The organism is Chryseobacterium aurantiacum (genome assembly GCF_003020585.1).
Classification (GTDB): Bacteria; Bacteroidota; Bacteroidia; order Flavobacteriales; family Weeksellaceae; genus Chryseobacterium; species Chryseobacterium aurantiacum.
The window spans coordinates 115,343-173,013 of the sequence record NZ_PXUE01000006.1; the positions used below are offsets into that span (position 1 = coordinate 115,343).

Below are 57,671 nucleotides of genomic sequence, written 5' to 3' on the forward strand. Positions count from 1 at the left end.
TCTTTTTTCAAAGGCATCCGTTCTGGTATGGAAAGCGGCGAAATACCAGGCCAAAAGGTAACTTTCACCAGCATTTCCACCTCCTCCGGATTCAATGTAGGTACGGGTAAGCCACATATCTAATTCTTCATCACCTGATTCAAATTGCCCTACCTGTAATGGATAGCTGTCACATTCATGATCACCAATTCCCAGGAAAAGCAATGCAGGATCCGGAACTCCACCTTGAATAATCCCTCCCATCAGCTTAGGCAAGCCTTCTCTGATCAGCTCATGCGGAATATGCCCCATACTTCCGGTCACATCCAATCCCAAAATAATGGGAACCGTATTCGGATGTACTTCAGAGTCTCTGGATTCCCTGAAAGAAATACCATGAGGAATCATTGTTTTATGCGCTGTTCTTTTGGCATTCTGTGTGAAGATTTCTCCGGCAGATTTTGTTCCATAACCGGCTTTGCTTGCTCTGTCATAACGAGCGTCTATATCGTATCTTGTACTTCCCATAGCTAAAATGTTTTTCCGAATAAATATTCAAATCTCTTTTGGGTAACTTCGAGCTGGATATTTAGATTTCTGATTGTTAATGATAATTCCATGTCTTTCTGAATGAATGCTTCTGGGTTAAAATCCGCAAAAGTCAAACTATTTCTGTCCAAAGGGCTGATATCAATAAGCCCTTCCTGCTCGCGTTCAAGTCTTTTTATTTTCAACTCAATATCTTCAACCTTTCGCCTGTAGATCAATTCTGAATCTTCTCCAATTGTTCTTGCGCGGTCTTCTCTGATCTGGTCATTATTTCTTTGTAATGATTCGATAAATCTTGGTTTTAATTCATCTTCCATATCCAATTGTTTTTTTTGTGTTATTATTACGCTAATTAAAAAAGACATAGCAGTGCACTATTCCCGCATTTATTTCTTTACTTGTTACGGGAATACATTACATCTGTTCTTAAAACATACTTCAAACCACTGATTAATGTTTTTCCTTCGTGCCTTAAGGGGTGGTAAAAGATTAATGCTGTTCCTTTTCTAGGGGCAACGGTAAACAGGTTTTCAAATTCTGTTTCTCCACCCTCAAAATCATCATTCAAATAGATCAAAAATGTGTAAAAGCTTTTTTCTTGATCATTTCTTATATAACTTCCGTCACGATGCATCTTAAATTGCTGTCCTGTAGAATACTTATATACTCTGAACATCTCGTTAAAATTAAGAAGTGTGAAGTCTTCATGATCTTGTGGAAGAAATTCAGCCGCTTTTTTAAAAAGTTCTTCTGCCAGATTATTATCAAAAATCATCAGTCGGTCATTATTCCTGATCCCCTTGCTCATAAGCTGTCTTCCTCCCACATTAATTTTGGCTTCTTCAAAAACCTTTTCTTGTGACAAAACTATATAATCATTGCATTCAGCTTCCGTGAGGAAATCTTCAATTAGAAATATCTGTGGGTGTAATTCTATTTTTTCCATGATTACTATTGGGTGATTGGTTATTGTGTTTTTACCCTCTCAGTTCATCCCTTACTTCCATCAGGGCAAATCCTAAAAGATTTTCTCCGTTCCATAGCAATGGGTTTTCTGCTCTTGAATCCGTTTCCAGCATTCCTATTCCCCAGATTTTATCATAAGGGCTGGCTTCTACAATAATTTTATCGTTGGTAGATAAAAGAAATTCTTTAAATTTTCTGTTTTGAGAGAATTTTAAAAGGTTACCATTTTTTACAATCTCATATTTCTGTTCGTCCCAAATTTTTGGATCAAAGTTCTTTACTTTTCTGCCCAGGCTTTTTACCTGATTGGGTGTAGCCGCTTGCAATATTTCTTCCAGGGTTTCAGTATCATTAAATAATCTTGCTTTTCCGGCCATCATATAATGTTCCGCCGTTTTATAAATGATTCCGTTTTCTTCAAATCTTCCTGAAAACCATTGACTAAAACAGGATTTGGTAATTTCATTCTTAACCGTATGTCCCCAGAAAAACAGAAACTTTATTCTTTCTTTTCTCTGAAATCTGTCTTTAATATTTTGTAGGGTGTAATCCATTATGTGTTATTTTTACACAAATTTAAAGGAATATTAATTTATCCTCCAAATTTATTTGTGTCATTTTTACACTAATAAGTATAACTATTTGACTTTCATATATTAAATTTTCAATAAAAAAATAGAATGATAAAATATTTATACAAAAAATAAGAATTCCATACATTTTGGCCAATGCCTACGGAATGTATATTGAAAAAAAAACGGGCCAAAGCCCGCTTAGATTTATTTCATTTCACAAATCCTGTTTATAAATATTTAGATCATCTTTTAGACAAATCTATTTGATTTCAAAATAGAAACCTTCTTCTTCCAGTTCCTTATATTTCTCCTGATTGAATGTAAAAAGCTTTCCCGGTCTTCCGCTTCCCTCTTTTTTAACATTATTGGTTTCATTAAGCAGTCCATAGCTCATTATTTTTTTACGGAAGTTTCTTCGGTCTATTTCCTGTCCTACAATTGTTTTATAAAGATTTTCAAGATCCGAGAAAGGGAACTCTTCATTGAGAAGGTTAAAGCCGATTGGCTGGTATTGAATTTTAGTACGAAGTCTTTTTAAGGCCATGTCAATAATCGTTTTATGATCAAAGGCAACCGATGGAAGCTTATTGATACTAAACCATTGTGCATCATCTGCATCAGAATCTGCAAACAGTTCGTGGTAAGATGGATTTACAAGCCCCAAATAAGCCACAGAAACCACTCTATTTCGGGGATCACGACCTACGTTCCCAAATGTGTAGAGTTGCTCTAAAAAATCGGGTTTAATGCCGGCCTCTTCATGCAGCTCTCTTTTGACCGCATCATCTAGATTTTCATCATCAAGAACCAATCCTCCGGGAAGGGCCCATCCACCTTTAAAAGGCTCAATATTTCTTTTGATTAAAAGTATTTGCAGGTCTTTCTTATCGAAATAGCCGAAAATAACAGCATCAACAGCCACTTTTATATCTTGTAGTTTTTTAGGAGACTCCATAAATTAATTTGCGTTACGAATACACAAAGCTACGATTTATCACAAGAATAAAAAATATTTTCATCTATAATAAAAGTTCTTACCTTTAAGTTATGATTATAACCAACTTAAAATTAAATATTTATGAAAAATTTATTAGCAATCATCTCGATCGGTTTTTTACTTGCATCATGCGAAAAAGTAAAAACCTCTGCCTCAGAAAGCTCAGATAAAAAAGATTCTATGGCTTCAGCTTCTGAATGGAAGCCTGTAGATTCTGCAACCGCTACAAAAGCATGGATGGAATTTGCAACTCCGGGTGACATGCATAAAATGCTGGCCAAATTTGATGGAAATTGGACCGGCGCTACCAGTATGTGGATGGACGATAGCGGAAAAGCAGTTACCAGTACTTCGGAATGTACTAATAAAATGATTTTTGAAGGCCGTTATCAGGTAAGTAACTACAAAGGAAATTTCATGGGAATGCCATTTGAAGGCATGAGCGTAATGGGATATGATAACGCCAAGAAAAAGTTTGTAAGTACGTGGATAGACAACATGGGAACAGGCTTAATGCGTGCTGAAGGAGACTGGGATCCGGCTAAAAAATCAATTGATTTTAAAGGTAAAATGACAGACCCTAGCCAACCGGGAAAAGAATGTGACGTAAGGGAGGTCTATACTTTTACGGATGACAATAACCATACTTTGGAAATGTATGGGCCTAATCCTAAAACAGGAAAAGAAATGAAAACCATGGAAATAAAATTCACCCGTAAGAATTAAAATAAAAAACCCGCATCCATTGATGCGGGTTTTTTATTTATTTTGTTTCCGATACCAAGGTAGTCGGAGTACTCATATTGTTATTAAAATATCCTACATTGAATTCCTGAGCCACCCAGTTTCCTGTTTTTGAATTAAATACATAAACTTTATGATCATATTTATCTGTAAAAAGGAAATTCCCATTAGAAACCGTGATTTCCGGATTTCCTAAACCTCCATCATTGTAAAAATATCCAAGGCTAAATTCCTGAGTCTTCCATTCCATAGTTTTTGAGTTGAACACTTTTACACTATGCTCATATTTGTCTACGAATGCGAAGTTACTTCCTGAATAAATAACGGTAGGAGCAATATTATTGTTAGGATAACCTATGTTGAATTCTTTTTCTGCCCATCCTCCGCTAATATAATTAAATGTATATACTTTATGATCATGATTATCAATAAACATTACATTACCACTATCTAAGGTTACCACATTAGGACTCAAATAACCATTATTATAATACCAAATATTATAAAGCTGGGAAGACCAATTTCCAGTCTTGGAGTTGAAAACGTTTACTGTTCGTTCATATTTGTCTGTGAATATAATATTACCATTGGAAGCCGTAATGGTAGGAAGTATATTATTGTTACTATATCCTACATTATATAGCTTGGAAGACCAAGTTCCTGTTTTGGAATTAAAAGCATATATCTTGCGGTCAAACTTATCCAGAAAATAATAATTACTACTTTTTCCTTCAACAATATCATCTCCTATTGAAGAATTTGGGGAAGAAACATCAATTTTTTGAGCGACCATAGCATAAGGGACACTCATTAACTGATTTGTACCAACATTGGTATAATTACTGCCTCCTGCAGGATCCATTTCCACTTTGATGAATTTGGAATTTACAGACCAGTTTATTCCTGAAAATACTCCGGAAACAGGTGTTCCCTGTCCGATATTCAGGTTAACTAATCCCTTAGAATTAGTTGTTTTAGAATGCGTCTCAGTATAAAGATTGGTTCCATTCACAGAATTATTTAAAATACTGATTCTCACAGATACATTGCCATTCGCTACGGGTGCTCCACCTGAATTAAAAGCAATAGCTTGATAAGAAAATGCATTAGGAAGCTGTGCGAAAACAACAGCCGTGGAAAGAGCTAGAATAAGAGTGTATAGTTTTTTCATGGTACTGGTTTATTTTTTTATAATTTTTACAGGTTTTAGTTCTAAATCATTGAATGTAAGCATATAAACTCCCTTAGGCAAAAACGAAAGATCAATACGGCTGTTATTAATTTCTTTTTGAGAAACCAATTTTCCTGACATATCATATATCGAAACATCTTTCGGTTTTTTCTTTGAAGAGACTGTAATGGTAATATAATCTGCTGTTGGATTAGGAAAAACATTTATTTTTTCTTGATTAGTAACCACCTCATTAACGCCTAAAACGGTTAATACGGTCTGAGACAGCACTCCCAACGTACCGGAATTCTGTTCATCAGGATTGGTAGGCACTACATAAATTTCTCCAACAGAATGAATAAGATTCTCATGGGATACCCCACCAGAATTGAGCCCTCCCACAAAACTCTGGGAATAAAACCAAGCGGAGCACAAAATTCCGCTAAGCAAATAGATTTTTTTCATGGAAATTAATTTTGCATAAATATAGTATAAAGAAATATCAGAATATAAAAACTTATATTATGTTAACTGGATTGCTATAAAATACCTTTTAAAAGAAAAATAGACTTCAATTATAAAAATAAAAGCACAAAAAAACCGGTAGTTATACCGGTTTTAATATCATTAATGTTTGTCTTAATCATTAAGCTTTAATACAGCCATAAATGCAGATTGTGGTACTTCTACCCTTCCGATCTGCTTCATTTTCTTCTTACCTTCTTTCTGTTTTTCCAATAGCTTACGCTTTCTGGAAATATCTCCTCCGTAACATTTTGCAGTAACATCTTTTCTTAGGGCCTTAATGGTTTCTCTTGCGATAACCTTAGTTCCTAAAGCTGCCTGAACAGCGATATCAAACTGTTGTCTCGGGATTAGTTCACGAAGCTTTTCACACATTCTTTTACCGATATAGTAAGCATTACTGTCGTGAATCAAAGATGAAAGGGCATCTACCATATCACCGTTGATCAGGATGTCCATTTTCACAAGCTTTGAAGCTCTGAATCCGATTGGATGATAATCGAATGATGCATATCCCTTAGAGATTGATTTTAACCTGTCGTAGAAGTCAAAAACAACTTCAGCCAAAGGCATATTAAAAATCAATTCTACTCTTTCTGATGTTAAATAGCTTTGGTTAACAATCTCTCCTCTTTTTTCAATACACAGAGTCATTACAGCTCCCACGAAGTCAGATTTTGTAATGATAGATGCCTTAATGAATGGCTCTTCTACTCTATCCATTGTGGATGGATCCATCATTTCCGATGGGTTATTAATCAAGATAGGAACCTCAGGTTCTTTTTTAGTATATCCAAAATAAGAAACGTTAGGCACCGTCGTGATTACGTTCATATTGAACTCTCTGTCAAGACGTTCCTGAACAATCTCCATGTGAAGCATTCCCAGGAATCCGCAACGGAATCCAAAACCAAGAGCGGCAGAACTTTCCGGTTCGAAAACAAGGGAAGCATCATTCAACCTAAGTTTTTCAAGGGAGAATCTTAGTTCTTCAAAATCTTCAGAATCAATTGGATAAATACCGGCAAATACCATTGGCTTTACTTCTTCAAATCCATCGATTGGGCCAGCAGCAGGTTTGTCAAATGAAGTAATTGTATCTCCTACTTTTACTTCACGGGCATCTTTAATACCGGAAACCAAATATCCTACATCTCCACACTGAACACTTTTCTTTGGAACCTGCTTCAGTTTTAAGGTACCTACTTCATCAGCTCCATATTCTTTACCGGTAGCAAAGAATTTAATTTTTTCATTTTTAGTAATGCTTCCGTTTACTACCTTGAAATAGGCTTCAATTCCTCTAAATGGATTATACACAGAGTCAAAAATCAATGCTTGAAGCGGACCGTCAGGATCTCCTACGGGTGCAGGAATTCTATCTACGATCTGCTCTAATAAATGATGAACTCCCTCTCCTGTCTTTCCTGAAACTCTTAATACATCTTCATATTCGCAGCCAATCAGGTTCATGATCTCATCGGTTACTTCTTCAGGGTTTGCAGATGGAAGGTCAATTTTATTTAAAATCGGAATGATTGTCAAATCATTTTCCAGGGCTAAATATAAATTACTGATCGTTTGTGCCTGAATACTCTGCGCAGCATCTACAATAAGAAGCGCTCCTTCACAGGCAGCAATGGAACGGGAAACTTCATAAGAGAAATCAACGTGTCCCGGTGTATCAATCAGATTTAAGATATATTTTTCGCCTTTATATTCATAATCCATTTGGATTGCATGAGATTTAATCGTAATCCCACGTTCTTTTTCCAAATCCATATCATCAAGCGTCTGAGACTGTAATTCTCTTTGGGTAACGGTATTCGTATACTCCAAAAGACGGTCTGCCAAGGTACTTTTACCGTGGTCGATATGAGCGATTATGCAAAAATTTCGTATGTTTTTCATTTAAGAATCTTGTAATTTGCAAAGATAAAAAAAAGAGAGAGATTATTGTATCTCATTATCTTAATGTATCAATTTATTTAATTTCTATTCAGAAATATCATATTCTCCGGTAAGAGGATCAATATAAATTTCTTTCACCGCATCATTGTTTATCCTTTCTGTTGTTATACTTTGTATTAGTACTCCTGCCAGGCCCATCATCATAAAAGGACTTGCATTTGTTGAAAAAATGTCCGCAGGTTTAGACAATAGATAAAATCCTTTTTTATTTCTGTTCAATTCCAAAAACCTTTCAGATACTTTTTTATAAGCTTTCCCATTTTCTACATATGCAAACATCTTAGAAGCAGAAATCCTCTTTTTTTTCCCGTCTTTCTCTGCTATAGCCCTTACCACCCCTCCACTATGTCCATTCTTTTCCAGAACAAAATCTCCATCTTCTGGAATTTGCTTAAAAAAAGATATATGATCCAGATAAATACCCTCTTTAAGAGTTTCTGTTCTAAAGATTTCGTAGTTATTTTTAATATAACCCTCATAGTCTGAAGCCTCATCAAGGGTTAAAATATCTGCATATGGTTTTTTATTATAGGTCAATAAAAGAAAACCTGAGAAAATATGATGAATATTTTTAACCATAACATCCGAAACATCTTTATTACTGAAAGCAAAAACAGTATCTTTTTTATACAGAAAATGATATTGCTCTCCTTCTTTTGCAAAAGCATGTACTGAGAAATCGATAGTTCCCAGATTTTTTGTATTTCCTGTCTCATTTACAGACAGTTTAAGCGCCTTTAAAACCAAAATCAGTTCTTGTTTTCCCCCTTTATAGTTGCTTTTGCGATACCAATTTCCCAAATCGTCATTGGGTGAATTTTCAAAAACAATCTCTCTTGCTTCTTTATGATCATCAAAAGGAAGGATTCCTATGCTTTTATCTATTCTCTGGTCTATAACGTGTAATGCGCTGTATTCACGGTCTCCGTTATTGGGAATATTACCTTTAAGTTTTATAATCTCTTTCTTTTGAGCAAAAGTGATTATGCTAATGCAAATAAGTACAATTTGAAGGATCTTCTTCATAAAATCAGTTTCCGCAAAAATATAAATTTAATCAAACGGCTCCCACAAAAAAATCTGTGAGAGCCGTCCAACATTAAAAAAATAAACTATTATGGGGTCTGTTTAGGTCCCGTAGCATTATTGTTTCCGTGAGGTTTTCTTTCATTCATTTTATCCCGCATCATACCCTCAGACTGAAACAGCTTCAGAACTTTCTGGCAGGGAATTATCTGTTGCATTTTCTCTGCATATCTCTTTCTGTTATCCAGAAGCTTTTGTCCTATTTCAAAGCTTTGCTGCAATTTTGCCTTTGCTTCATCATCTGATAATGTTTCAGGGTTAAAGCCTGGATCAAACTGACTTTTTATCTGTTTCTGACTGTCCAGATACTCGTTGTAAAGCTGTGTAAATTCTGCTTTATCACCGGCATCAACATTCAAATTATCCATGATCATATTGTTCCTGAATTTCTTCAAGAGTTCCTTTCTTTCTTCAGGAGAAAGATTGTTGATGACTTCCTTTCTTTGTTTAGGATCCATCTTTTTCCAATCATAATCATTGATTTGAGCATTAAAGCCAAAACCATAAATAATAAAAAACGTCAATATTATCTTTTTCATCTTTCTTTATTAGTTATATAAATCCAAATAAACGTCTTGAGTTGAATTACTGGCCAATTCTGCAATTTCGGAATTGGAAAACGAATCCAGATACTCATTCATTCTGTTTTCTTCTTTTTTTACTACAGCTTTCACCGGTTTTTGTGATACTGTTTCTTTTTGATTTCCATTGTTGATGGAAAAATCAATAGTACCTTTCTGATTTACAGATGTTTGATTATTATTTTCAACCGAAGTTAAATCATCTTTCAATGTTTCATATGCAATTTCGCCCTCCGTTTTAGGTTCTGTCTTATTTATAGCATATACTCCTTTTGAATTCAACCCTTTATCTGCAGAATCATTATTGTAATTAAAAACAAATGTTATCCCAAAGATCAAAGCCAATGATGCAGCTACAGCATACATCCAGTTTAACTTAAAGACAGGTGCTTGTTTCTCTGTCTTTATATCATTCAAAATACCTTCCTGAATATTTTCAAACAAATTATCAGGGACTTTGTAAATGTTTTTACGTTCTAATTTTTCTATGTCGAACTCTTTCATCTTTGTTTTATCAAAAATTATCTTTCGTAATTTTTCTTAATATAATCTTCTATTTTCTGCTTAGCATAATGATAATTGGTTTTCAATGTCCCTACAGACATGTCCACAATTTTTGAAATTTCCTCATAAGGCAAATCATCATAATACCGCATCATAAATACCAGTTTCTGCTTTTCGGGCAGGCTTTGTATAGCATTCTGAAGCAAAATTTGTATTTCTTCAGCATCATCATCAGCATTGTCTGCAACAAGATTCTGCATGTGATACTCCGGATCTTCATCCGTTTTCTGCATTTTCTTCATTTTATTAACCTGCTGCAGTGCTTCATTGGTAGCAATTCTGTACAGCCAGGTATACAACTGGCTATCATTCTTGAACTGATGAAAATTCTGATAAGCTTTAATAAAAGTTTCCTGCAAAGTATCCTGGGCAAGATCTCCGTCCACAATAATTCTTCTTATGTGCCAGTACAATCTGCTTTGATAGGCATCCATCAAGGCACGGACACCTCTATCCTGGGTCCGTGGGTTCTGCATCAACGAAATAATTTCCGCGTCCTTAATCTTCATAAGATGCCTTTCATTGTTTTGGATTACAAAAATAACTGAAAGTTAAATTAATTATTCAATTTTCGGTTTAAATATTAAAAATAATATGAGACAGTTACGCAATAAACGTGCCTCTATTTATCTTCATGGCTTCTGTACTCATCTTCCTTTCCCGGCTCAGCTTAAAATCTTATATTTGTTAGATGCAAATTGTAATTATCGGTTCCGGAAATGTTGCCTATCATATGGCAAAAGCTTTCACACTGAAAGGGATTTCGCTGGCCCAGATTTTTGGCAGGAACGAAAAAGAATTAAGTAAGATTTCTGAAGAATTAAGTATTCCGTATTCCACGGAACACTTGGAAGATGCAGATCTTTATATCATCTGTGTAAGTGATAATTCTGTAGAGCAAGTATCAAAAATCATTACAAAAAAAGATTGTTTGGTGGCCCATACTTCAGGTTCACTTCCCAAGGAAACTCTGATTGGTGAATACAGAAAATCAAGTTTTTATCCATTGCAGACTTTTTCTAAATCAAAAGAACTGGAATATGAAAAAATTCCTTTTTTCATTGAAACCGAGAACGAAGCAGATCAGAAAACTCTTGTTGAACTTGCTTCCAGGATTTCAAAAAATGTAATGGAAAGCAATCATGAAAAAAGAAAATACATTCATTTGACAGCCGTTTTTGCCTGCAATTTTGTGAACCATCTTTTTTCAAGAGCGAAAGAAATTTCAGATTCTCAGGAAATTCCGTTTGATTACTTTTTACCTTTGATTGATGAAACGGTTCAGAAGATCCATGAAATAGAGCCCAAAATGGCCCAAACCGGACCCGCAGTGAGAAATGACCTAAGGGTTTTACAGTTACATGAGCAATTAATAAAAAATGAAGAAAGTCTTGATATTTACAGGACGATGAATCAATCTATTCAAAAAATGTATGAGTTATAAAGAGAAATTAAAAGATATTAAGGCATTTGTATTTGATGTAGACGGTGTTTTCACAGACGGAAGTGTTTATCTGATGCCTGGAGGAAATATGTGCAGAGTAATGAATGTTCTGGACGGCTATGCAGTAGTTAAAGCATTAAAAAACAATTATTTGATAGGTGTAATTACTGGTGGAAATGATGAAATGGTAAAACACAGGATCAATTATCTTGGAATTCAGGATTATTACCCAAAATCTCATAATAAGATTGAAGATTTTGAAGATTTTAAAAAGAAGTATAACCTTAAAAATGAGGAGATTCTAACCATGGGAGATGATCTTCCAGATATTCACATCATGGAAAATTCTGCCATTGCAGCGTGCCCGGAAAATGCTGTTCCTGAAGTAAAGGGAGTATCTGATTATATTTCTCCTAAAAAAGGAGGAAGTGGCGCTGTACGTGATGTAATTGAACAAGTAATGAAGGTTCAGGGGAACTGGCATGATGATAACACTCAATCTGTATAATCTTTAATTCATGAAATTACTTTTAGCATCCCAATCACCAAGAAGAAAGGAACTTCTTTCCAGCCTTGGTTTTGAATTTGAAGTGGTAAAAATTGACTGTGAAGAGATTCTTCCAGAACACATCAAAATAGAAGAAGCAGCCGCTTATTTGTCTGAATTAAAAGCAGATGCATTCAGAAGCCTGACTGGTGACGAAGTTTTACTGACTGCAGACACGGTAGTTGCCATTGATAATCAGTTTCTTGGCAAGCCTAAGGATGAAGCAGATGCTTTCAGTATGCTTCGCAGCCTTTCCGGAAAAACCCATCAGGTGTACACCGGCATTACGATTAAAACTACTGATAAGATCTTTACTGAAACGGATGTAGCAGATGTAACATTGGATGACATCAGTGATGATGAAATAAACTACTACATTCAAAATTACAAACCTTTTGATAAAGCCGGAAGCTATGGTATTCAGGAGTGGCTGGGAATGGCAAAAATCAGTAAAATGACAGGAAGTTTTTATACCATTATGGGACTTCCTACCCATCTTGTTTATAAAATTTTGAAAGAAACCTCGATAATTTAAAAAATTATGAGGCCCCTGCCCCCTATAAAGATGAAATAAAATATTTCAGAAAGAAATATAAATATTATTCATTATAAAATTTTATTATTTTTACAAAATCATCAAACTGCTGATAATAAAAAGCAAATTAGCGAGTTATATTGAATAATGAAAAAGAATATATTGTTCCTTTTAGTGATATGCCTCGTTGCATCCTGTGCTACCAAAACAAAGAAGCCGGAGCAACGATCAAAACTATTGAAAGGGTTTTCCACATATTATAACACCCTGTTTAATGCCAAAGATGCATTGAACAGTGAGTTTACTGCCCGTGATAAAGGACATAAGGATAATTTTTATGCTCCTTATATCCCTATCCTTACTTTTGAAGATCAGCCATTAGGAAGTGATCTTGGCCAATCAACAGCTTTCGCAGAGAATTCAATGAAAATGGGTGAAGTAGCCAACAGGTCTTCATCAAGAGGTAATTCGGGAGTTCCCAATATGCAGGGGCCGCCGGGACCAGGTCAAAATAATCCTGATGAAAATCAGAATAAGGGTGCCACTACTTTAGAAATTGCCGAAGCTAAGGCTCTAAAAGCCATTAACAAATATTCTGTAACCCGAAACGGTGAAGAAAAAAACAAGCAGATTTTTGATGCCTATATGATTCTTGCACAGTCAAGAATTTATCAGAATAAGCCTCTACAGGCCATGGATGCCCTCAATTATGTTTTCACTCATATGAAAGATGACAAAAGGATTCCGTTGGCAAGAATTTATCAGGGAGTGGCTTATGATAAAGTTAAAGATTACCACAGAGCCCATGAAACTTTTGCTAAGCTAAAGGGTGAGGATATTAATAAAACTTATGGTAAACTATTAAGCATTTATTATGCTGAATCCCTTTTGGATGCAGGTAAAAAAGAAGAAGCATCCAAGGAACTTGATCTTGCTTTCGAACTGAATTCCAACAGAAAACTAAAGAGCCGAATTGCTTATCTGAGAGGTCAGGTTCTTGAAAATTTGGGTCAAAATGATAGAGCCAGAGAAAGTTTTACAGCTGCCTACAAGTATTCCAGTGATTTTGAATTTGAAGTAAAATCTCAGATCGCCATTGCTAAAACCTTTAATGGCAAAGGAGATTACAATGGTGCTAAAAACTATCTGGAAGGAATCAGTAAAAAAGGAACTTATGGTTCCCGAAAGAATGAATTTTACTATGCCTTGGGTCTAATGGCCAATAAAGCAGGAAAAAAAGACGAAGCACAGCAATTTTTCAGAAAGTCTTTATTTGAAAAGGTTTCTGATCCACAAATCCGTGGACTGGCTTATTATGAGATAGGAAAAAACTATCTTGATAAGAATGACTATATCGGAGCCGGCAGTTATTATGATTCTGCGCTTGCCGTAATGACCTATGAACCATCAAAAATCCTGTTGAAGGATCAGTCTGAATACATTAAAAAGATCTCCAAAAACTATTATTTGATCAAGAAGAATGACAGTATTCTTTCTTTGTCCAAAATGAATGATGCACAGAAAACAGATTTTTTCTCAAAGCATATTGCCAAATTAAAGATCAAGGAAGAAAAGGAAGAACTAGAGAGAAAACGTGCTGAAAGAATCAAAGGCTTTGATACGGGAGATTATAATTCTAATTCAATTTTTGCCAATAATAATTCCAATTCTTTTGAAGATTTTGGGGTAACTACGAAAGGTTTTTATTTCAATAATACCGGAACTGTAAGTAAGGGAACGTCTTCATTTAAGCAGGTTTGGGGAGACAGAGCTCTTTCTGACAACTGGCGTTTTTCCAAAAAGATGGCTTCTATTGAGGATATGAAAAACGAAGCTCTTGGGGTTACTTCAGCTCCTAATCCCAGACGTTTTGAACCGAGCTATTATATTGAGCAGATTCCTACCGACCAGGGCAAATTGGGCCAGTTAAAAAAGGACAGGGATACGGCTTCCTTAGGACTTGGTATCATGTATCAAAATTATTTTACCAATACTCCCCTAGCTACTAAAACTCTTTATGATCTTGTAGATGTAAAACCGGAAGAAAAGGTAATGCTACAGGCATTGTATGAAATATTTGCCATGAACTATGAGAAAAATCCTCAGGCATCAGACAGGGCAAAACAGATTCTTTTGACTGATTATCCTTATACTTCCTACGCTGAGTTTGCAAGAAATCCTAAAAACGTTTCTTTTGTAAAATCAACGGAAGATGTTGAAAATGAATACAAAAGAGCATATGCACTTTATGAGTCAGAAAAATTTGGAGAAAGCAGACAGGTTATTGACCAGACTCTTCAGAAGTTTCCGAAGGATGCACTGGTTCCAAAATTATATCTCTTAAATGCCTTTAACGCAGGAAAATCAAGCGGAAAAGAGGTAATGATTCTTCAGCTTGAGCAAATTGCTTTGAATTATTCTAAAACACCTGAAGGGATAAGAGCCAAGGAAATGCTTAACTACCTGAAAAGTGAACTAAGCTTCCAGGCTACCGATAATAAAGGAAATGCCATTATGGAACAACCCGCCTCTCCTATTCAGTCTGGTAACCCTAATAAAGAAGCCCAGCAAATGATGAATGAAGGAGGGAAAAAACAAGGAGGCATCAATAATTCGCAAAACTTCGAATTGGCACCTCCTCAACAAAATCCTGCCAATAATGTACAACAGCAGAAAAACAGTATTGGAACTCCAAACCAACCCGTAAAACCAAACGTACCTCCTGGAGGACCACAATAAAAATAAAAAAAGCGAAGATTTAATCTTCGCTTTTCTTTTTCTTTACGCCATGAAAATCTTTGAGATAGAAAGGCTCAAAGTAAGCCATATCTTCAAAGTCCCTGTTGTTTATCTTTTCTAATGTTTTTTTGATAAGGTATTGGGCAGACGGATAAATATTCTCATTAAAATCTGCATCCGGAAGATTTAAAATATCTTTAGCTTTCTTTGCCCCATCTCCTACAAAGATTACTTTTTTATCCTTAAATTCTTCAAAAGAGGTTTCTTCTAAAATCTTCGCCTCCGTAGCTGAGAGTTCTTTTCCTGTAGAACCGTCATAAACGGCCGTATAAACCTCCATTCTCCTCGCATCGATCAAAGGCACTATGAAATCATAGTTATGTCCTAAAAACGGCTCTATCATGCTTTCAAGAGAATTTACAGCAATAAAAGGAACTTTCAGTCCGTAGCAGAAACCTTTTGCAGAAGCTGCACCAATTCTAAGACCGGTATAAGAACCCGGGCCTTTTCCCAGGGAAACGGCTTCAATATCTTTAAGTGATATTCCGGCGCCTTCCAGTGCCCACTCTACATAGGTATGAAGACTTTCAGACTGCTTATAGTTTTCGGAAACCTCTTCGCAAAGACACAATAGTTTGTCGTCTTCGGATACGGCTACCGAACAGTTTTTAGATGATGTTTCTAGATATAGGATTTTCATTTTATCGTTTTAAGCTACAGTGCAAAATTGCAAAAAGGCAAAATCGCTTTTAATATTTTGCAAATTTACTCCATTATTTTGAGACTATTTTTTGTAGATTGTTCTTGGTTCCGCCTGAGCGCTTGGATAAATAGTCATATCTGCAATGGTAACATGTTTGGGAGCATTTATACAGTAGGCAATGGCATCTGCAATGTCTTCAGCTTTCAACGGCTCATAGCCGGCATATACTGTAGCAGCCTTTTCGTTGTCTCCTTTGAACCTGATCAATGAGAAATCTGTCTCTACTGCACCAGGCTGAATATTGGTAACCTTAATCCCAAATTCGGTAAGCTCCAGTCTCATTCCCTCAGAAATAACATCTACGGCTTTTTTGGTAGCACAATACACTACTCCATTGGCATAGGTTTGCCTTGCTGCCACAGAACTAATATTTATAACGTGACCTAAGTTTTTAGTTTTCATTAATGGGATAATCATTTTGGAAACATATAGCAATCCCTTTACGTTTCCATCAATCATAGAATCCCAATCATCAGTCTTTCCTGAAGAGATTGGATCAAGTCCATGAGCATTTCCTGCGTTATTAATCAGAACATCAATATCTTTCCATTCTTCCGGAAGAGAATTGATGGCGGTTTCGACCTCTTCAAGATTGGTAACATCAAACCTCAAACTAAACACTTCGGTATATTGAGAAAACTCAGTATCTAAAGATTTAAGTACATCTTCTCTTCTTCCACAAATGATGATTCTGTTTCCTTGTTTTGCCAGAAGCTCTGCTGTAGATTTACCTATTCCGGAAGTGGCTCCGGTGATTAATATTGTCTTCATAAACGTTAATTTATTTAATATCCCAGTATGTGAATGCAACAATTTACCAATGTCTAATGATACATTATTGATATTTTTTGTTACAATGAATCATGATTACTAGGTTCTGTTTTAATGGTTAATTTGCATCAAAAGCCTGAAAGGCATCGGTTATATGATCAATGATTAGATCTTTGTTTTCATCAGGAAGAACGGAGATAATATCAAATCTTACTTCATTCTGTTTTTCCGTTTCTTCCAGGTAATGATTAGCTGCGGTTACAATTGACTTAATCTTCGTTCTGGTAACGGCTTCCTGAGGTAGCATAAATGCATCCGTAGATCTGGCCTTTACTTCAACAATGATTATTAAATCTTCTTTTTCAGCAATAATATCAATCTCAGCTTTCTGAAATCTGAAGTTTCTGCCTATAACTTTATAGCCATTTTTTTGAAGATAATCAGCAGCCATATCCTCTGCTTTTTTTCCAAAGTCATTATGATCAGCCATATCTGTTGTTTGAGTATGTCAGAGTGGGAGAGTGCTAATATTTAAAATTCAATCTTTACCTTGGTCTCAACTTTCATTTTAGCTTTTCCTCCAATAATTAACGGTCTGTTGTCTTTAATATGACCGTTCGGGAAGCCGAATACTACGGGGAATTTATATTTTGAAATTCTTTCTGAGATCAGTTTATAGGCAAATTTATCAAAGCTTTCTTCGTAGCTTTTATTTTCCTTTTCATCTCCCATATTGGTCATTCCACCTATGATAAGTCCTTTAATTTTATTGAAGACCCCCGCCAGCTCCAGGCTCATGATCATACGGTCCAGAGCATAGAAGTTTTCTCCAATATCTTCGATGAAAAGAATTTTATCCTTAAAATCGAAGGAATATTGGGTTCCTAAAAGAGCATAAATAAGGGCTAAATTCCCTCCAACCAATTCTCCCTCAACATTACCTTTTATATTTAATTGATGAGATTTTAGGCTGTAATTAGGTGTTTTTCCTTTAAGAATATCAAAGATTAGATTGTAGCTTTCTTCGGTAACTCCAAAGCTTGATGTTTTAATGGTTTGTCCGTGAATGGAAGCAAAGCCTTTTTTTAATAGATAACTTTGGATTACTGTATTGTCGGAATAACCGATATACCACTTCGGATTTTCAGTAAAGTTTTTCAGCTTCAGATGCTGAATGAGATGCTGACATCCGTAGCCACCTCTGGAAGCCCATATGGCTCCAATTTCCTTATCATTTAGGGCCCAGTTGATATCTTTTATTCTTTCCTTTTCTGTTCCTGCATAATTGTAGCCATTGGAAAACTTTGTATAAAGATGTTCTCCTAAAACAGGCTCAAATCCTTTACTTTTAATCAGTTTTATGCCTTTTTCAAGTTGAGAGGCATCTACGGCTCCTGCAGGAGAGATAACAGCTATTTTCGCCCCTTTCTTAAGGGGTTTTGGAAAGATTATTTTTTTCATTTTGTTTTTTGATATTTTACTTCTTTTTTCTCTGCTTCCTCCAGCTGTCTTTCAAACTGATTGAACTTCTTGAAGCTTTGTAAGAAGATAAAGAAACTGAAGACAATAAGAATACACCCAACAACTCTTCTGATCTGGTTGGCCAGTTTTTGGGTAAGTTTATCGTGAAATTGTTTAGCCAGAAATATTTTAGCGAGATCAATGGAAAGGTAAGTGGCAAGAACTATTCCTATGTATAAAATAAAACTGCTGGTGTCCGGATATTGATTCCTTACGGAAATCACCGTTACCAGCCAGAAAAGGATGACTCCAACATTTAAAAGATTAAAGAAAAAACCATTAAAAAAGGTCTTAAAATAATTTTGTCCAATGATTCTTTCTTCGCCGGGCATATGCATTTTGGTCTTAGTAACCAGCATCACAATTCCATAAATAAAAATAAGAATGGAGGTAATCCTGTAAAACCCGGGATGTTTATCTATTAAAGTTACGATATCCGTACTGGCATAATAAGCTGCTACAATACATAATAAATCTGCGGTGATAACGCCAAGATCCAATGATAAGGCATGCTTTGGGCCTCTGGAGAAGCTGGTTTCTATTAGCAGAAAGAATATAGGTCCTATAAAAACCAGACTCAGCATGAATCCTAATATGATGGCAGATAGTACAAGTTCAAGCATTTAATATATTTTAAAATGAAAAAAATTCATTCCGTTTTATACAAAGTTATACTTTATGATTTAATTATTCAATAAAGTTGTGATATATCAATTGCATTTGATCTTGATTTTAGAAGAGATTTTTTTAATAAAATAAGCTGTAGGAGGGAAGCAGAGAAGTCCTTGTCGTAAGAACAGGCAGCTAAAAGTCAATTTTATGATTTTTAATAGGTCTTAAAAATAAAAGAGATCATTCCTTTACGGAACAATCTCTTTCTATTGTTATTTCTTAATTATTGATATTAGCTAACCACCTTAAAGTCCAGTTGCTTTTGAATCAGATTGGCCTTTACAACCTTGATCTGAACCTGATCTCCCAATTGATACTTGTTACCGTGTCTGGTTCCGTATACGGCGTGAGTTTTTGCATCATACACATAGGAATCATCCACTAAGTCTCTTAATTTGATCAAACCTTCCGCACCGTTTTCTGGAATCTCTACCCAGAATCCAAATTCGGCAACTCCTGAAATTACTCCTGTAAAAGTTTCGCCAAGATGTTTTTCCATAAATTTCACCTGCATATACTTTATGGAATCTCTTTCAGCATCAGCTGCCAGTCTTTCCATAGCACTGCAATGTTTTGCTTTTTCTTCCAGTTCAGGCTTACCAGGAGATTTTCCTCCATCCAGATAATGCTGAAGAAGACGGTGGGCCAATAGATCCGGATAACGACGGATAGGAGAGGTAAAGTGGCTATAGTACTCAAAACCTAGACCATAGTGGCCTATTGGTTCGGTAGAATACACCGCTTTGCTCATACTTCTCATCGCTAGTGTTTCAATCATATTTTCTTCGCCTTTTCCTTTTACATCATGAAGAAGCTTGTTCAAAGATTCAGCAACTTTCTTGGTATTGGCAAGGTCCATTTTATATCCGAAGGTAGAAACAAAATCTCTTAAAGCTTCCAGTTTCGCCGGGTCCGGATCATCGTGAACTCTATAAATAAATGTATTATTTGTGATCTCTCTTTTCTTGGTTAAGGATACAAACTCGGAGACCTTTTTATTTGCTAAAAGCATGAATTCCTCAATCAGGTGATTTGAGTCCTTACTTATTTTAAAGTAAACCCCTATTGGTTCATTATTCTCATCCAGATTGAATCTTACTTCACTTCTGTCAAATGTAATTGCCCCTCTTCTGATACGTTCATTACGCATGATCTTAGCAAGCTTATCAAGGGTATTGATTTCTTCTGCCAGATCCCCTTCACCAGTTTCAATACGCTCCTGAGCTTCCTCATAGGTAAATCTTCTGTCTGAATGAATTACTGTTCTTCCAAACCATTGTTTTTGGATTTCAGCTTCATCATTCAATTCAAAGACTGCGGAGAATGTATATTTATCCTCATTTGGACGAAGGGAGCAAACATCATTACTCAATACTTCCGGCAGCATAGGAACAACCCTGTCTACAAGGTAAACCGAAGTTGCTCTTTTGTACGCTTCATCATCCAGGATGGTACCAGGAACTACATAATGAGATACATCCGCAATATGAACACCAATTTCCCAGTTTCCGTTTTCCAGTTTTCTCATAGATAAAGCATCATCGAAGTCCTTTGCATCCTTAGGGTCAATGGTAAATGTGCATATATTACGCATATCCCAACGCCTAGTCACTTCATCATCTGTAATGCTTCTGTCAATCTTATCTGCATCAGCCTCTACTTCTGGTGGAAACTCATAAGGCAGTCCATATTCCGCAAGAATAGAGTGGATCTCTGTTTCATGCTCTCCCGGAGCACCTAGTACTTGTAAAATTTCTCCTTCTGGGTTTTTATCACCAGGTTTCCATTCTGTCATCTTCACAATTACCTTGTCTCCATCCTCAACATTATTGAATTTATCTTTCGGAATAAAGATATCTGTATTGATCGATTTTTTATCGCAAACAACAAACCCGAAATCCTTATGAGCCACCTTTTGAAAAGTTCCCACAAATTCCGTTCTCGTTCTTTCTAAAACTTCCAAAACAGAGCCTTCTAATTTCTTTCCTTTATAATGATAAGTTATAATAAGAACCTTATCTCCCTGCAAAGCATCCTTTACATTTTTGGCATGAATGAAGACATCATTTTCCATCCCCTCAACATTCACGTAAGCATTTCCGCTCTGGTTAAAATCAATAATCCCAGTTAACGTTCCTGCAATTTTCATGTTCACGATATACTTTCCTTTTTCAACTTCCTTGATCTTTTCAGAACCCTGAAGTTTATGCAGAGCCTGGATTACAAGTTCTCTTTGTCTTGGATTCTTGTAATCTATTCCGTCCGAAATCTGCTTATAATTATAAATTTTCGATGAGTTTGTATTCATGAAACGTAGGATTAATCTTCCGATTTCCATGAGTTTCAAATCATTTTTATGACTTATATATTTTCTTTTTTTTGACATTTAATTTTCTTTTTTAATTCGTTTTTTACTTCCTCCCTAAGTCAGAAGTCCATCTTTTTTAAAGATTGAATTTAATATGAGATGGTAACCATCTCTATTGATAAAAATTTCAGTTACCTATTTTCATTGATTATTAATCATGATCATATTCTAATCGAATATAAGTATTATCAATGGTAACTTTTCAATATTCTATTCTTTACTTACTATATAATATTCTCATATTTCAAATTCATCCGTTCGGGTGAACTTTGTTCTGAAAATCATTCTATACTTTTTTAAGAATCCTTTACCATTATTTTCTGAGCCTGGAAACAGCAAGCCACAAAAAACAATACTGCAGATATTCTTTTTTTCATCAAACCTTAATGTTTAATTCAACCTTATTTTTCTAAATCTACTTAATAACGGAAGCTTTAGTTTTGTATAAATTTAATACAAATATCGAGAAGAAAAGAGAAAAACCTTCTATTTAATATGTTTTAATATTATAAAGGTTCTGGAGAAGAATAGAATATAGCTTCTATTGAACACTGCAAATGTACGAATAAAAAATAAATAAGGCCTGTAATTCAAATTACAAGCCTTAGTGTATTTAGCAAACAGCAATTTTATCAACTCTGTTTTGGTGTCTTCCTCCTTCGAAATCTGTAGAAAGAAATTTATCTACAATTTCAATGGCAAGTTCTTTTGATATAAACCTTGCCGGCATAGAAATCATATTCGCATCATTATGCAGTCTTGCCAATGTTGCAATCTCCGGCATCCAGCAAAGTGCGCATCTAATCTTCTGATGTTTGTTCGCAGTGATCTGAACCCCGTTTCCGCTTCCACAGATCAAAATTCCAAGCTCATTTTCTCCGTTTTCCACAGAGGTTGCAGCAGGGTGAACAAAGTCTGGATAATCCACACTGTTTGTGGAAAACGTTCCAAAATCCTGAACTTCAAACTTTTCTGAAAGGTAGTTCTTAACAATCTCCTTATATTCATAGCCTGCATGGTCCGCTGCGATCGCAATTTTTCTTTTCATAATACTCTTATTAAGCTTTTTTAGATTTTATTTCCTTACAAAGGTAAGAATAATAACAATTCGTGTTAGTAAACCGTGAGTTAATTGTGAAAAGGTATGTTAATAACTGTGGAAAACTTTTTTCAACTTTCTATTTTTCAAGAAGAATTTATTTCGTAATAGAAAATTCATTTGAAAGTTTTCACCACAACTTTCCAGATCTTTTCCCAAGCTATCCCCAGGTTTTTCCATAATAAAATAACTAATAATGGTTTCTTGGTAAAGTTATCAACAATTGTGAATAAGTGTCTGAATATGCAGGTTTACAGGCATTTATATTGTGAGTTAAATATGAGTTCAGTACTAGTTGAGTATTATCAATTTTAAGCTAAAAACTTATCCCCGATACTAACAATATACAACAACAACTACATTATTCTTTTTTTTAAAGAGAGAAGAAATGTTGATTAATGGGTGATTGGGTTCGGGGAAAGTTTTTGAAAACTTTTATTTTAATCAATCTGTTGAAAAAGTTTAAAACCTTACATTTGTGAAACGAAAAATCGAAGAAATTGATGGAATGGCCTCTGGCGAAATTTGCTGAAAAGCCACTAGAGCTGGATAGGTGCTTCCAGGTGATTTTAGAAAAAAATAAATCTAAATATAAAAATGAAAACAATTAACGACTTCAATTTTAAAGATAAGAAAGCTCTTGTAAGAGTTGATTTCAATGTTCCACAGGACGACCAACTGAAAGTAACGGACAATACCAGAATTGTTGCTGTAAAGCCAACAGTAGAGAAAATCCTTAAGGATGGCGGTTCTGTTATCTTAATGACACACCTTGGGAGACCGAAAGGAGAGGTTAAGGATGAGTTTTCTTTAAAACATATTCTAGGTGAGGTTTCCAGTGTTCTTGGTCAGGAAGTGAAGTTCGTTGATGAGTGTATTGGGGAAAAGGCTGAGAAAGCTGCTTCTGAGCTTAAGCCGGGTGAAATTTTACTATTAGAGAATGTACGTTTTCATAATGAAGAGGAGAAAGGTGATGAAGGTTTTGCTGAACAACTTTCTAAACTTGGAGATGCTTATGTAAACGATGCTTTTGGAACAGCACACAGAGCACATGCTTCAACAGCTGTAATTGCAAAATTCTTTAATTCAACTAAATTTTTCGGTTTATTAATGGCTAAAGAACTTCAAGCCATCGATAAAGTTTTGAAAAGTGGAGAAAAACCTATTACTGCAATCTTAGGTGGATCTAAGGTTTCAACTAAGATTACCATTATAGAAAATATTCTTCCGGCAGTAGATAATTTGATTATTGGAGGTGGAATGGCTTTCACATTTATTAAGGCATTGGGAGGTAAAATTGGAAACTCATTGGTAGAAGAAGATAAAATTCCTTTAGCTCTTGAAATCTTAGGTAAGGCAAAAGAACATAAGGTGAAGATCTATCTTCCTTCTGATGCTATCATCGCTGAAAGTTTCAGTAATGATGTTGAAAGAAAAGAAGCAGACATCTATGCTATTCCTGAAGGATGGATGGGATTGGATGCTGGACATAAATCAAGAGACCAGTTTAATGATGTATTATTAAATTCGAGAACTATTCTTTGGAATGGACCAATTGGAGTTTTTGAAATGTCACATTTTGCAGGGGGAACTGTTGCATTAGGTGATAGTATTGCTGAAGCAACAAGACTTGGTGCTTTTTCTTTAGTTGGAGGAGGAGACAGTGTTGCTTTCGTTAAACAATTTGGATATGCAGATAAAGTAAGTTATGTTTCTACAGGAGGTGGTGCAATGCTTGAAAGTCTTGAAGGACTTGAGCTTCCTGGAGTAGCTGCTATCAACAATTAATAAGAATAAAATATCTATATTTCGAAGCCTGCTAATATAATTAGCAGGCTTTTTTATGTTTGAAATTCTATTGAGAAATCCTGAATTGATCGTAGTTTCTATTACTTTTAGATATAACCTAAGGTTATACTTGTTTTAGTGTATTAAGTGCGAGTCAGTTATATTATGACAGCCTTTTTAAAGAGATAATCTGTTATTTAAATCCCCATATTTTGTTGGATTATGAGTTGTTTTTAAGTGAGGAAAAGAAAGGTTTTTCCATTCGATAAGTCTTTTTACTCATTAAGTTTTTAGTGTTGATGGGGAATATATTTTCTGTGGAAAATTGAAATATTATGATGTATACGAATGAATTTTTAGTGGTTAAAATATGGCTTTCTGTAATGGCGTTGTATAGGTAATTGAGGGCTTCTCCGGAGAGAATTTTAATTTTAAAAATATAGATAACTTTCATTTTCCAATAACAGGATTTATAATTATAAGTCTGTTTAAACTTAACCGCAAAAGTCACAAAGGGTTTTATTTTTTTAACACTTTAGTACACTTTAGAAAGTCTAAGGAAATACGGCTAAATTAAGTTCACATAAGATGAAAATCTTTGATTTTCAAGAAAACTTGGGTGTCCTTTCTTGTACACAAAGTATATCACTTAAATAGCTTAAGTGTTTAAAAAGCTTTTATATAAGAATGAATTTTGTGGCTGGAATTTGCATAGAAAAGAAGCATCACAGATATTTTAATTTAGGATAATATTTCTGTGATCGTTAAAGTCAGTGAATATATTTGATCAGACAAGAATCTAGTGTCTCAAAATGTACTCATTACTCCAAACAATCTTAAACATTGAATGAAAGAGAAAATGTTGTATAATGGAGAGTAGTTGTTATTTAATTAATTGAAAATCAATTAATTAATTTTTATATTAGAACTGTTAAATAAAGTAATTGATGATTAAAATCCTTAACCTGCCGAGTGGTATTTGATTAGACTTTAGATATAATTTCTAGAACATCTTCCAAATTGCCAACAACTCTGCAGTTATTGATAATAGCTCTTTGTAAAACTTGATATTCTTCCATCCACAATGGTAAATGATATTTATATTTCAAACCATTCAAAAAGTAAAATATGATTTTGTAATCAGAGATTACTCCTGTATTGTCAAATAACCGCAAGAGGGTAGGGGCGATGTATACTCTTCATCCAACATCTCCATTTCTTAAATTTTTTATATGCATAGATTTTTGGGGCAAAAGGAACTTTGGATATAAAACTTAAAGTAGAGAATATGACAGCATCTATTTTTTTAAGGAAATTAAAATTTAGTGATTAGCTTCATTATGGATTTATAAATACAATGACCCGAATTATTTTGATTTCTATTTTTATTCAAAAGTGAGTTTCAGAATTTACTTAAAAATCAAAAAAGTAATTTTTCGTGTATTTCTATATTTTCTAAAAATAAAAAGTGATTTGATTTATTTTAGTCTAATCTTCTTTTATTGAATTTGTTTTTACTTTTTTTACACTTTTTAGAATTTTGTTAGTTTTTCGAATTTCTGTCTATTTGAAATTGTTTAATATTTTTCATGTAAAAAAATAGGATAGGGTAGAAGAATTCAAAATTGAAATATTGGTAAATTTAATTTCTTTTTAACTTTTGATGAAGTAAAATAAGAAAGAGTACGAGTTGATATTCTTTAAAAAAATAAAACTCAGGAATAATTATCCTGAGTTTTTTAATTTTTTTGTTGAAAATGCTGAAATTTGGCTTTCAGAAATGGCTTTAAAATCGATTTTCTATCTTTTTTCGATAATGTATATCAAACTTGAAAATTCGTTCGAAAAAAGGGCTTTTACGTTCGAAATCGTTCCGTAGAGGGTCGCTTTTAGCCAAAATAGAGGTGATTTTTTATATTTTTCGCTAAGCATGGAGATATAGTAAGAATCCAGGACCAATGGTTTTATCTTTCTCATTTTCCAATCAGATTTTTTTGAAATCAAATTTTCCATTCCATTTTTTGAGAAATGATAAACATGTCTTGGAACATCATAGGCTGCCCAAAATTCCTTGTAATGTTTTGCATCGTAAGAAGTAGGGTTGGGGACAGCAATAATAAGAAGTCCTGTTTCTTTTAATTTCCCATGAAAAGCATTTAGCATTTCATCCTGGTTCTCGATGTGTTCAAATACATGCCAAAGGGTAATAGCATCTAAACTGTTTTCCTCAATTTTATCGATATTATCTAGAATTTTGGCCTTTGCTATTTTTCCTTGTGCAGCATTTCTTGCATCTGCATCGGGCTCGAAACCGAATGTTTCAAAATCGTTCTCTATGTACTTTACAAATTCTCCTGCGCCGCATCCATAGTCTAGTACTTTGGATCCTTTTTTAATTCTATCGACAAGGATATTTTTCTTGTATTGTAAATTGAAAGACTGAAGAAATTTGTAGAGCTTTTCTTTCAAACTTCCGGAATCCTGATGATGGGAAATATAATCTTCGCTTTCGTAGTATTTGGAAATGTTGGATGGAATAGGGGAGGTTTTGTAAACTCCTTTTGTTTCTGTTTCCTTAATTTCAAATATTTCCTGTGAAAGAAAATGATCTTTTATTTTCATTGAATTCGCTATCTGTTATATTTAAGAAATTAAGATATTAAGAGATGTATTGCATGCTCTTAAATACCTTAATTTCTATTTTATTTATTTAAATGTTTCACGTGAAACATTTCTTTTTTAACGTCCTAAATACACTAGTAAAACGTTAATATCGGCCGGAGAAACCCCGCTTATTCTTCCTGCTTGTGCAATAGTCTTAGGACGTACGTTGGACATCTTTTGTTTTGCTTCTGCAGAAAGGCTGGAAAGCTTCATATAATCAAAGTCTTCAGGGATTTTAATGTTTTCTAAACGATTAAGTTTAGCTACATTTTCCTTTTCTTTTTCTATATAACCTCTATACTTGATATTAATTTGTGCCTGTTCTCTTACTTCATCATTATATTGAGTAGAAACTTCTTTAATGAAATCTATTTCATCTAATTTTTCTAATGTAATGTTGGGTCTGGTAAGAATTTGAGCTGCTCTGTACGCTTGATCTACAGGGTTGCTTTCTACAGATTCTAAAATGGGGTTGATGATCCCTGGTTTTAAAGAAGTTTCTTTAAGAAACTCTTCAAGTAATTGACTATCAGTTATTTTAGCTTCTACTTTTCTTAATCTTTCTTCTTTTGCAAGTCCTAAGTGGTAAGCTTTTTCAGTCAATCTGATATCGGCGTTATCTTGTCTTAAAAGAAGTCTGTATTCTGCACGTGAAGTAAACATTCTGTAAGGTTCCTCAGTTCCTTTTGTAATAAGATCGTCTATCAGTACTCCAATATAGGCTTCATCTCTATTAAGGATGAAATCTCCTTTTTCATGAACTTTATTGTGCGCATTAATTCCGGCAATCAGACCTTGTCCGGCTGCTTCTTCATATCCTGTAGTTCCGTTGATTTGTCCTGCGAAATATAAATTGTCAATTAATTTGGTTTCCAGGGTATGTTTCAACTGGGTAGGAGGGAAGTAGTCATATTCAATGGCGTACCCAGGACGGAAAACTTTTACATTTTCAAATCCAGGAATATGTCTCATGGCTTTTATTTGTACATCCTCAGGAAGAGAAGAGCTAAATCCGTTTACATAGATCTCTACAGTTTTCCATCCTTCCGGTTCTACGAAAAGCTGGTGTCTGTTTCTTTCTGCGAAACGATTAATCTTGTCTTCAATACTTGGACAGTATCTTGGGCCTAAACTCTGGATGGTGCCATTAAACATTGGACTCCTGTCGAAGCCTTCACGAAGAATATCATGAACAGTTTCGTTGGTGTAAACTATATGACAGCTTAATTGTTTTGTTAATTTCGGAGTATCAAGATAGCTGAATTTTTGAGGATTTTCATCTCCTTTCTGTTCTTCCATTTTAGAATAATCCAAGCTTCTTCCATCTACTCTTGGTGGGGTACCGGTTTTCATTCTTCCAGCTTCGAAACCTAAAGTTACCAATTGTTCGGTAATTCCAAATGCTCTAGGTTCACCCATTCTTCCTCCTCCTAATTGTTTATCGCCAACGTGAATTAATCCATTAAGGAATGTTCCGTTGGTAAGAACTACAGATTTTCCTTTGATTTCAATTCCTAAAGAACTGATCACTCCGGTTACTTTATTGTTTTCTACAATTAGCTGTTTCACCATATCCTGAAAGAAATCAAGATTGGGAGTATTCTCTAATGCAAGTCGCCATTCTTCGGCGAAAAGCATTCTGTCATTTTGGGTTCTTGGGGACCACATGGCAGGACCTTTTGAAAGATTCAGCATCTTGAATTGGATGGCTGATTTGTCTGCAACAATTCCGGAATATCCTCCCATTGCATCAATCTCTCTTACGATCTGTCCTTTTGCGATTCCACCCATTGCGGGGTTGCAACTCATCTGTCCGATGGTCTGCATATTCATTGTAATCAATAGAGTTTTTGAACCCAGGTTAGCTGCTGCTGCTGCTGCTTCACATCCTGCGTGTCCTGCACCTACTACGATCACATCATATATTTCTGAAATCATTTTTATCTCGCTTGTTTAAGCTTTAAACCTTATCTTTATTACCAATGTTTCACGTGAAACATTTTTGAAGAATGCACTCTAGATAAACTTGTATTGTTACTAGAATATAGTACTTTAGATATCGGACTTTAAGTGATTGTTCAATTTCAATTCTTTAAATCTCTGTATTTAGCTAAGTACAAATCTTCCATTCTTCGCATCTCTTTTTCTTCCTCTTCCGTCTTGTCTTTATAGCCTGCAAGGTGTAAAATACCATGGGCTAAAACCCTTCTTAATTCTTCTTCATGATCTCGGGAAAGGGTAGAGGCGTTATCAGAAATGCGCTGCAAAGATACGAAAATCTCAGCGCTTATTGTCTTGCCTTTTACATAATCAAAAGTGATGATATCGGTATAATAATCGTGCTGTAAATAATCCTGATTAATCTTTAAAAGATATTCATCATCACAGAAAATGTAATTGATTTCTCCTAGTTTTTTTCCTTCTGAAAGAATAAGATCTTCCAGCCATTTTTTGTAATCTGTGTTTACCGATTCTGGTAAATTTTCGTAAAAGAATTGTATCATTGTATTAAAACCAGTGTCCTAAAATAACACTGAATATGCCTTTTTGATTGTTTTTAAGTGAGTGGCTGAAGTTTACTTTAATCTGCCCAAAAGGAGATTTGTATCCAGCCGTAAGTCCAAGTGAACTAAAATTTACTTTAACTGCATCTTCAAATTTTATATCATTGGAAAGGTTGGCAAAGGTAAAGTTTCCGCTGATAAAATAGTTCTTATTGAATCTAAACTGAAGATCATTGGATGCTAATATTACGTTATTGGTATGCAGTTGGGCAAAATAGAATCCTCCAAAACTTTTGAAATTAATAATATTCTGCTCAAAAAGTCCTCCCAATCTATATTGATAAAAAGAGGGAAGATGCTCTCCCAGGGTAACGCCTCCAAATAAGTTAAGACGGTAAGTAAACTGTTTCCCCAGAGGAATATTTATCTTCAAATCTGCTTTAATCTGAACGATTCTTCTCTCCACTTCAGATTTTAAAAGATCAATCACTTTCCCTTCTGCAGCAAAGTAAACTCCTTTTGTAGGAAATTCCTTGTCATCCTGTGTATCGGTCTTCAGGAATATATAAGGGTTTAGAAAACGGCTATAACGCCTGTTTTCACCGTTGATTTCCGCTTTAAAGTAGTCATGGCTAATACCACCGCCAATAGCAAATTTATCTTTCCAAACAGACTGTATATAGGCTTCATTTCTGGCCCATTCCCATTTGTCGATAACATTATTATCTGCATTCTTTAGATCAAAGCTCATTCCGGAAGAATAAATACCAAATCCTGGGATGTATCCGTTATCAATAAAATAATTTACATAATATCTGAGCTTATCACCTACAATTACATCTACCGAAAGATTGGAATTTTTGAATAAAAGTCTTTTTGCAGAGTAATTTAATAGCAGTCCTGTTTTGAAAACTTCATCATAATGCAATCCAAATTTTAAGAAATGCCTTGCATCATCTTCCGTTACATACAGCTTTAGATAATTAGCATCATTCTCCTGAACAATATCATAATTAATGAATTTATAATTATTTGTAGCAACAAGTTTATCAATCATTTTATTGATACTGCCATAGGTTTGCAGAGAGGGAAGACGTAGTCCCATTTTCCCCAGGGTATAGTTTTTACCAAAGATTTTGCTTCCTTCAATGGAAATGCTGTCTATCTTATATACATTGGAATATATGGGGTTTATCTGCTGTCGGAGGCGGTCAAATTGACGTTTGGGTAACTGATCAAGAACTTGTGTATATTTCAAACCTTCTACATAGCCGCTGTCAAGAATTTTTTTCTTGTCATCATAACTTGTGGCAGACATTCCCTTGAGGTTGGGCTTAATATTAACATCTGTATATTGATATTGTTTTTGGGTATCTCTTTTTATTCCAAAATCAATAACCTGATTCAGAATTGAAATAATATTGTTTAAATCTTCTCTTTTGGAAAGATCCTGATTAAGGTCCACTCCAATAACGATGTCAATTCCTTTATCCTTTAATGGCTTGGACGGGTAGTTTACTGTCATCGCCCCATCAATATAAATACTATCACCTATCTTAATAGGGTCCATTAAAGATGGAAAAGCTGAACTTGCCATGATGGATTGTACAAGATCACCCTTTTCAAAAATCTGCATATTCCCACTTTCAAGATTGGTGGCAACACATAAAAAAGGGATTGGCATTTTGGAAAAATCTTCAATATTGGAAACATTTTTAAAAAGTTCCTTCAGAAGATAAACATTTCTTTGCCCCGTACTAATGGAAGAGGGAAGTGTAATTTTTCCATTTTTTAATGGAATAGATAGAAGATATTTGTCTACAGACTTATTGAAGAAACTTGCTTCCTGCCTTGATTTGGGATCCATGATTAAAGAATAGAAATCCGTATCCATTACGATTTTTTCTATTTCTTTTCCGGAATATCCGGAAGCGTATAGTCCACCAACAATGGCTCCCATACTTGTTCCGGCAATATAATCCACCTTTACTCCCAATGAATCTAATACCTTTAGTACTCCGACATGTGAAAAACCTTTGGCACCACCACCGGCCAGCGATAGTCCTATTTTGGGGTTCTTCGGAATTACTAAGCCTTTTTTTACCTGAGAATGGAACAATAGCAATTGGAATACGAAAAGAAGAATCAGGAGTTTTCTCATAGTTAGTCTTTTATATATATCCGTTTCACCCGAGGTGAAATGGACGTTAATACTTCATAGGTTATCGTTTTGCAGTAGCCTGCGAATTCTTTTAAACTTGGTTGTGCGTTGAAGACTGTTACAGTATCTCCTTCCTTTACATGAGGAACATTTTCTACATTAATCATCATCATATCCATGCAGATATTTCCAACAATGGGTACCAATGTTTTATGAACACCCAAACGTCCTATCTGGTTTCCAATCAGTCTCGGAATACCATCAGCATATCCAACAGGGATGGTAGCAATCTTAGTCTTATGATCTGCTTTATATTTTCTGCTGTAGCCTACAGATTCCCCATTTTCTACCATAGAAATCTGAGATATTACTGTTTTAAAACTTACTACAGATTGTAACTGTTTTTGTATTTCACTATCTGGTGATTCACCAAGCATTCCGATACCGATTCTCACCATATCATGTTGGTGTTCTGTATAGCTTGTAATTCCAGATGAATTTAAAATATGTCGGATAGGAGCGTAGCCTAGTTTTTCCGTTAAATAAGCAGAATTCTTTTCAAAAATCTCCAGCTGTTTTAGAGTAAATTCTTTCTCTTCCGGCATATCCGAGGAAGACAAGTGACTAAACATACTCTGGACTTTAAGATTTTTTTGGCTTAAAGTTTCACTTAGTTGGTCCAGTTCAAAGTCTTTAAATCCAAGACGGTGCATTCCTGTTTCCAACTTAATATGAATAGGATACTTTTTATCATATCCGGATTTCTGTACTGCTTCATAGAATAATTCCAATACCCTGAAACTATAAATTTCAGGTTCAAGATTATATTCAATGATTGTTTGATAACTGTGCTGCTCAGGATTCATCACTATAATAGGAGTGGTGATTCCCTTTTTACGCAGTTCTACTCCTTCATCAGCAAAAGCTACTCCCAGATAATCGATGTGATGATGCTGTAGGAACTCTGAAATTTCATAACTTCCCAAACCGTAGGCATTGGCTTTTACCATGGCCATCATTTTAGTTCCGGGTTTCAACAGAGATTTATGATAGTTGATATTATGAAGAATTGCATTCAGATTGATCTCTAAAACAGTATCATGCTTTCTAAGTTCAAGGATATCCTTAAGTTTCTCTATTTCAAATTTTCTCGCTCCTTTTAGAAGAATGATTTGATTTTCTATTTCAGCAAGGTGCTTACTTTCAATCAGTTCTTTAGTGTCTATGAAAGTATATGTTTTAGAATTAAATAATTCACTGAACTTAGATACTTCATCACCAATTAAGAAGACAGAGTCAAAATGCTGGTCATTCACCAACTCGGAGACTTCTTCATAGAGCTCCTTAGAATTGGTATTGACCCCTACAATATCAGTTAAGACCAATGACTTCTTAGGTTTATTATATTCATTTAAAAATTGAAGAGCAGTTTTCAAAGAATCAAGATCAAGATTAAAAGAATCATTGATGACGATATTACCCTTAATTCCTTCGATGGCTTCAAGCCTCATTTCGACGGCTTTTAAAAGGTTGATTTTTTCAACGATCTTTTTATTTTCAATACCCAACTCCTTAAGAACAGCGATAAGCGCTGTAGCATTGGTTAACGTCGCTTCGTCTCTTTGATGGGCCGGAAAACTGATTTCTTCACCAAAATATTCAACAATGATGTTTTCATCCTTGGAAATATTGTTTTTAATGAAGACCTGGTTTCCTTCTTTAAATCCGTAAGAGATTAATTTTTTATCTGAATATAATTTTTTAATTTTTTCATCCACCAAAATATGGTCACCATTATAAATGATAATTTTGGAATCCTTAAAAAGCTTGATCTTCTCATCTATCAATTCTTCCTCAGAAGAAAAGTTGGCAGCATGAGCATTTCCGATATGCGTTAACAATCCGATTTGTGGATGGAAAATATTTTCAAGTTTTTCCATTTCATCCGGCTTGGAAATTCCTACCTCAAAAATTCCCAGTTGATGAGACTCATTAATTTGAAGTAATGAAAGGGGAAGACCAATTTGAGAATTAAAACTCTTTGGACTTTTTACCGTTGGAAATTCATTCCATAAACATTGATAAAGCCATTCCTTTAAAATGGTTTTACCATTACTTCCTGTAATTCCTATGGATCGTAAATGAGAATTTTCAAAGTGATACTTTGCTAATTGTTGAAGAAAATCCACAGAATTTTGAACGATAATCCATGTTATATTTTCAAACTGTGGATATTGATGTTCGGAAATAATAATAGTAATTCCTCTGTCAATGGCAGATTCAATGAACTTTTCACCAGAATTTTTATGGGTATTAATAGCAATGAAAGCAGTATTCTTTGTTGAATAAATAATTCTGCTATCATACGCTATATTTTTAACCATTAAGTTTTTATCCCCAATAACCTGTGAATTGGTGATTTCTGCAATTTGATGTACTGTATAGTTCATTGGTGCCCTTTCTGCTTTATTTTTAGACGAACGAGCAAAGAGGTAAAACTGCAAAGCGATCAGAAAAGCTGATTTTCAACTGATTTCTCTTTTTACAATTTTACAATATTGCTTCTTCGTTTTTCATTTATTAATATTCTGTGAATGTATTTTACCGGCTATTATATTTTATAGCTTTTTTTGCAATTCGTAGTTTTATTTTCTGTGTATGTTACTTCCTTTTCGAAAGCACTTCATCAATAAATACACGGCGGCTTACTGCTTCATAGCTTTCAGTTTCTCCCAATTCTACCAGATTATCTCCCTGGGAAGTTCTCATGGAGTAGTTGGCGAGATTACCTGTTCTCTTGCAAATAGCATGCACTTTTGTTACATATTCTGCAGTAGCCATCAGATTAGGCATTGGGCCAAAAGGACGACCCAAAAAGTCCATGTCCAGCCCTGCAATCACTACTCTTACGCCACTGTTGGCCAGTTCATTCGCTATGTCAACAATGCTTTCATCAAAAAACTGAGCTTCATCTATCCCTACTACATCACAATTGGATGCCAGCAAAAGAATTTCGTTCGGATTTTCTACTGCACTACTGCGTATTTTATTCTGATTATGAGAAACTACATCCTCTTCAGAATACCGGATATCCAGTTTCGGTTTAAAAATTTCTACATGTTGTCCTGCCATTTCAGCTCTCCGTAATCTTCTGATCAATTCCTCGGTTTTACCCGAAAACATAGAGCCACAAATCACTTCCATCCAACCACTTTGTTTGGAATGATTAATTGTATTTTCTAAAAACATTTGTTAAATTAGCCGTATATTTTCAAAATCAAAAGTAAGCAATTTTAATAAGAATCTTATTATGCAAAATATCCAAGATTTAAAGGAAAAAATTCTTTTTGAATCCAAGAATATCATTGATAATCTGGACAAAATAAATAATGTAGACGAGTTACTTTCCAAGCAAGATCTTGTAGATGAGCTTGCTAACAGGATTTCTTTTTTGAAACTGCTGGAAAAAAACATCGAATATTTCATAGCAGATGAACCGGATAAACATTCGGAAAATCATTCTATTTCTTTTGCTTCAGGAGAATTGGAACATCATGATTCCGGAAATGAAGTAATGGAGGAGGAAGCCATTTTTAATAATGAGCTGAATGAAATTGACGAGCATGAAAATGACAATTTTATTGTAGGATCCGATGAAGAAGAAGTTGTTTTCAATAACCAGTTGAATGAAATTGTTGAAAATGAATTTCATGAAAACATAGTAAACTTCGCGGAAGAAAATAATCAAGAAACCCCTGTTGAAAGTACTCCATCAGTTTCTTCTGAAGAAGTAACAGAGGAAGAAGCAATCTTTAATAATCAATTAAATGAAATTGACGAAAATGAACATTCAATAGCTCCTGATGCCATCCTGAGCTTTGTAGATGAAGAGAAAATTCTTTCGGATGCTAACCCCGATTCTGATGAAGACATTAATGAGGATATGTTTAGTGATGAAGTAACAGAGGAGGAGGCAATCTTTAACAATCAACTGAATGAAATAGACAATGATGATGAATATGAAGAAAAAAATGAAGTAGATTATGCCACCGTAAGTGAGCTTGAAGAAAAGAAAGTAATTACGGAAACTATTCCAAGTATTTTTGATACAGAAATGCTGGATGATGAGATGCTGATTGAGGAAAATGAAGATCAGTTTGCCTCTTCAAATATCTCATTGGAACAAGGAGAGCTTGTAACAGAAACCTCCAATGTAGAGAATATTCTGAATGAGATTAAAAACGATCATTCTGAACAAGAAACTAAAGAGGAAAATGTTCTGGCAGAAGTTTACGACAGAAGAAAAATTGTTGAAATAGACAAGCCTGTTCCTGAAGAAACAGAAAGACATCCTTCTGATGAAAGTTTTGAAAACTTGGATGAATACCATCAGGAGAAAAAAATAAAATTAGCCAATATCAAAGGGTTGAAAGCTGTTCAATCCCTCTTTGACGATGATCCGCTGGAGCGAGAATTTCCAATGGAAAGCCAGTCTACAGGTGTAAAGGAAGACACGGGAAGTGTTTTGAAATCTAATATTCCTACCAATTTTATGGAAGCTGAAAAGCAGAAACCAGAGTTTAAATTGGATTTGAATGATAGAATTGCTTTTTCAAAAATGCTGTTTGGCGGAAGCCAGGCAGACCTTAATGAAACAGTAGCCTATCTAAACCAATTCAAAACGCTGGAAGAAGCAAAGGAATACCTGAGTGACCTTTACTACGAAAGAAAATGGAATGGAGTGGATGAATATGCTCAGAGACTTTGGATATTGGTGGAAAATAAATTCTTATAATTTTGAGCGGAATCTTATATTTTGTTCCTACACCCGTTGGGAACCTTGAAGATATGACCTTCAGAGCAGTAAATGTTCTTAAGGAAGTTGACTATATTTTATGTGAAGACACCAGAACTTCTGGAATACTTTTAAAGCACTTTGAAATCTCTAAGCCTTTAAAATCATATCATTTACACAATGAGCATCAGGCCACAGAAAAAGTGATTACAGACCTTAAAAACGGTCAGAATATTGCAATTATTACCGATGCAGGAACTCCCGGAATTTCTGACCCTGGCTATTTATTGGCAAAAGCAGGAGCCGATAATACTATAGAAATGATCTGTCTTCCCGGCGCAACTGCACTAATTCCGGCCCTGGTGGTTTCCGGGCTTCCCAACAATGAATTTTTGTTTGCAGGATTTTTGCCCCAGAAAAAAGGTAGGCAAACCAAACTTAAGCAGCTTGCAGAGGAGAAAAAAACAATTGTCCTTTATGAAAGTCCTCATAAGATCAATACCACACTGGAGCAGATCAAAGAATTCTTCGGTGAAGAAACAAAGGCCAGTCTAAGCCGTGAAATTTCCAAAAAATTTGAGGAAACTAAACGCGGGACTATCAATGAATTAATTGAATTTTCCAAGAGTAAAACTTTAAAAGGAGAGATCGTTCTTATTGTCAATAATTCTATTTAAATTTTAATTGAAAAAACTAATTTTTGTATTGTGTTCTACAGTTTGTATTGCGCAGACTAACCAATACACGAAAGTTCTCCTTTCCAAAAAAACAGGAAAGGAGGTAAGTTCATATTCAGATGGATTCGGAACGGCGTATGATCCTATTTCCAAAAAGGACGGAATTATTGATGCATCAGGAACCATCACCTTTGAATCTCCCTACAAAGGAGGAATTTCTCATATTTTCAAAAAAAGATTTATTCTTTACTCAGAAGACGGTAGTAGCAAGAGAAAATCTGCTATTATTGATGAAAAAGGAAACGAGCTTGTTCCTTTAGATGATCATGAATTCAATACTCCGTGGTGGAGCAGGGAACGCATTATTTCTTCCAAACAGGGAAAGGATGCTGTTTATGACTACAATGGGAAGCAAATAATTCCTTATTCAGATAAAATTAGGTTTGCAGGAAAAGACAGATTCTTTGTTTTGAAAGATAAAAAATGGCTTTTGTATGACTATAATGGCAAGCAAACCAATGATCGAGAATTTAAGGACGACTATAGCTTTGAAAATGGAAAAGCCCTTATCATCAATGAAGAAAATCAGAGTGAAATTATAGGAAGTGATGGGCAGACCTTGCATAAATTTTCAAAACAGATTGATAATATTAATGCTTATCCCTTTTTAATTACAAAAAATAAGGTGACCGGAAAATACGGATTGATTGATACAGACGAAAATATCATTGCTGATGAAGTTTTTAATGAAATCACTCCCGAATACTTTGGCAAGAAAGAATATATCTATCTCAAAAAACGTAATAAAACAACAGTTTTTTCTAAAAATGAAAGACAATTATACCCTGGTAATTTTGAATACCCAACACCTTTATTTCACGGATTTTTAAGTGTTTATAATGATAAATCAAAAAAGTACGGTATTGTTGATCTGCAAGGAAATATAATAATACCTCATGAGTATGACTTTATTAAAAATTTTACCATTTCGGGAAAAGATTTTATTTACCTTAAAAAAGGAATTGAGGAACAGCTTCTTACTACAGATCTTAAAAATATTTTGATTGAAGGCGATCAAATCCTTGGTTTTTATCCAGAGAGTTTGATTATTAATAATAAAGATAAGTATTACAAAATTTCAATGGCATCCCAATCTAGAGAGGAACTGAGAGGGATTAATTTTGTTAAAAATCAGGATATTGGATATTTCAACATTCTTAATGAGTACTCAAAGCCCCTTGTATGCAAGAATACCAGTAATCTTTATGGTATTCTGGATGCAAAGGGAATGGAAATTGTACCATTTGTTTACGAAGATATTATAGCATTTGACAATTTTGAAAACGAAATTGTTGTAAAAAAAGATAGCAAATTTGGCGTTTTAAATTTTCAAAACGAGCCTTTAACAGAGATTATTTATGACTCTTATTTTTGGATGAAGGAAGTATTGAAAGTAAGTAAAGAGAAAAAATCAGATTTCATTTATTTCACCAGATTTAGAAATGAGTTGATAGAACTTTAGAAAAATTACAAAAAAAAACACATAAAAGTTCAGTATTTTAATGAATTAAATGTGTTGAATAACAATTTATAATATCTTTGCAAACCGTTTAATTCCGGAAAGGAATTATAAATACTAAGTGAGTCAGCAATCACAAGCTGAACGAGTTATAAAGAAAATAATTGTCAATAGATATGAAAATATTAGAAGGAAAAGTAGCACTAATTACCGGAGCTACAAGAGGAATCGGAAAGGGGATCGCTGAAATGTTTGCTCAACAAGGGGCAAAAGTAGCATTTACCTATGCCGGCTCTGTAGACAAAGCTAAAGAATTAGAGGCAGCTTTAAGTTCTGTAACCCAAATCAAGGGATATCAGTCTGACGCATCAGATTATGATGCAGCTCAAAAACTAGTTGAAGATGTAATGGAGGAGTTTGGAAAGATTGATATTTTGGTAAACAATGCAGGTATTACAAAAGATAACCTGTTATTGAGAATGTCCAAAGATGATTGGGATAAAGTAATCAAGGTAAACCTGGATTCAGTTTTTAACCTTACAAAGGCTGTAATTAAGCCAATGATGAAGGCAAAGTCAGGATCTATCATTAATATGACTTCCGTAGTGGGAGTAAAAGGAAATGCAGGACAAGCTAACTACGCCGCTTCTAAGGCTGGGGTAATAGGATTTACAAAATCTGTAGCATTGGAGCTGGGATCAAGAAACATCAGATGTAATGCAATTGCTCCTGGTTTTATTGAAACTGAAATGACAGCTGTTTTGGATGAAAAAACAGTTCAAGGATGGAGAGACGGAGTTCCAATGAAAAGAGGAGGTCAGCCGGAAGACATCGCTAATGCTTGTGTATTCTTCGGAAGTGATATGTCAGCATATGTTACCGGACAAACATTAAATGTGGACGGTGGAATGCTAACTTAAAAAATATAAAGAGGCTATACAAAACGTATAGCCTCTTTTTTTATTTCGATTTTAATTAAAAACCTGGTTTTCCTGCTCCTGAACCCTGATAAAAGTAGTTCTTTTGGAAAGTTCCTTAAGTTTGGAAGCCCCAACATAAGTACAGGTAGACCGTACTCCTCCTAAAATATCCTTTACCGTTTCTGCAACAGGTCCTTTGTAGGCCACTTTCACTGTTTTCCCTTCAGAAGCACGGTACTCGGCTACCCCTCCGGAATGTTTATCCATAGCTGTTTTAGAACTCATCCCATAGAACGAGCGGTATTTTTTACCATTTTCTTCAATCATTTCACCGCCGCTTTCATCATGGCCGGCAAACATGCCACCCAGCATAACGAAATCTGCACCGCCACCAAAGGCCTTGGCAACATCTCCAGGAACTTTACAGCCCCCATCTGCAATGATATGGCCTCCCAATCCGTGGGCTGCATCAGCACATTCAATAATTGCTGAAAGTTGAGGATAGCCGACTCCTGTTTTTACACGGGTTGTACATACGGATCCGGGACCAATTCCAACTTTGATGATATCTGCTCCTACCAAAAGAAGTTCTTCCACCATTTCTCCGGTCACCACATTTCCTGCAATAATAATCTTATCCGGAAAATTAGCTCTTGCCGTCTTCACAAATTGAACAAAATGCTCTGAATATCCATTGGCAACATCTATGCAGAGAAATTCTATTTTTGGATGTTTTTCAAGAATTAAACGGATTTTCTCTTCATCCGCTTTTCCTGTTCCGGTACTTAAGGCAATATATTGATGAATACTTTCTGGCTGACTTTGTAGAAACTGACTCCATTCTTCAGGAGTATAATGCTTATGTACAGCGGTGATAATCTTATCTTTAGCTAGCTCTACAGCCATTTCAAAAGTTCCTACTGTATCCATATTGGCCGCAATAATTGGGACGCCGCTCCATTTTTTTTTAGTGTGTTTAAAAATAAACTCTCTCTCCAGGTCTACTTCTGAACGAGACTTTAAAGTGGAACGTTTTGGGCGGAACATTACATCCTTAAACCCAAGTTTTATATCATATTCTATACGCATTTGGTAATTATTTGTCAGAATAAAGGTAGTAAATAATCTGAAGTTAATTCCATGATTAGTAAATCTCTTGTTTTATAGCATCTTATTTTTAGCTACATTTGATGAGTGAAATTTCTTTTTGTTCAATTCTCAAAATGAACAGATTGCACGCATTTGTATTAAAAAAAATTAAGATAATATATGGAAAGACCACTTATTCTGGTTACTAATGATGATGGAATTACAGCCCCTGGTATCAGAAACCTTGTCAATTTTATGAATGAAATCGGAGACGTTATTGTTGTAGCTCCGAACTCTCCCCAAAGTGGAAAAGGCCACGCTATTACTATTAATTCTACCCTAAGTTATGAAGAAGTAACTTTGGATGGTCCACAGGTTGATTATTCTTGTAGCGGAACCCCTGTTGACTGTGTAAAAATGGCTCTTGATAAAATTTTAACAAGAAGACCGGATATCGTAGTTTCCGGAATTAATCACGGAGCAAACTCATCTATTAATGTAATCTATTCAGGAACAATGTCTGCCGCTGTAGAAGCAGGTGTGGAGGGAATTCCTGCCATTGGTTTCTCATTGTTGGATTTCAGCTGGGAAGCAGATTTTACTCAGGCTAAAGAATTTATTCAAAATATCGTAAGAAAAACACTAGAAAACCCAATGCCAAAGGGAATTGTTCTAAATGTGAACATTCCTAAACTTCCTAAAGAAGAAATAAAAGGAGTAAAGGTATGTAAACAAGCGAATGCGAAATGGGAAGAAAGCTTCGATGAAAGAGTAAACCCACACGGGAAAAAGTATTACTGGCTAACCGGTTACTTCAATAATATGGATGATTCTGAAGATGCTGATGAAACAGCATTGGCTAACGGATATATCTCCATTGTACCCGTTAAATTTGACCTGACAGCATATGAATATATGAAGAAGTTAGAAGAAGTGATGGTTTTTGATACTTTAAAAGAAACGAAATAGTCTTTTAAAAAATATTGATTTCAAAAAACATAAAGAGGGCGGGAAATTATTTTTCCTGCCTTTTTTAAAGATCAGCAGATTCAACATTTTTCAGAGAATGATCCTTACCTGATCAAGCCCAGTTCACTTTTTTACCCTATATTTAGGATGAAGAATTCTGCAACAAAAAAAGACAACCATCTATTGAATAAAAAACCTTAAAACTATACGATATTTGTAAATAAGGTATTAAATTTGATAGTTTGTAACAGTCTGCTAATTATTGCTACTCATTACAATACTTATATTTTTAAAATTATAAATAAAGACAGTTTATGTGGAAAAATTTCAAACTGAATAAATTTTTACTACTGATTCCATTAACCAGTCTAATGTTTTGCTTCAACTCGCCAAAGAACGATGATGAAAAGATGCAGACAATAATGGTGAGCGTAAAAAATACCCTTTCTTACCTGCACTATAGTCCAAAAACTATTAATGATGCCTATTCAAAGGACGTTTATAAGCACTATTTTGAATTAGTAGATCCTGCTAAAAGATATTTCCTTCAATCTGATATGGATGAATTCAACAAGCATGAAACCAAGCTTGATGACTATATCAACCAGGGAGATCTTACATTCTATAAGCTTACTATTGACAGACTTTACCAGAGAGTAGATGAAATTGATAAGATTACACAGGACATTTTTAGTAAGCCGCTTAATCTTCAGGAGGATGAAACCCTGACTCTGGAGCCAAAGCTTAAAAAAGTACCTGCAAATAAGCAGGAACAGTACAATGAATGGAAAAAGTTCATCAAATACAATATCCTTCAAGAGATTGAATCGATGAACAGTAAAGAAGAAGCTCAGAAAGAGAAGAAAGATTCTGTTCAGAAGTACAAATTACAGGATACAATCAAGTTTAAGGTTCTTACTCAGGATGAAAAGATCAAAAAAGCTACAGATGAAGTAAAAGATCTTGTAAAGGATACATTTACCAGATTCAAAAAGAGAAAGAAAATGGATTGGTTTACAGTGTATATGAATGCATATACAGAAGTATTTGATCCACATACCAACTATTATTCTCCAAAGGATAAAGAAGATTTTGATACTCAGTTTACCGGAAAGGTAATAGGTATTGGAGCTTTAATCCAGGAGAAAAAAGGAAACCTTTACCTGGGTGCTCTTACAATTGGTGCTCCGGCATGGAAGTCCAAGCAACTTTCCGAAGGGGACAAAATTTTGAAAGTAAAATCCAAGCCGAAAGATGATGCTGTAAACGTAGTGGGAATGCTTTCTGATGAAGCGGTAAGATTAATCCGTGGAGAAAAAGGAACACCTGTTACCTTAACGGTTCAGAAAAAAGATGGTACCATAAAAGATGTAACCATGATCCGTGAGGAAGTTGCCATTGAAGATACTTTTGCAAGAAGTATTGTGGTAAACGCTCCCAACGGAAAAAAATACGGGTTTATCAATCTTCCTAGCTTTAATGCTGATTTTGAGAACGCAAAGGGAAGAAATGCGTCGGATGATATTAAAAATGAAATCGTTAAGCTTAAAGCTCAGAATATTGAAGGAATTGTTTTAGACCTTAGAAATAATGGTGGAGGTTCCTTAACGGAAGTAGGAGATATTATGGGTCTTTTCATGGATGCCGGACCTTATGTACAGGTAAAGGATGGAAATGGAAAAATACAGACTTTAAAGAATAAAAATGAAACTCCAATCTGGACAGGTCCTTTAGTAATTATGCAAAACGAACTTTCTGCTTCGGCTTCTGAGATCTTGGCAGGTGTAATGCAGGATTACGGAAGAGCAATGATCATCGGATCTCCACAATCTTTTGGGAAAGGTACCGTACAGACTTTTGTTGACCTGAACAGATTCCTGAATACTGAGGATGATTTCGGATCTTTAAAACTAACCATTCAGAAATTCTATAGAATTACAGGTGAATCTACCCAGAGAAAAGGAATTGTTTCAGATATTCAGATGAAAGATTTCTTTACCTATGCAGAAGTAGGAGAGAGATATGACGACTTTGCGCTGGCTTGGGACAAAATTCCGGCTACCAAATTCGAAAAACTGAACTTCTTTAATATTCAGGCCCTTGAAAAGGCAAGTGCAGATAGAATGGCTAAAAACAAGAATTATCAGTTGCTTTTAGAATCTGCGCAATGGAGAGAAAAATTAGACAAAGAAGAAAACATCACTTTGAATATCAACAAATTTAATGAAGTGATGAAACATAGAAAATCTCAAATTGAAAAATTCAAGGTACTGACTAAGTTTGAAAACGGACTTCAGTTTATCATGTATCCAAGTGAGGTTGAAAGAGAGAAAAAAGATGAAGCGTTCAAGAAAAAATCTGAAATGTGGATCAAGAACCTTAAAAAGGATCTCTATCTACAGGAAGCAATGAATATTGTTTCAGAGATGGGAACAAAATCATAAACATAAAAAGACCGCTAATGAAAATTAGCGGTCTTTTTATTGATAGAAAGGATTACTTAATTTCTACACATCCCACTCTTCCTCCAGCGTTTCCTGTAGGCTGAGTATGGAAATCATCGGCTGCAGCATGCACAATAAGGCCTTTTCCGATAATGTTCTTAGATTCATCTGTACAGCCAATACACCACTTATCAGTCTTGAATGTAAGGGTTGCAGTTCCGCTTTGGTCGGCAACCAAATTTCCTATATCTCCCATATGGAAATGTTCAGCGCCCCATTTTCCGTGGTCATTCTTGGATGGGTTCCAGTGTCCGCCTGTAGAAGTTCCGTCTGCAGCAGAACAATCTCCTTTTTCATGAATGTGTACAGCATGTATTCCAGGGGTAAGGTTCGTTATATCCAGCTTCATGATGACTTCATTTCCTTGTTGGGTAAACTTTGCTGTTCCCCCTGTCTGTGTTCCGCTTTTGGCATTTACGCTGTACGTTTTCGTAGTTCCGCAAGAAACGGCAAAAAGCGCACATCCCGCCAATAATGCTAATGTTTGTACTTTCATTTTTAAATGATTTATAATGATTTTATGATAAATTTAAAAAAGATTTTCCAAAACACTTTATGATTTCAGTCTTTTTTCGGACGATATTATTGTTCAAAATTGTAATACACCTTGTTTTAACCTCTAAATCTGATGTTTGAGCGTCTAGATGATTATTTTTAAATGAGGTCAAAAGAAAGCCTGAAAAAGAGCAATAAAAGACAAATGACACCTATCCAAGATCAATAACTTTGTAAATTAATACCCTGAAGTGAAAGAATATAAAAAAAGAATTGTAAAAACAATTCAATACATAGATGAAAATCTTGATGCTGACCTCTCTCTGGAAAAAATTGCGGAGATCAGCGCGTATTCACCGTTTCATTTTCACAGAATATTTAAGCTCATTACGGGAGAAACCCTTCAAGGTTATATTATCAGAAAAAAAATAGAAAAATGTGCCTTTTTTCTTGCCATAAATAAGGAAGTGGAGATCAAGGAAATCTACCTTGACTTTGGATTCTCAAACCATTCTGTTTTCAGCAAGACCTTTAAAAAATATTACGGACTTCCTCCATCAGAATTCCGCAGAACAGCCCCCGAAGCATTTCACAAGATTTTACAAACACACAGCAAGAATGGACAAATTGATACCGTTTTCAGCCAATACATTTGCACTATTGAAAACCTATTAAATTGGACAACAATGAATTTAAAAATCGAAGTAAAAGAAATGCCGGAAATGAATCTGGCAGCAGTAATGAGCCTTGGGATTGCCCAGGTAGAACCTTCATACAATGTATTGATAGATTGGGCGAAAAAAAAGAATCTGTTTCCTAGGGAGAATGTGAAAATGATTTCCGTTTATCATGATAGCTTCAAAGTAACCCCTCCGGATAAGGTCAGAATTCATGCCTGTATTCTTCTGGATGAAAAGCTGGAACAACCAGAAAGTGAAGTGTTTTCAGAAACCATAGAGGCCGGAAAATTTATTGTAGGAACCGGAGAAGTTACCCTCAATGACTTTGAACAGTGCTGGGTATCATTGTTTTTGTGGATGAATGAACATCATCATTCAATGAGAAGAACATTTCCGTTTGAAATCTATCATTCCAACTTTAAAGAACATCCTGAAGGAAAAATGATCGTGGATTTTTGTATTCCGATTCATTAATTTCCCATTCGGTAACAAAAGAATACCCTTCAGTAATAAATTTTTTACAGAAGGGTATTTATCGTACTACTTTTGATCCAGAAAACAATAATCATGAAAGCACAAGGTCATAAAATATTCTTTCTAATTGCTCTCCTCTCATTTTCAATAGGATATTCTCAGATAAAGATATCGGGTAAAGTAATCTTTAAAAATAAGGGAATAAATGAAGTAAATGTTACATTAAAAGACACTTACGATGGAGCAACAACGGATGCACAGGGGAATTTTTCTTTTGAAACTCCAGAAAAAGGAAGTCATATTCTAACTTTTACCCACCCGAAATATGAAGAGATTAACAAAATCATTGTAATTGATAATCAGGATGTTTTATTGGGTAATGTTGAAATTAAAGAACAAGTAAGTGAGATTGATGCCATAGTAGTTTCCGCGGGTTCCATTGAAGCCAGTGATAAGAAAAGAGCAAGCGCTTTACTCACCCCAACAGATATTTATACTATTGCAGGGGCAGATGCACAGGTTTCTTCCGCGCTAAACTATCTTCCCGGTGTTCAGAAAGTGGGAGGAACCGAGGGGGTCTTTATCAGAGGAGGTACAGGAACTGAAGCTAAAATATTTATGGATGGAATTTTAATCAACAATTATTTTTCCAATTCAGTAGCAGGAATAGCAGGAAGAGACCAGTTTAACACGTCTATTTTTAAAGGAAATGTATTTTCAAGCGGTGGGTATTCTGCATTATACGGACAAGCTCTTTCCGGAGCTGTATTGCTGGAAAGTGTTGATTTACCGGACCAGACTTCCTATGATTTTTCGGTTTCACCAATTTTTCTTGGTGGCGGATTTCAAAAGCTAACCAATGACAACAGACATTCTTACGGGGTTTCTTTAAATTATTCTGATTTAAATCTAATGCAGAAAGTATTCAATTATAATACAAACTTTGTAGACTCTCCAAAAGGACTGAATGGTAACTTTAATTTTAGAATTAAAACAAAATCAGGCGGATTCATAAAATACTACGGAATGTATACTGGTAATAATATGGGTGTGAAATCTGAAAGTCTAGAACCGGGAAGTGATTTTTCTCTGGTAAGATTGAAAGGAAAAAGTACCTATCATAATCTGACTTTCAGACAGAAATTTGGAAAATATTTGCTAAATGTAGGGTCTTCCTATGCGTTCAACAGATCGGATCTTAACTTTTCTACAGAGACCAACAATGTAGAATCAGACAAAACCAGATTACTTACAGAGGGAAACTATATCAACCTTAAAGCAGTTCTTGAAAGAAAAATTAACAAAATCAGCGCGATAAGAGGAGGTTTTGAATTGAATAATGCTGATGAAAAGCTAAACTTTGAAGAGGTTCGGAAGCATTACAGAGATTTAATTTCCTCAGCTTTTGTAGAAACAGATTTGGGATTCAGTAATGCATTGTCAGCCAAAATAGGAGTGAGGGCAGAGAATTCATCTTATCTGGGTAAGAATAATATTGCACCCCGCTTTGCTCTCGCTTACCGTTTAGCAAAGAATTGGACATCATCATTAGCTTATGGAATTTTCTATCAAAATCCAGAGAGTAAATACATTAATGGGCCTGCTAATTTAGGATTTCAAAAATCGGAACACTATGTTCTGCAGGTTCAGAGAAGTTCAGAAGGAAGATCACTGCGTTTGGAAGCTTTTTACAAAAAATATGACCAGCTGATCAAAACCTACAACATTATTACTGAAAATGCACAGCAGCAACAGGTACAGACAGCCCTAAATAATGATGGTTACGGTTATGCAAAAGGAATAGAAGTATTCTGGCGCGATAATAATAAAACCTTTAAAAATATCGATTATTGGGTCAGCTATTCCTATCTGGATACCAAAAGAGACTTCCTTAATTATCCTGTAAGCATGAAGCCTAACTTTGCTGCCGAGCATACTTTATCTGTAGTGGTCAAAAGGTTTATTCCGGAATGGAAAGTAGGAGCTAACCTGTCTTATTTGTACACCAAAGGACGACCTTATTATGATATTGTGTCTAAGTGGGAAGATGGGAAAGCGGTTAATTATACAAGAAATGAGGGAAAATTAAAAGACTACAACAGTCTTAATCTGAGCTTTAATTACCTACCCAATATTGGGAAAAAAGACGCAAAGGTATTTCCCATATTTGTTCTGAGTATTTCCAATATTTTAGGATCAAAAAACGTGTATGGATATAACTTTTCAACAGATGGATCCAGAAGCTCTGCCGTTTTACCTCCCGTAAATACCTTTGTATTTGTAGGTGCATTTTTCATCTTTGGAGTAGATAAAACAGAGGATGTTATTAACAGTAATTTATAAAAACATATCTTCGGAAAAACAATATAACTAACTTTTTAAAATCAATATAATGAAAAAATACATTTTAAGTTTCGCTTTAGTTTTGATGAGCTTAATGGCTTTTGCTCAGTCAGATTATGAAAAAATTATGTCTGAAAAGATTGGGAAAATAGAAGCCTGTAAAACAACAGAAGAATTTCAGGCACTGGCAAATGATTTTCAGAGAATAGGAAGTAAAGAAAGTGGACAATGGCTTCCTGCATACTATGCTGCTTTTTCCTACATTCAAAAAGGAAGACTCATGATGAGAAACGGAAATGTGCAGGAGTTGGATGGTATAGCTGCACAGGCCGAAAAATACTTAGGTACAGCTCAGAATCTTGCCGGAGCAGATAATGCAGAGATTCATCTGCTGAAAAAAATGGCCTACTCTCTGAGAATGATGGTCAGCCCACAGCAACGTTTTATGACTGATGGTGCAAGAGCATCCGAAGAGCTTATCAGAGCAGAAAAACTGGATCCTACCAACCCAAGAATTGCCCTTATTAAAGCAGAGGATATTTACTTTACTCCAGAACAGTATGGAGGAAGCAAAACTAAGGGAATAGAGATGTTTAAGGATGCCATTGCAAAATTTAATGCCTACAAACCCAAAACAGCCTTAGATCCGAACTGGGGAAGAGCAGAAGCAGAATATTTTATGAGCTTACCTAACGAAAAGAGCAAGTAAAAGATTAAGCTTCAAATAATAAGTCTTGGTGTAGCTTGAAACGGGAAAAGATACCATTTATTAAAAATTAAAATAAATCGGCTGCCTCACTTTGAGGCAGCCGATTTTATAATTTAAATTATTTGAATATTTAGCATGCAAAAACAGAGCATCTTCCAAATTGGTTTCTGCACATATTCCATCCGCATCCATCATCTTCAAATGGATCTTTTATCATTAATCCTCCTGCGACTTTTTTTTGCTCGTCTCTGGTCAATTTTTTTAGTTCTTTTAGCTTGATCTGTTTTTTCATTTTAGTTTGTTTTTTGATGTTTCCTACTCTTTAAGCTTTTCGGATAACGCTAATTTGTATTTCTCTAAATTAGGATAAATATTGGAATTTGCAAAATTATTTTTATAAAAATGTTTATTTTTTTATTGATAAATGATATAAATGTGTAATTAATTAATAGAATTGTTAATTTTGATTATTCTAACAAACCCAGTATGTGTTGGCGTTTTCTAAACATTTCTACAAAAACGATTCGGGAACAAAAAGCTACCCTTCAGTAAGAAATAATTTTACATACCTTTAATAAAAACTAATTTTGAACCAAGAAAATGAATCATGAAACGAAAGGAAATTATAACACTGTTTTGGGTGTCACTCATAGTCTCTATGTTTTTCTTTTTTGCCTTTACATCAGAGAAAAGTATTGAAAATTTTATACTTACAATACTTATTTCGTTACTCTATACAGTGGTGCTGGGAGGGGGAAATGGATTTTTAAACCGTTTTCTCAACAAAAGATTTCCCTGGTCTGAAGAAACCTCCAAAAGAGCAATTATAAGTATTATTTCCATTCTTATTGCCAACGTTATATTGGTTTATTTGTGCAACTATATCAATTTCGTGTTGATTCAGAATGCAAGTACTACGGAAGAGTTTTTCTCAGGAAAATATAATCTTGCCAACTGGTTTACCATCAATGTTGCCCTGCTTATCTCAGCATTTCTACACGCCAAGGGGTTTATGGAAGAGCTGAAGAAAACTTCCAGAAAAGAAGTGGTACAGCAGAAGCTTATTGCCAAGTCTGCCAATGCCCAATTTGAAAGCCTTAAGAACCAATTGGACCCGCATTTTCTTTTCAATTCTTTAAATGTTTTGAGTTCATTAATAGATGAAAATCCTCATCAGGCACAAAAGTTTACCGCTTCAATGTCAAAGATTTATCGGTATGTACTTGAACAGAAAGATAAAGAACTGGTAACCGTGGAAGATGAAATGGAATTTGCAAAAACCTATTGTGATCTTTTAAAAACAAGATTTGAAGATAGTGTGGATTTTGTATTTGATGTTAAAAAAGAAGACTATCGGAAATATGTTGTACCCCTAGCATTGCAACTTTTATTAGAAAACTGTATCAAGCATAATTTTGCGACTTCTTCAAAGCCTTTGGTCATTAGAATCTTTTCAGAGGGGGATATCCTTTGCATTGAAAACAATTTACAGGTAAGAGAACAGATTAAGGAGAGTTCAGGAATTGGATTATCCAATATTGTACAACGTTATTCTCTGCTTACCAAACGAAATGTTTTTATAGAAAAATCTGAAGACTATTTTAAAGTAAAACTTCCAATGCTTGCAGATAAGCCCAATATTGTCAGTGCAAAACCTGATGATGATTATAAAGCGTACAAAAAAGCACAAAAAAGAGTAAAGGAAATCAGAGGATTCTACACCAATCTGATCTCTTATTGTATCGTTATTCCCTTTTTGATTTTTATCAACCTTTTTACAGGAAGCCGAAGTCAGTGGTTTTGGTTCCCGGTATTTGGCTGGGGAATTGGTCTTGCATCCCATGCTTTTCAGGTATTTGGGATTGGAGAATCCTGGCAGGAAAAAAAGATTCGTGAAATAATGGATAAACAAAAAAATAGAAACGATGGAAACATTTGACGATGATGATATTCAATATCAGAAAGCAAAACGACAGGTAGAAAGGTTAAGAGGATTTTATAGCCACCTTTTCATCTATATTATTATAAATCTGGTGATTGTTTATTATAATTACACTCATTTAAAACCCGGAGAAAGCTATTTTCAATTTAAAAACTTCTTTACTGCCACATTTTGGGGGATTGGAATTTTAGCACATGCGGCTGTGGTTTTTCTTTCCAAAACCGGCTATCTGCAGAAATGGGAAGAGAAGAAGATTCGTGAGCTGATGGAAAAAGAAAAGAAGAAGTAATTAATACAGCAGAAAATCAACAGAATAACAGAGAAGTGTATTCAATACAAAATAACCTTTTGTAAGAAGAGGTTATCAAGTTCTTTACAGTTTTCCCTTTTTCGCAATAAAAAATCACGATATGGACCCTTTGCAAATACTGTTTTCCATTTCCATGGCTGCATGGTTTCTTAGTGAGTTTCTTTACAAAAACATCTTAAAATCCAATAAAGAAGATAGAAAAGGAAAGGATAAATCTACGCTTAATATTCTTTGGCTAGCCATTCCGTTTTCTATTGCCGCAGCACTAACGGTTTCCAACTTATCTACATTACCCATTACCGGTGGAGAATGGATTTTGTATGCAGGTGAGGCTCTTATTCTTATAGGAATTATCCTCAGGTTTATCATCATAAAATCTTTAGGAAAATATTTTACTGTGGATGTGACTATCAGACAGGATCATAAGATCAAAAAAGGAGGATTCTACAAATACCTGAGACATCCGTCCTATGCCTTTTCTTTACTTACATCACTTGGACTCGGATTATATTTAAATAATTGGTTGTCAATGCTATTGGCTTTTGTACCTCCGTTCTTGGCTTTCGCTTACAGAATTAAAATTGAAGAACAGGCTTTAATAGAGCAGTTTGGGGAAGAATATATTGCATATCGTAAAAAGACAAAAAAACTAATCCCTTTTATTTATTAAAGGCTGTCTGGTGCCGTTAATCTTAGGTTTTTACGATTCGGAAAGCATAATCTACCGTTCGGTAATATAAAATTGATTTGAGGCTCTTTTCCATCATATCTTTGATTCAAGAAAAAAACAAATTAACTCTTAAATCAAAATAGTATGGAAACTTTTAACAAAGAAACAACCGCTTACGAAAGAGCATCAAAAAGAGTAAAAGAATTAAAAGAATTCTACGGTAACCTTACTTCTTTCTGTATTGTCATTCCTTTTCTAGCCTTATTGAATATTATAACTGCACCCGGATATTTGTGGTTTTTATGGCCAATGTTGGGATGGGGAGTAGGAATTGCGTTTCATGCAGTCAATATTTTTGGAATTGGAAAAAGCTGGGAAGAGAAAAAGATTAAAGAGCTGATGGACCAGGAAAGAGGAAAAACAAAAACATTATAATAACTTAAAAAAAACAGAATCATGGATTATAACAGAGCACACAGCAGAGTTCAACAATTGAAAAAATTCTATAAAAACCTTATGTGGTTTGGAATTGTTGCAGGAATCATTATTGGTAAGGATTTCATTAAAAACGGGATGCATTATAATATATTGAGCGGTCATTTGATACTGACTATCTGGGCAATTTTTATCATCATAAAAGCAATATCCCTGTTTGTTTTTGATGACTCCTGGGAAAAAGAAATAATGGATAAGGAATTTAAAAAAGAGAAAAAACCAATAGATTTTTAAAAATTCCTGTTTTTTATCTAAATTTATTTCCAAAATAATAAAACTAAAACTGTAAACTCAATGATCAAAACGGTTATTATCGAAGACGAAAAACCGGCTTCAAGGAAATTAGAAAGAATGTTAAGTAACTTTCCTGAAATTGAAGTAGTTGCTAAAATTGAATCTGTAGAAGAGGGAGTAGCCTGGTTTTCTGAAAACGAACATCCCCAGTTGATCTTTTCAGACATTGTTCTGGGAGACGGCCTGTCGTTCGATATCTTTGAAAAAGTCCCTACCAAAGGGTTTATCATTTATACAACCGCCTTTGATCAATATACGTTAAAAGCCTTTAAACTAAACAGTATAGATTATCTTTTGAAACCAATCCTTGAAGAAGATCTTGCAGGTGCTGTAGAAAAATTTAAGTCATTTATTCCAGCCAATGATGCCATCGGTTCGCAGGATATAAAGCAGCTGATCAGGAAAGAAAAATCTACCCTTTCCAGAGTTTTGGTAAAGATTGGATATAATTTGAAAATTGTTCAGGCTCAGGAAATAAGCTGCTTTTTCAGTGAAAATAAGATTGTCTATCTGCAAACAGAAGATCGTACTTATCCGTCAGATTTTACGCTGGATGAGCTGGAGGATCTTTTGGATGAGAAAACGTTTTTCCGTGTCAATAGGCAGTTTATTATCAATTCTGATTATATAAAAAACATTCATACCTCACCTTATTACAAAGTTGACCTTGAATTTCAGCCACAGGAAGAAATTACCGTTAGCAGAGATCGGGTTAAAGATTTCAAAGACTGGCTTGTAAGCTAAAACTCATTCAATAACCTTAAAAACACTACCATGGACCTCTTATTATTACTTTTTAAGCTTTTTCTCTCTATTTTTTATCCCTGATCATGATCGGATGTAAAAATCGGCTGCAGAGTTCATAACCGCATGAAAGGCTTCTGTAACTTCCGTCTTGTGCTTATGAGCCAGAGGGAAAGGAACCATGTGTGAGTAATCAAAAGGAAAATCCTTGATCTCAACTTCCACCGTGATGTTTCGGTAGCCACCCTGCAGGGTATTTAATGCTTCCATTGGAGGCGCAACAGTATCTTTTTCCAATACAAAAGCCTTTACCTGAAATTGGATTTCAGAAATTCTGTCCTCTCTTTCCTTTTGGAAATAATTATATCTGAGCATCTTTTTGAACCAGCTTTCCTGAGGATGGAGATCATCATCCTGATAATGCTTCAACCTGTTATCAAACTTAAAATCTGAACTTAATAGCTCTGTAAAAACAGACTGCATTTTAATTGTGGCCTGAGAATCCATAATGTATTTTGAGATTGGAAACATCCTGTCAATAGTCATCCCTCCGCAAAAACAGAAGACCTTGGAGGAGGTGAAGAATCTATAGGGATCTGCCATTTTAATAATCAGGGAAAGGAAAGAACCAATAGAATACCCAAACAAATCCAGGCTTGCATCCGCAGATATGCTTTTTATTTTATCTGCTTTAATTTTCTTTATCACTTCAATAATGTCAGAATAGGTCTGTAATCCTGACCAAAAGATTCTTTGTGGGTGAGCTTCCAGCCTTGAGCTTATCGCTGCATTTACATAGGAGAAATGAGTGTTTTCCGGATATTTTCCCTTTCGGAATTTTACAATTTCCATCATATGATGACGGTCACTCCAGATGGCTTCGGCACGATCCATATGAAAGGCGATGGGAAACAGTATAACAGCTTTTTTTGTTTTTTGAGCCAACTCATAGGCCCATGGAAGATATTTGTCCCATTTCTTTTCATTCAGCCCATGAAAAAAAATAATACAGCCATTAGCCGTTTCTACATCAGCTCTTTTCAGAATATGGTACTCAAATTTTTTATTGCATTCAATATCAATATCTTTAATATCAACAGAGGGCTGATGGTATACCAAAAACGAACTTTCATTGGTTTCCAAAGATTGATGATGCTTTGGACAGGTTAGATTTTCAGAGCCATGAAGTAAATCTGAAACCTTAGATTCAAAAGGGATAGATTCAATAGTTATATTTAAATCTTCAATTTCAATCATCTCTTTTTTGGAATCAAAATGATCCTTCAAAACTTCATACAATTCATAATATTCCATAACAAGATAATTGGGGTTCATCATTAAAACAATTAAGATAGATAATTATTATGGTAAAGTGTTGATTTTAAAAGCTTAAAAGTATTCTAGACATAGGAGAAAAAAATAACCCCGAAATAAAATTGTTTCGGGGGAGGCGTGATGAATAGAAATTGATGTTTATTTCTTGTCTTTTTGCTCTGTTTTGTTACATATTTTTTTAGGGTTATTTTATCCCGTTAAATATGACAATTCAGAATACGTTACAGAAAAATTTTAAAACTTTATTGCTTCATTTAAATATACTTTGAGCAATGTGAAATTAGAATTATTTCGAATTTATTTCCTGAATAATGATCCTTTTAACTATCTGTAATCAATTCTGTTAGATTCAGTGTCCTCAAGTTGTTTAATAATAGATTCAGGAATCTCATCACTATCGATAGGAAAGCTTATAGAATCGGAAATAAAGTTCTTTCTGTCTGCTTTCTGAAAGATTTCAAATAAGGCGATGGGCTCCTGATTAAAACTGATGCAGGTGCTTACAAAGTGAAGCTCGTGAAGCTTATAATCAGGATTCTTAAGTTTTTCCTTTATATCTTTTATTCTCGAAATAAAGTGTCTTTGCCTGATGAATGTATTGCTATTCATGATAATAAAAACATAATCAGAATAAGCCGTGACTTTCCCAAAATATTTATGATGGTCACCACCGCTTCTTTCGATAAAATACTCTCCCGTAGTTTCAGACTTATAAATTTCCATGGCAGAGCGCCACATTCTGTCTTCTTTAGCTTGTGTAGGGTTTTCAGGAAGATTTCTGTTGTAGGAATACCAACATCCTACTAAACGATCCAATAAGGTGGTATTCAGCTTTACATTATTCATATCAATTTTAAGATCATTAAAATTGAAAGCCTCCGTATTGGAATTAACAAAGTCAATGTAGTTAGAATATCCCAAAACCTTGACAATCAGACTTAATTTTGCCAAATTTGGTCTGCTTAAAATAGCATTCTCATTCTGATGGAACTTCTTTAATTTGTTGATAATCAAATGTTCATAAAGGTAGTTGAAACCCAGAAGATCCGGATTCTTTTTTATCCCTTTCTCAGATTGATCATTGGTAATAAGTTCATTAAGCTCTGCACAGATGTAGGACCATTCTGTTTTGGTTACGTCTTCCCAATGGTTTTTCTTTAAAAATTGACGGCCTAAGAAATTCATCAACTTCTCAAGATGTAGTATATCTTCCTTTTTCATCTGTTATTATTTTTACAAGACTAATTTAAGATTTTTATCAGACTAAAGAATACTATAGAAAGACTTTTATATTGTAAAATCCATTGACATTTGAGTAGAAAAACAAAAGTTAGAACAATGGAAACAAGAATGTTATTAAAAGATGAGTCCCTTTGGAACAGAATTCAGGGATTTTCACTGGACGCTCCGGATGCTGATTTTCCTTTTTCGAAAAAGCTGGCAAAAGAAGAAAACTGGAGCCTTGATTTTGCCCGAAGGGCTATAGATGAATACAAAAAGTTTGTGTATCTGTGCTGTATTCTTCCCAATGGAGCTTCCCCAAGCAAAATAGTAGATAAAGTATGGCATATGCATCTGATCTATACCCAGAACTATTGGGAGGATTTTTGTCCGAATATTCTAAAAAAGGCATTGCATCACCATCCGTCAAAAGGAGGATTCAAAGAAAATAGCAAGCATCGGCATTGGTTTACGAATACCTTAGAAAACTACAAAGAAATTTTTCAGTCTGAAGCTCCCCAGGAAATCTGGTATGAACAGAAGAAAGTTAATTGTAAGGGCAACTGGTGGCGAAGATTGCGGCTGATTCCCTTTTTTATCTTCCTTTTTCTGCTGTCATCCTGTCTTGGTGAGATTATAGGAACTGTAACATCTATAGTTTTTAGTATGTTGGGAATTTTTGCCTTTGGAATTGTAATTTCTTTAATTCAGAATGTAAATGTAAATGGAAAAAAGAATAAAGATTCAGATTCAAGTTGTGGAGGAAGCAGCTGTAGTGGAGGAGGAAGTAGTTGTAGCGGTGGGGGAAGCTGCGGTGGTGGATGTGGTGGTTGCGGAGGCGGATGTGGAGGATAAAAAAGAATACTTATGAAAAAGATAATCATCCACTTAGTTCCCATTGTGATAAGCTTTCTATGGCTTATCGAAACCTGCCACACATTTAATCCGTTTACCCTGAAAGGTCCGGGATTTCTAAAGTTTTATTTACTCCTTTTACTTGGGTTTTATTCTTCAATTTTTATTTTAAAATTACTGAAACAAACCATTTCGAAAACCACACTTTATTGGATGCTGCTCATCTTCGTGGTGGGAATCATAAAGGTGATAAGAGGAATATTATTAGGAAAGCCTGTCGGATTTTTAGTGATGATACTAATTTTGGAATGTATTGTAATACTATTGTTTAAGTTATTCTATGTAAAGAATAAAATTAAGAAGTAATATCAAAAACAAACCCGAAACAAAAACTGCTTCGGGCTTTATATTAATTGTTGAAATTAATTATTTTCCTGATTATCCTTTGCCGGTTTATGGCCATATTTTCGGACCATAATAGAGGTTAGGACTACTAAAATAAGGCTTATTCCAATGTTTGAGTTATCGGGATGAACAATTGCCTGATAAAGATTATAACCAAAAACAGCAGATACTAAAGCGATCAGAATATTATTGGCATAAGCGTACTGGTTTGTTGAAGTTTTCATAATGATATTTTTTATTGTTATTTATCCAGTAAGTATGACAATTTAACATACGTTACAAAAAAATCAAAAATATCTTTAATTAAAACTAAACTTCAAAATACACTCTACGAGATCACTCCACTTCCAATAAGTTCATCATCAATATACCATGATGCAAACTGTCCTTCAGCAATGGCAGATTGAGGGTCCTCAAATTCAACATAAAAACCATCTTCAAACTGATAAAGAGTTGCTTTCTGTAAAGACTGTCTGTATCTGAATCTTGCCAATACTTCCATAGATTCTCCATTCTTCAGCTTCATATCTTCACGAACCCAATGCAATTCAGAGTTGTCAATTTTTAAAGCTTTTTTATAAAGGCCAGGGAACTGATTTCCTTCTCCTACAAAAATAATATTGTTTTCCATGTCTCTGGATACAATAAAACAGCTTTCTTTGTGTCCACCAATGCCTAGCCCTCTACTTTGTCCAATAGTGAAAAATTGAGCGCCTTGATGCTTTCCGATTACCTTTCCGTCAGCCTTTTTATAGTCGATTTTTCTTGAAAGAAATTCAAGTTCCTCTTTTTTGGATGTGAAAGTAGGTTTTTCTTCAGCAAATAATGGTGAATCTTTGAAGATCTCAACAATTTCACCCTCATTGGGTTTAAGTTGTTGTTGTAAGAACTGAGGAAGGCTTACTTTTCCAATGAAGCACAACCCTTGGGAATCCTTTTTAT

At 34.8% G+C, this 57,671-nt stretch carries 55 protein-coding genes (2 of these 55 running past the window's edge); 23 read left to right on the forward strand and 32 right to left on the reverse strand.

The window, feature by feature from the left end; translation table 11 throughout:
* The 5 genes from C7D53_RS17920 to C7D53_RS17940 all read right to left on the reverse strand — a co-directional run.
* Positions 1–507, reverse strand: partial view of a hypothetical protein gene (locus C7D53_RS17920; RefSeq protein ID WP_106917776.1) — the 5' portion only. 348 nt of this gene lie to the left of the window's left edge; only the first 507 of its 855 coding nucleotides appear in the window; the start codon lies at positions 505–507; its stop codon lies off the left edge, out of view.
* Positions 508–509: 2 nt separating this feature from the next.
* On the reverse strand, positions 510–845 hold the full coding sequence (locus tag C7D53_RS17925; RefSeq protein WP_106917777.1) for a hypothetical protein: 336 nt from the start codon (positions 843–845) through the stop codon (positions 510–512).
* Positions 846–922: 77 nt separating this feature from the next.
* Complete coding sequence (locus C7D53_RS17930) at positions 923–1,474, reverse strand: 2OG-Fe(II) oxygenase (RefSeq protein ID WP_106917778.1); 552 nt, start codon at positions 1,472–1,474, stop codon at positions 923–925.
* A 31-nt stretch (positions 1,475–1,505) separates the two neighbouring features.
* Positions 1,506–2,048 (reverse strand): NADAR family protein, encoded by a 543-nt coding sequence (locus C7D53_RS17935; RefSeq protein WP_106917779.1) that lies wholly within the window; start codon positions 2,046–2,048, stop codon positions 1,506–1,508.
* 280 nt (positions 2,049–2,328) lie between these two features.
* Positions 2,329–3,024 (reverse strand): NUDIX hydrolase, encoded by a 696-nt coding sequence (locus tag C7D53_RS17940; RefSeq protein WP_106917780.1) that lies wholly within the window; start codon positions 3,022–3,024, stop codon positions 2,329–2,331.
* A 123-nt stretch (positions 3,025–3,147) separates the two neighbouring features.
* Between C7D53_RS17940 and C7D53_RS17945 the strand changes: the two genes are divergently transcribed.
* Positions 3,148–3,792, forward strand: a complete 645-nt coding sequence (locus tag C7D53_RS17945) for a DUF1579 domain-containing protein (protein WP_106917781.1) — start codon at positions 3,148–3,150, stop codon at positions 3,790–3,792.
* Positions 3,793–3,829: 37 nt separating this feature from the next.
* Here the strand turns inward: C7D53_RS17945 and C7D53_RS17950 are convergent, their stop codons facing one another.
* From C7D53_RS17950 to C7D53_RS17980, 7 genes are all read right to left on the reverse strand, one after another.
* A complete protein-coding gene (locus C7D53_RS17950) occupies positions 3,830–4,981 on the reverse strand; it encodes an NHL repeat-containing protein (RefSeq protein ID WP_106917782.1) in 1,152 nt (383 codons plus the stop codon).
* A gap of 9 nt (positions 4,982–4,990) precedes the next feature.
* On the reverse strand, positions 4,991–5,446 hold the full coding sequence (locus tag C7D53_RS17955; RefSeq protein WP_106917783.1) for a T9SS type A sorting domain-containing protein: 456 nt from the start codon (positions 5,444–5,446) through the stop codon (positions 4,991–4,993).
* 174 nt (positions 5,447–5,620) lie between these two features.
* The gene (lepA, locus tag C7D53_RS17960; protein WP_076352866.1) at positions 5,621–7,417 is read right to left on the reverse strand and encodes a translation elongation factor 4; all 1,797 of its coding nucleotides are present in this window, start codon (positions 7,415–7,417) and stop codon (positions 5,621–5,623) included.
* An 84-nt stretch (positions 7,418–7,501) separates the two neighbouring features.
* Entirely contained in the window at positions 7,502–8,503 is a 1,002-nt protein-coding gene (locus tag C7D53_RS17965; RefSeq protein ID WP_106917784.1) for a hypothetical protein, read from the reverse strand.
* An 89-nt stretch (positions 8,504–8,592) separates the two neighbouring features.
* On the reverse strand, positions 8,593–9,102 hold the full coding sequence (locus C7D53_RS17970; RefSeq protein ID WP_106917785.1) for a hypothetical protein: 510 nt from the start codon (positions 9,100–9,102) through the stop codon (positions 8,593–8,595).
* Positions 9,103–9,111: 9 nt separating this feature from the next.
* Positions 9,112–9,648, reverse strand: a complete 537-nt coding sequence (locus tag C7D53_RS17975; RefSeq protein WP_106917786.1) for a hypothetical protein — start codon at positions 9,646–9,648, stop codon at positions 9,112–9,114.
* Between the two features lie 17 nt (positions 9,649–9,665).
* Positions 9,666–10,217 carry an RNA polymerase sigma factor gene (locus C7D53_RS17980; protein WP_106917787.1) on the reverse strand — a complete coding sequence of 184 codons (552 nt, stop codon included), beginning with the start codon at positions 10,215–10,217 and terminating at the stop codon, positions 9,666–9,668.
* 182 nt (positions 10,218–10,399) lie between these two features.
* Here C7D53_RS17980 and C7D53_RS17985 point away from each other — a divergent pair, with 182 nt between their 5' ends.
* From C7D53_RS17985 to porW, 4 genes are all read left to right on the forward strand, one after another.
* Entirely contained in the window at positions 10,400–11,152 is a 753-nt protein-coding gene (locus tag C7D53_RS17985) for a Rossmann-like and DUF2520 domain-containing protein (protein ID WP_106917788.1), read from the forward strand.
* Entirely contained in the window at positions 11,142–11,660 is a 519-nt protein-coding gene (locus C7D53_RS17990) for a KdsC family phosphatase (RefSeq protein WP_106917789.1), read from the forward strand. Before C7D53_RS17985 ends, C7D53_RS17990 begins: the two co-directional genes overlap by 11 nt.
* A 10-nt stretch (positions 11,661–11,670) precedes the next feature.
* Positions 11,671–12,234: a Maf family protein gene (locus tag C7D53_RS17995; protein ID WP_106917790.1), complete on the forward strand. Its 564-nt coding sequence runs from the start codon at positions 11,671–11,673 to the stop codon at positions 12,232–12,234.
* A gap of 147 nt (positions 12,235–12,381) precedes the next feature.
* The gene (gene porW / locus C7D53_RS18000) at positions 12,382–14,973 is read left to right on the forward strand and encodes a type IX secretion system periplasmic lipoprotein PorW/SprE (protein ID WP_228422426.1); all 2,592 of its coding nucleotides are present in this window, start codon (positions 12,382–12,384) and stop codon (positions 14,971–14,973) included.
* A gap of 19 nt (positions 14,974–14,992) precedes the next feature.
* On the opposite strand, the gene tsaB is transcribed toward porW, so the two are convergent.
* The 7 genes from tsaB to rpiB form a co-directional block, all read right to left on the reverse strand.
* Positions 14,993–15,673, reverse strand: a complete 681-nt coding sequence (tsaB, locus tag C7D53_RS18005; protein WP_106917791.1) for a tRNA (adenosine(37)-N6)-threonylcarbamoyltransferase complex dimerization subunit type 1 TsaB — start codon at positions 15,671–15,673, stop codon at positions 14,993–14,995.
* Positions 15,674–15,757: 84 nt separating this feature from the next.
* Positions 15,758–16,507: an SDR family NAD(P)-dependent oxidoreductase gene (locus C7D53_RS18010; RefSeq protein ID WP_106917792.1), complete on the reverse strand. Its 750-nt coding sequence runs from the start codon at positions 16,505–16,507 to the stop codon at positions 15,758–15,760.
* 118 nt (positions 16,508–16,625) lie between these two features.
* Positions 16,626–16,997 (reverse strand): YraN family protein, encoded by a 372-nt coding sequence (locus C7D53_RS18015; protein ID WP_106917793.1) that lies wholly within the window; start codon positions 16,995–16,997, stop codon positions 16,626–16,628.
* Between the two features lie 41 nt (positions 16,998–17,038).
* On the reverse strand, positions 17,039–17,968 hold the full coding sequence (locus C7D53_RS18020; RefSeq protein ID WP_106917794.1) for a S66 peptidase family protein: 930 nt from the start codon (positions 17,966–17,968) through the stop codon (positions 17,039–17,041).
* Entirely contained in the window at positions 17,965–18,651 is a 687-nt protein-coding gene (locus C7D53_RS18025; RefSeq protein ID WP_106917795.1) for a LysE family translocator, read from the reverse strand. Before C7D53_RS18025 ends, C7D53_RS18020 begins: the two co-directional genes overlap by 4 nt.
* Before the next feature lie 281 nt (positions 18,652–18,932).
* Complete coding sequence (gene rnr / locus C7D53_RS18030; protein WP_106917796.1) at positions 18,933–21,086, reverse strand: ribonuclease R; 2,154 nt, start codon at positions 21,084–21,086, stop codon at positions 18,933–18,935.
* 595 nt (positions 21,087–21,681) lie between these two features.
* Positions 21,682–22,116, reverse strand: a complete 435-nt coding sequence (rpiB, locus tag C7D53_RS18035) for a ribose 5-phosphate isomerase B (RefSeq protein WP_106917797.1) — start codon at positions 22,114–22,116, stop codon at positions 21,682–21,684.
* Positions 22,117–22,764: 648 nt separating this feature from the next.
* Between rpiB and C7D53_RS18040 the strand changes: the two genes are divergently transcribed.
* Positions 22,765–23,955 carry a phosphoglycerate kinase gene (locus C7D53_RS18040; protein WP_076352882.1) on the forward strand — a complete coding sequence of 397 codons (1,191 nt, stop codon included), beginning with the start codon at positions 22,765–22,767 and terminating at the stop codon, positions 23,953–23,955.
* 1,800 nt (positions 23,956–25,755) lie between these two features.
* Here the strand turns inward: C7D53_RS18040 and C7D53_RS18050 are convergent.
* The 6 genes from C7D53_RS18050 to C7D53_RS18075 form a co-directional block, all read right to left on the reverse strand.
* Positions 25,756–26,577, reverse strand: coding sequence for a class I SAM-dependent methyltransferase (locus C7D53_RS18050; protein ID WP_106917799.1), 822 nt, complete (start codon positions 26,575–26,577; stop codon positions 25,756–25,758).
* A 117-nt stretch (positions 26,578–26,694) separates the two neighbouring features.
* Positions 26,695–28,557 carry a tRNA uridine-5-carboxymethylaminomethyl(34) synthesis enzyme MnmG gene (gene mnmG / locus C7D53_RS18055; protein ID WP_106917800.1) on the reverse strand — a complete coding sequence of 621 codons (1,863 nt, stop codon included), beginning with the start codon at positions 28,555–28,557 and terminating at the stop codon, positions 26,695–26,697.
* A gap of 146 nt (positions 28,558–28,703) precedes the next feature.
* Positions 28,704–29,123, reverse strand: coding sequence for an rRNA maturation RNase YbeY (ybeY, locus tag C7D53_RS18060; protein ID WP_106917801.1), 420 nt, complete (start codon positions 29,121–29,123; stop codon positions 28,704–28,706).
* A gap of 4 nt (positions 29,124–29,127) precedes the next feature.
* Positions 29,128–31,284 carry a patatin-like phospholipase family protein gene (locus C7D53_RS18065; protein ID WP_106917802.1) on the reverse strand — a complete coding sequence of 719 codons (2,157 nt, stop codon included), beginning with the start codon at positions 31,282–31,284 and terminating at the stop codon, positions 29,128–29,130.
* Between the two features lie 2 nt (positions 31,285–31,286).
* Entirely contained in the window at positions 31,287–33,734 is a 2,448-nt protein-coding gene (locus C7D53_RS18070; protein ID WP_106917803.1) for a bifunctional UDP-N-acetylmuramoyl-tripeptide:D-alanyl-D-alanine ligase/alanine racemase, read from the reverse strand.
* 211 nt (positions 33,735–33,945) lie between these two features.
* Positions 33,946–34,533 (reverse strand): thymidine kinase, encoded by a 588-nt coding sequence (locus tag C7D53_RS18075; RefSeq protein WP_106917804.1) that lies wholly within the window; start codon positions 34,531–34,533, stop codon positions 33,946–33,948.
* A gap of 61 nt (positions 34,534–34,594) precedes the next feature.
* Between C7D53_RS18075 and C7D53_RS18080 the strand changes: the two genes are divergently transcribed.
* The 4 genes from C7D53_RS18080 to fabG all read left to right on the forward strand — a co-directional run bounded on the left by C7D53_RS18080 (position 34,595) and on the right by fabG (position 39,195).
* The gene (locus C7D53_RS18080) at positions 34,595–36,079 is read left to right on the forward strand and encodes a hypothetical protein (RefSeq protein WP_106917805.1); all 1,485 of its coding nucleotides are present in this window, start codon (positions 34,595–34,597) and stop codon (positions 36,077–36,079) included.
* Between the two features lie 2 nt (positions 36,080–36,081).
* Positions 36,082–36,756: a 16S rRNA (cytidine(1402)-2'-O)-methyltransferase gene (rsmI, locus tag C7D53_RS18085; RefSeq protein WP_106917806.1), complete on the forward strand. Its 675-nt coding sequence runs from the start codon at positions 36,082–36,084 to the stop codon at positions 36,754–36,756.
* Positions 36,757–36,763: 7 nt separating this feature from the next.
* Complete coding sequence (locus C7D53_RS18090) at positions 36,764–38,278, forward strand: WG repeat-containing protein (RefSeq protein ID WP_106917807.1); 1,515 nt, start codon at positions 36,764–36,766, stop codon at positions 38,276–38,278.
* 173 nt (positions 38,279–38,451) lie between these two features.
* On the forward strand, positions 38,452–39,195 hold the full coding sequence (fabG, locus tag C7D53_RS18095) for a 3-oxoacyl-[acyl-carrier-protein] reductase (protein WP_106917808.1): 744 nt from the start codon (positions 38,452–38,454) through the stop codon (positions 39,193–39,195).
* A 51-nt stretch (positions 39,196–39,246) separates the two neighbouring features.
* Here fabG and C7D53_RS18100 read toward each other — a convergent pair whose 3' ends face one another.
* The gene (locus tag C7D53_RS18100; protein WP_106917809.1) at positions 39,247–40,284 is read right to left on the reverse strand and encodes a GMP reductase; all 1,038 of its coding nucleotides are present in this window, start codon (positions 40,282–40,284) and stop codon (positions 39,247–39,249) included.
* 180 nt (positions 40,285–40,464) lie between these two features.
* Between C7D53_RS18100 and surE the strand changes: the two genes are divergently transcribed.
* Both surE and C7D53_RS18110 read left to right on the forward strand, forming a co-directional pair.
* The gene (surE, locus tag C7D53_RS18105; protein ID WP_106917810.1) at positions 40,465–41,253 is read left to right on the forward strand and encodes a 5'/3'-nucleotidase SurE; all 789 of its coding nucleotides are present in this window, start codon (positions 40,465–40,467) and stop codon (positions 41,251–41,253) included.
* A gap of 314 nt (positions 41,254–41,567) precedes the next feature.
* The gene (locus tag C7D53_RS18110) at positions 41,568–43,697 is read left to right on the forward strand and encodes a carboxy terminal-processing peptidase (RefSeq protein ID WP_106917811.1); all 2,130 of its coding nucleotides are present in this window, start codon (positions 41,568–41,570) and stop codon (positions 43,695–43,697) included.
* Positions 43,698–43,749: 52 nt separating this feature from the next.
* Here the strand turns inward: C7D53_RS18110 and C7D53_RS18115 are convergent, their stop codons facing one another.
* Positions 43,750–44,253, reverse strand: coding sequence for a superoxide dismutase family protein (locus tag C7D53_RS18115; protein ID WP_106917812.1), 504 nt, complete (start codon positions 44,251–44,253; stop codon positions 43,750–43,752).
* Positions 44,254–44,503: 250 nt separating this feature from the next.
* Between C7D53_RS18115 and C7D53_RS18120 the strand changes: the two genes are divergently transcribed.
* From C7D53_RS18120 to C7D53_RS18130, 3 genes are all read left to right on the forward strand, one after another.
* The gene (locus C7D53_RS18120; RefSeq protein ID WP_106917813.1) at positions 44,504–45,406 is read left to right on the forward strand and encodes an AraC family transcriptional regulator; all 903 of its coding nucleotides are present in this window, start codon (positions 44,504–44,506) and stop codon (positions 45,404–45,406) included.
* 93 nt (positions 45,407–45,499) lie between these two features.
* Positions 45,500–47,749, forward strand: a complete 2,250-nt coding sequence (locus C7D53_RS18125; protein ID WP_106917814.1) for a TonB-dependent receptor — start codon at positions 45,500–45,502, stop codon at positions 47,747–47,749.
* Positions 47,750–47,798: 49 nt separating this feature from the next.
* On the forward strand, positions 47,799–48,458 hold the full coding sequence (locus C7D53_RS18130; protein ID WP_106917815.1) for a hypothetical protein: 660 nt from the start codon (positions 47,799–47,801) through the stop codon (positions 48,456–48,458).
* Between the two features lie 130 nt (positions 48,459–48,588).
* Here C7D53_RS18130 and C7D53_RS21030 read toward each other — a convergent pair whose 3' ends face one another.
* Positions 48,589–48,750 (reverse strand): hypothetical protein, encoded by a 162-nt coding sequence (locus C7D53_RS21030; RefSeq protein WP_162926217.1) that lies wholly within the window; start codon positions 48,748–48,750, stop codon positions 48,589–48,591.
* A 315-nt stretch (positions 48,751–49,065) separates the two neighbouring features.
* On the opposite strand from C7D53_RS21030, the gene C7D53_RS18135 reads away from it, so the two are divergent.
* The 6 genes from C7D53_RS18135 (at position 49,066) to C7D53_RS18160 (ending at position 52,913) form a co-directional block, all read left to right on the forward strand.
* Positions 49,066–50,397 (forward strand): 2TM domain-containing protein, encoded by a 1,332-nt coding sequence (locus C7D53_RS18135; protein WP_106917816.1) that lies wholly within the window; start codon positions 49,066–49,068, stop codon positions 50,395–50,397.
* A complete protein-coding gene (locus C7D53_RS18140; RefSeq protein ID WP_106917817.1) occupies positions 50,384–50,689 on the forward strand; it encodes a 2TM domain-containing protein in 306 nt (101 codons plus the stop codon). Before C7D53_RS18135 ends, C7D53_RS18140 begins: the two co-directional genes overlap by 14 nt.
* Before the next feature lie 121 nt (positions 50,690–50,810).
* Positions 50,811–51,380, forward strand: a complete 570-nt coding sequence (locus C7D53_RS18145) for a methyltransferase family protein (protein WP_106917818.1) — start codon at positions 50,811–50,813, stop codon at positions 51,378–51,380.
* A 144-nt stretch (positions 51,381–51,524) separates the two neighbouring features.
* Positions 51,525–51,815 (forward strand): 2TM domain-containing protein, encoded by a 291-nt coding sequence (locus C7D53_RS18150; RefSeq protein WP_106917819.1) that lies wholly within the window; start codon positions 51,525–51,527, stop codon positions 51,813–51,815.
* Positions 51,816–51,836: 21 nt separating this feature from the next.
* On the forward strand, positions 51,837–52,109 hold the full coding sequence (locus C7D53_RS18155; RefSeq protein WP_106917820.1) for a 2TM domain-containing protein: 273 nt from the start codon (positions 51,837–51,839) through the stop codon (positions 52,107–52,109).
* 60 nt (positions 52,110–52,169) lie between these two features.
* Positions 52,170–52,913: a LytR/AlgR family response regulator transcription factor gene (locus C7D53_RS18160; RefSeq protein WP_106917821.1), complete on the forward strand. Its 744-nt coding sequence runs from the start codon at positions 52,170–52,172 to the stop codon at positions 52,911–52,913.
* Between the two features lie 84 nt (positions 52,914–52,997).
* Here the strand turns inward: C7D53_RS18160 and C7D53_RS18165 are convergent, their stop codons facing one another.
* A complete protein-coding gene (locus tag C7D53_RS18165; protein WP_106917899.1) occupies positions 52,998–54,227 on the reverse strand; it encodes a DUF6051 family protein in 1,230 nt (409 codons plus the stop codon).
* A 345-nt stretch (positions 54,228–54,572) separates the two neighbouring features.
* Positions 54,573–55,469, reverse strand: a complete 897-nt coding sequence (locus C7D53_RS18170) for a hypothetical protein (protein ID WP_106917822.1) — start codon at positions 55,467–55,469, stop codon at positions 54,573–54,575.
* 117 nt (positions 55,470–55,586) lie between these two features.
* Here C7D53_RS18170 and C7D53_RS18175 point away from each other — a divergent pair, with 117 nt between their 5' ends.
* Together C7D53_RS18175 and C7D53_RS18180 are read left to right on the forward strand one after the other, a co-directional pair.
* The gene (locus C7D53_RS18175; protein WP_106917823.1) at positions 55,587–56,324 is read left to right on the forward strand and encodes a glycine-rich domain-containing protein; all 738 of its coding nucleotides are present in this window, start codon (positions 55,587–55,589) and stop codon (positions 56,322–56,324) included.
* A gap of 12 nt (positions 56,325–56,336) precedes the next feature.
* Complete coding sequence (locus C7D53_RS18180; protein WP_106917824.1) at positions 56,337–56,690, forward strand: hypothetical protein; 354 nt, start codon at positions 56,337–56,339, stop codon at positions 56,688–56,690.
* A 56-nt stretch (positions 56,691–56,746) separates the two neighbouring features.
* On the opposite strand, the gene C7D53_RS18185 is transcribed toward C7D53_RS18180, so the two are convergent.
* Both C7D53_RS18185 and mnmA read right to left on the reverse strand, forming a co-directional pair.
* Complete coding sequence (locus tag C7D53_RS18185) at positions 56,747–56,953, reverse strand: hypothetical protein (protein WP_106917825.1); 207 nt, start codon at positions 56,951–56,953, stop codon at positions 56,747–56,749.
* A 104-nt stretch (positions 56,954–57,057) separates the two neighbouring features.
* Positions 57,058–57,671: the 3' portion of a tRNA 2-thiouridine(34) synthase MnmA gene (mnmA, locus tag C7D53_RS18190; RefSeq protein ID WP_106917826.1), read on the reverse strand. It continues 574 nt past the right edge of the window; 614 of the gene's 1,188 nt are visible here — the last part of the coding sequence; its start codon lies off the right edge, out of view — the gene reads right to left on this strand; its stop codon occupies positions 57,058–57,060.

Excerpts from the sequence above, each read along its gene's own strand:
- C7D53_RS17955 (WP_106917783.1), bottom strand. The coding sequence starts at position 5,446 with ATGAAAAAAATCTATTTGCTTAGCGGAATTTTGTGCTCCGCTTGGTTT.
- C7D53_RS18110 (WP_106917811.1), top strand. The coding sequence starts at position 41,568 with ATGTGGAAAAATTTCAAACTGAATAAATTTTTACTACTGATTCCATTA.
- C7D53_RS18135 (WP_106917816.1), top strand. The coding sequence starts at position 49,066 with ATGAAACGAAAGGAAATTATAACACTGTTTTGGGTGTCACTCATAGTC.
- C7D53_RS18070 (WP_106917803.1), bottom strand. The coding sequence starts at position 33,734 with ATGAACTATACAGTACATCAAATTGCAGAAATCACCAATTCACAGGTT.
- fabG (WP_106917808.1), top strand. The coding sequence starts at position 38,452 with ATGAAAATATTAGAAGGAAAAGTAGCACTAATTACCGGAGCTACAAGA.
- C7D53_RS17995 (WP_106917790.1), top strand. The coding sequence starts at position 11,671 with ATGAAATTACTTTTAGCATCCCAATCACCAAGAAGAAAGGAACTTCTT.
- C7D53_RS18130 (WP_106917815.1), top strand. The coding sequence starts at position 47,799 with ATGAAAAAATACATTTTAAGTTTCGCTTTAGTTTTGATGAGCTTAATG.
- C7D53_RS18075 (WP_106917804.1), bottom strand. The coding sequence starts at position 34,533 with ATGTTTTTAGAAAATACAATTAATCATTCCAAACAAAGTGGTTGGATG.
- porW (WP_228422426.1), top strand. The coding sequence starts at position 12,382 with ATGAAAAAGAATATATTGTTCCTTTTAGTGATATGCCTCGTTGCATCC.
- C7D53_RS17925 (WP_106917777.1), bottom strand. The coding sequence starts at position 845 with ATGGAAGATGAATTAAAACCAAGATTTATCGAATCATTACAAAGAAAT.
- C7D53_RS17985 (WP_106917788.1), top strand. The coding sequence starts at position 10,400 with ATGCAAATTGTAATTATCGGTTCCGGAAATGTTGCCTATCATATGGCA.
- C7D53_RS17940 (WP_106917780.1), bottom strand. The coding sequence starts at position 3,024 with ATGGAGTCTCCTAAAAAACTACAAGATATAAAAGTGGCTGTTGATGCT.
- surE (WP_106917810.1), top strand. The coding sequence starts at position 40,465 with ATGGAAAGACCACTTATTCTGGTTACTAATGATGATGGAATTACAGCC.
- C7D53_RS18160 (WP_106917821.1), top strand. The coding sequence starts at position 52,170 with ATGATCAAAACGGTTATTATCGAAGACGAAAAACCGGCTTCAAGGAAA.
- C7D53_RS18140 (WP_106917817.1), top strand. The coding sequence starts at position 50,384 with ATGGAAACATTTGACGATGATGATATTCAATATCAGAAAGCAAAACGA.
- C7D53_RS18115 (WP_106917812.1), bottom strand. The coding sequence starts at position 44,253 with ATGAAAGTACAAACATTAGCATTATTGGCGGGATGTGCGCTTTTTGCC.
- C7D53_RS18050 (WP_106917799.1), bottom strand. The coding sequence starts at position 26,577 with ATGAAAATAAAAGATCATTTTCTTTCACAGGAAATATTTGAAATTAAG.
- ybeY (WP_106917801.1), bottom strand. The coding sequence starts at position 29,123 with ATGATACAATTCTTTTACGAAAATTTACCAGAATCGGTAAACACAGAT.
- C7D53_RS18175 (WP_106917823.1), top strand. The coding sequence starts at position 55,587 with ATGGAAACAAGAATGTTATTAAAAGATGAGTCCCTTTGGAACAGAATT.
- C7D53_RS18020 (WP_106917794.1), bottom strand. The coding sequence starts at position 17,968 with ATGAAAAAAATAATCTTTCCAAAACCCCTTAAGAAAGGGGCGAAAATA.
- C7D53_RS18145 (WP_106917818.1), top strand. The coding sequence starts at position 50,811 with ATGGACCCTTTGCAAATACTGTTTTCCATTTCCATGGCTGCATGGTTT.
- rpiB (WP_106917797.1), bottom strand. The coding sequence starts at position 22,116 with ATGAAAAGAAAAATTGCGATCGCAGCGGACCATGCAGGCTATGAATAT.
- C7D53_RS17980 (WP_106917787.1), bottom strand. The coding sequence starts at position 10,217 with ATGAAGATTAAGGACGCGGAAATTATTTCGTTGATGCAGAACCCACGG.
- C7D53_RS18100 (WP_106917809.1), bottom strand. The coding sequence starts at position 40,284 with ATGCGTATAGAATATGATATAAAACTTGGGTTTAAGGATGTAATGTTC.
- C7D53_RS17965 (WP_106917784.1), bottom strand. The coding sequence starts at position 8,503 with ATGAAGAAGATCCTTCAAATTGTACTTATTTGCATTAGCATAATCACT.
- C7D53_RS18080 (WP_106917805.1), top strand. The coding sequence starts at position 34,595 with ATGCAAAATATCCAAGATTTAAAGGAAAAAATTCTTTTTGAATCCAAG.
- C7D53_RS18150 (WP_106917819.1), top strand. The coding sequence starts at position 51,525 with ATGGAAACTTTTAACAAAGAAACAACCGCTTACGAAAGAGCATCAAAA.
- lepA (WP_076352866.1), bottom strand. The coding sequence starts at position 7,417 with ATGAAAAACATACGAAATTTTTGCATAATCGCTCATATCGACCACGGT.
- mnmG (WP_106917800.1), bottom strand. The coding sequence starts at position 28,557 with ATGATTTCAGAAATATATGATGTGATCGTAGTAGGTGCAGGACACGCA.
- C7D53_RS17935 (WP_106917779.1), bottom strand. The coding sequence starts at position 2,048 with ATGGATTACACCCTACAAAATATTAAAGACAGATTTCAGAGAAAAGAA.
- C7D53_RS18180 (WP_106917824.1), top strand. The coding sequence starts at position 56,337 with ATGAAAAAGATAATCATCCACTTAGTTCCCATTGTGATAAGCTTTCTA.
- C7D53_RS17950 (WP_106917782.1), bottom strand. The coding sequence starts at position 4,981 with ATGAAAAAACTATACACTCTTATTCTAGCTCTTTCCACGGCTGTTGTT.
- C7D53_RS21030 (WP_162926217.1), bottom strand. The coding sequence starts at position 48,750 with ATGAAAAAACAGATCAAGCTAAAAGAACTAAAAAAATTGACCAGAGAC.
- C7D53_RS18170 (WP_106917822.1), bottom strand. The coding sequence starts at position 55,469 with ATGAAAAAGGAAGATATACTACATCTTGAGAAGTTGATGAATTTCTTA.
- C7D53_RS17970 (WP_106917785.1), bottom strand. The coding sequence starts at position 9,102 with ATGAAAAAGATAATATTGACGTTTTTTATTATTTATGGTTTTGGCTTT.
- C7D53_RS17990 (WP_106917789.1), top strand. The coding sequence starts at position 11,142 with ATGAGTTATAAAGAGAAATTAAAAGATATTAAGGCATTTGTATTTGAT.
- C7D53_RS18025 (WP_106917795.1), bottom strand. The coding sequence starts at position 18,651 with ATGCTTGAACTTGTACTATCTGCCATCATATTAGGATTCATGCTGAGT.
- C7D53_RS17930 (WP_106917778.1), bottom strand. The coding sequence starts at position 1,474 with ATGGAAAAAATAGAATTACACCCACAGATATTTCTAATTGAAGATTTC.
- C7D53_RS17945 (WP_106917781.1), top strand. The coding sequence starts at position 3,148 with ATGAAAAATTTATTAGCAATCATCTCGATCGGTTTTTTACTTGCATCA.
- C7D53_RS18155 (WP_106917820.1), top strand. The coding sequence starts at position 51,837 with ATGGATTATAACAGAGCACACAGCAGAGTTCAACAATTGAAAAAATTC.
- C7D53_RS17975 (WP_106917786.1), bottom strand. The coding sequence starts at position 9,648 with ATGAAAGAGTTCGACATAGAAAAATTAGAACGTAAAAACATTTACAAA.
- C7D53_RS18125 (WP_106917814.1), top strand. The coding sequence starts at position 45,500 with ATGAAAGCACAAGGTCATAAAATATTCTTTCTAATTGCTCTCCTCTCA.
- C7D53_RS18015 (WP_106917793.1), bottom strand. The coding sequence starts at position 16,997 with ATGGCTGATCATAATGACTTTGGAAAAAAAGCAGAGGATATGGCTGCT.
- C7D53_RS18165 (WP_106917899.1), bottom strand. The coding sequence starts at position 54,227 with ATGGAATATTATGAATTGTATGAAGTTTTGAAGGATCATTTTGATTCC.
- C7D53_RS18065 (WP_106917802.1), bottom strand. The coding sequence starts at position 31,284 with ATGAGAAAACTCCTGATTCTTCTTTTCGTATTCCAATTGCTATTGTTC.
- rnr (WP_106917796.1), bottom strand. The coding sequence starts at position 21,086 with ATGTCAAAAAAAAGAAAATATATAAGTCATAAAAATGATTTGAAACTC.
- C7D53_RS18010 (WP_106917792.1), bottom strand. The coding sequence starts at position 16,507 with ATGAAGACAATATTAATCACCGGAGCCACTTCCGGAATAGGTAAATCT.
- C7D53_RS18040 (WP_076352882.1), top strand. The coding sequence starts at position 22,765 with ATGAAAACAATTAACGACTTCAATTTTAAAGATAAGAAAGCTCTTGTA.
- tsaB (WP_106917791.1), bottom strand. The coding sequence starts at position 15,673 with ATGAAAATCCTATATCTAGAAACATCATCTAAAAACTGTTCGGTAGCC.
- C7D53_RS18185 (WP_106917825.1), bottom strand. The coding sequence starts at position 56,953 with ATGAAAACTTCAACAAACCAGTACGCTTATGCCAATAATATTCTGATC.